At 66.6% G+C, this 57,150-nt stretch carries 50 protein-coding genes, 1 tRNA gene, 1 other RNA gene and 1 pseudogene (1 of these 53 only partly in view); 29 read left to right on the top strand and 24 right to left on the bottom strand.

Annotation, left to right across the window (positions count from 1 at the left end; all coding sequences use genetic code 11):
• Positions 1–1,673: HEAT repeat domain-containing protein (locus QW845_RS04440; protein WP_315800451.1), on the bottom strand; the 1,673-nt coding region annotated here is incomplete at its 3' end.
• Positions 1,674–2,241: 568 nt separating this feature from the next.
• Complete coding sequence (locus QW845_RS04445) at positions 2,242–2,676, bottom strand: hypothetical protein (protein WP_315800452.1); 435 nt, start codon at positions 2,674–2,676, stop codon at positions 2,242–2,244.
• Positions 2,677–2,972: 296 nt separating this feature from the next.
• Here QW845_RS04445 and QW845_RS04450 point away from each other — a divergent pair, with 296 nt between their 5' ends.
• Positions 2,973–5,039: an acyltransferase family protein gene (locus tag QW845_RS04450; protein ID WP_315800894.1), complete on the top strand. Its 2,067-nt coding sequence runs from the start codon at positions 2,973–2,975 to the stop codon at positions 5,037–5,039.
• 78 nt (positions 5,040–5,117) lie between these two features.
• Here QW845_RS04450 and QW845_RS04455 read toward each other — a convergent pair whose 3' ends face one another.
• The 3 genes and pseudogenes from QW845_RS04455 to QW845_RS04465 form a co-directional block, all read right to left on the bottom strand.
• A complete protein-coding gene (locus tag QW845_RS04455) occupies positions 5,118–5,423 on the bottom strand; it encodes a HigA family addiction module antitoxin (RefSeq protein WP_315800453.1) in 306 nt (101 codons plus the stop codon).
• A 16-nt stretch (positions 5,424–5,439) separates the two neighbouring features.
• Positions 5,440–5,717 (bottom strand): annotated as a pseudogene (locus tag QW845_RS04460) (type II toxin-antitoxin system RelE/ParE family toxin); the annotation flags it as partial.
• Between the two features lie 66 nt (positions 5,718–5,783).
• Positions 5,784–6,068, bottom strand: a complete 285-nt coding sequence (locus tag QW845_RS04465) for a hypothetical protein (RefSeq protein WP_315800454.1) — start codon at positions 6,066–6,068, stop codon at positions 5,784–5,786.
• Here QW845_RS04465 and QW845_RS04470 point away from each other — a divergent pair.
• Positions 6,046–7,233 carry a TCR/Tet family MFS transporter gene (locus QW845_RS04470; RefSeq protein WP_315800455.1) on the top strand — a complete coding sequence of 396 codons (1,188 nt, stop codon included), beginning with the start codon at positions 6,046–6,048 and terminating at the stop codon, positions 7,231–7,233. The genes QW845_RS04465 and QW845_RS04470 overlap by 23 nt on opposite strands.
• Positions 7,234–7,293: 60 nt before the next feature.
• On the opposite strand, the gene QW845_RS04475 is transcribed toward QW845_RS04470, so the two are convergent.
• Positions 7,294–8,538, bottom strand: a complete 1,245-nt coding sequence (locus QW845_RS04475) for an NF038122 family metalloprotease (protein WP_315800456.1) — start codon at positions 8,536–8,538, stop codon at positions 7,294–7,296.
• Positions 8,539–8,787: 249 nt separating this feature from the next.
• On the opposite strand from QW845_RS04475, the gene QW845_RS04480 reads away from it, so the two are divergent.
• Positions 8,788–9,738 (top strand): aldo/keto reductase, encoded by a 951-nt coding sequence (locus QW845_RS04480; protein ID WP_315800895.1) that lies wholly within the window; start codon positions 8,788–8,790, stop codon positions 9,736–9,738.
• A 274-nt stretch (positions 9,739–10,012) separates the two neighbouring features.
• A complete protein-coding gene (locus QW845_RS04485) occupies positions 10,013–11,176 on the top strand; it encodes a hypothetical protein (RefSeq protein WP_315800457.1) in 1,164 nt (387 codons plus the stop codon).
• Between the two features lie 31 nt (positions 11,177–11,207).
• On the opposite strand, the gene QW845_RS04490 is transcribed toward QW845_RS04485, so the two are convergent.
• Both QW845_RS04490 and QW845_RS04495 read right to left on the bottom strand, forming a co-directional pair.
• Entirely contained in the window at positions 11,208–12,647 is a 1,440-nt protein-coding gene (locus QW845_RS04490; RefSeq protein ID WP_315800458.1) for a HAMP domain-containing sensor histidine kinase, read from the bottom strand.
• 5 nt (positions 12,648–12,652) lie between these two features.
• Positions 12,653–13,324 carry a response regulator transcription factor gene (locus QW845_RS04495; RefSeq protein WP_315800459.1) on the bottom strand — a complete coding sequence of 224 codons (672 nt, stop codon included), beginning with the start codon at positions 13,322–13,324 and terminating at the stop codon, positions 12,653–12,655.
• A gap of 433 nt (positions 13,325–13,757) precedes the next feature.
• On the opposite strand from QW845_RS04495, the gene QW845_RS04500 reads away from it, so the two are divergent.
• Positions 13,758–15,314, top strand: coding sequence for a glycosyltransferase family 39 protein (locus QW845_RS04500; RefSeq protein WP_315800460.1), 1,557 nt, complete (start codon positions 13,758–13,760; stop codon positions 15,312–15,314).
• A 108-nt stretch (positions 15,315–15,422) separates the two neighbouring features.
• On the opposite strand, the gene QW845_RS04505 is transcribed toward QW845_RS04500, so the two are convergent.
• Positions 15,423–15,746 carry a hypothetical protein gene (locus QW845_RS04505; protein WP_315800461.1) on the bottom strand — a complete coding sequence of 108 codons (324 nt, stop codon included), beginning with the start codon at positions 15,744–15,746 and terminating at the stop codon, positions 15,423–15,425.
• A gap of 806 nt (positions 15,747–16,552) precedes the next feature.
• Between QW845_RS04505 and QW845_RS04510 the strand changes: the two genes are divergently transcribed.
• From QW845_RS04510 to QW845_RS04540, 7 genes are read left to right on the top strand one after another with little or no spacing between them, the layout of a single operon-like run.
• A complete protein-coding gene (locus QW845_RS04510; RefSeq protein ID WP_315800462.1) occupies positions 16,553–17,983 on the top strand; it encodes an SWIM zinc finger family protein in 1,431 nt (476 codons plus the stop codon).
• Between the two features lie 2 nt (positions 17,984–17,985).
• A complete protein-coding gene (locus QW845_RS04515) occupies positions 17,986–19,380 on the top strand; it encodes a DUF5691 domain-containing protein (RefSeq protein ID WP_315800463.1) in 1,395 nt (464 codons plus the stop codon).
• Between the two features lie 29 nt (positions 19,381–19,409).
• A complete protein-coding gene (locus QW845_RS04520; protein WP_315800464.1) occupies positions 19,410–20,513 on the top strand; it encodes an AAA family ATPase in 1,104 nt (367 codons plus the stop codon).
• Between the two features lies 1 nt (position 20,514).
• Positions 20,515–22,896: a DUF5682 family protein gene (locus QW845_RS04525; RefSeq protein ID WP_315800465.1), complete on the top strand. Its 2,382-nt coding sequence runs from the start codon at positions 20,515–20,517 to the stop codon at positions 22,894–22,896.
• Positions 22,893–24,083, top strand: coding sequence for a VWA domain-containing protein (locus QW845_RS04530; protein ID WP_315800466.1), 1,191 nt, complete (start codon positions 22,893–22,895; stop codon positions 24,081–24,083). The genes QW845_RS04525 and QW845_RS04530 overlap by 4 nt, the downstream gene beginning before the upstream one ends.
• On the top strand, positions 24,084–24,245 hold the full coding sequence (locus QW845_RS04535) for a hypothetical protein (RefSeq protein ID WP_315800467.1): 162 nt from the start codon (positions 24,084–24,086) through the stop codon (positions 24,243–24,245). It begins immediately after the preceding gene.
• A complete protein-coding gene (locus QW845_RS04540; protein ID WP_409997869.1) occupies positions 24,242–25,066 on the top strand; it encodes an NAD(+)--dinitrogen-reductase ADP-D-ribosyltransferase in 825 nt (274 codons plus the stop codon). Before QW845_RS04535 ends, QW845_RS04540 begins: the two co-directional genes overlap by 4 nt.
• A gap of 236 nt (positions 25,067–25,302) precedes the next feature.
• Here QW845_RS04540 and hisC read toward each other — a convergent pair whose 3' ends face one another.
• The 3 genes from hisC to QW845_RS04555 all read right to left on the bottom strand — a co-directional run bounded on the left by hisC (position 25,303) and on the right by QW845_RS04555 (position 28,286).
• Positions 25,303–26,370 carry a histidinol-phosphate transaminase gene (gene hisC, locus QW845_RS04545; RefSeq protein ID WP_315800469.1) on the bottom strand — a complete coding sequence of 356 codons (1,068 nt, stop codon included), beginning with the start codon at positions 26,368–26,370 and terminating at the stop codon, positions 25,303–25,305.
• 93 nt (positions 26,371–26,463) lie between these two features.
• A tRNA-Arg gene (locus tag QW845_RS04550) sits at positions 26,464–26,540 on the bottom strand.
• A gap of 270 nt (positions 26,541–26,810) precedes the next feature.
• Entirely contained in the window at positions 26,811–28,286 is a 1,476-nt protein-coding gene (locus QW845_RS04555; RefSeq protein ID WP_315715364.1) for a HAMP domain-containing sensor histidine kinase, read from the bottom strand.
• A 528-nt stretch (positions 28,287–28,814) separates the two neighbouring features.
• Between QW845_RS04555 and rpmH the strand changes: the two genes are divergently transcribed.
• From rpmH to dapE, 10 genes are all read left to right on the top strand, one after another.
• The gene (gene rpmH, locus QW845_RS04560; RefSeq protein ID WP_006609582.1) at positions 28,815–28,949 is read left to right on the top strand and encodes a 50S ribosomal protein L34; all 135 of its coding nucleotides are present in this window, start codon (positions 28,815–28,817) and stop codon (positions 28,947–28,949) included.
• Between the two features lie 31 nt (positions 28,950–28,980).
• Entirely contained in the window at positions 28,981–29,382 is a 402-nt protein-coding gene (gene rnpA / locus QW845_RS04565) for a ribonuclease P protein component (protein WP_315800470.1), read from the top strand.
• 22 nt (positions 29,383–29,404) lie between these two features.
• On the top strand, positions 29,405–31,270 hold the full coding sequence (gene yidC / locus QW845_RS04570; protein ID WP_315800471.1) for a membrane protein insertase YidC: 1,866 nt from the start codon (positions 29,405–29,407) through the stop codon (positions 31,268–31,270).
• A gap of 183 nt (positions 31,271–31,453) precedes the next feature.
• Positions 31,454–32,113 (top strand): ribosome biogenesis GTP-binding protein YihA/YsxC, encoded by a 660-nt coding sequence (gene yihA, locus QW845_RS04575; RefSeq protein WP_315800472.1) that lies wholly within the window; start codon positions 31,454–31,456, stop codon positions 32,111–32,113.
• A complete protein-coding gene (locus tag QW845_RS04580) occupies positions 32,110–32,481 on the top strand; it encodes a DUF423 domain-containing protein (RefSeq protein WP_315800473.1) in 372 nt (123 codons plus the stop codon). The genes yihA and QW845_RS04580 overlap by 4 nt, the downstream gene beginning before the upstream one ends.
• A gap of 75 nt (positions 32,482–32,556) precedes the next feature.
• Entirely contained in the window at positions 32,557–33,453 is an 897-nt protein-coding gene (argB, locus tag QW845_RS04585; RefSeq protein ID WP_315800474.1) for an acetylglutamate kinase, read from the top strand.
• A 125-nt stretch (positions 33,454–33,578) separates the two neighbouring features.
• Positions 33,579–34,637: a DUF1036 domain-containing protein gene (locus QW845_RS04590; protein ID WP_315800896.1), complete on the top strand. Its 1,059-nt coding sequence runs from the start codon at positions 33,579–33,581 to the stop codon at positions 34,635–34,637.
• Between the two features lie 220 nt (positions 34,638–34,857).
• The gene (locus QW845_RS04595) at positions 34,858–35,553 is read left to right on the top strand and encodes a pyrimidine 5'-nucleotidase (RefSeq protein ID WP_315800475.1); all 696 of its coding nucleotides are present in this window, start codon (positions 34,858–34,860) and stop codon (positions 35,551–35,553) included.
• Between the two features lie 348 nt (positions 35,554–35,901).
• The gene (dapD, locus tag QW845_RS04600) at positions 35,902–36,747 is read left to right on the top strand and encodes a 2,3,4,5-tetrahydropyridine-2,6-dicarboxylate N-succinyltransferase (protein ID WP_315800476.1); all 846 of its coding nucleotides are present in this window, start codon (positions 35,902–35,904) and stop codon (positions 36,745–36,747) included.
• A 59-nt stretch (positions 36,748–36,806) separates the two neighbouring features.
• Entirely contained in the window at positions 36,807–37,961 is a 1,155-nt protein-coding gene (dapE, locus tag QW845_RS04605; protein ID WP_315800477.1) for a succinyl-diaminopimelate desuccinylase, read from the top strand.
• A gap of 17 nt (positions 37,962–37,978) precedes the next feature.
• Here dapE and QW845_RS04610 read toward each other — a convergent pair whose 3' ends face one another.
• The 4 genes from QW845_RS04610 to def form a co-directional block, all read right to left on the bottom strand.
• Positions 37,979–40,036, bottom strand: a complete 2,058-nt coding sequence (locus tag QW845_RS04610) for a methyl-accepting chemotaxis protein (protein WP_315800478.1) — start codon at positions 40,034–40,036, stop codon at positions 37,979–37,981.
• A 154-nt stretch (positions 40,037–40,190) separates the two neighbouring features.
• Positions 40,191–40,928: a tRNA pseudouridine(38-40) synthase TruA gene (gene truA / locus QW845_RS04615; RefSeq protein ID WP_315800479.1), complete on the bottom strand. Its 738-nt coding sequence runs from the start codon at positions 40,926–40,928 to the stop codon at positions 40,191–40,193.
• A 116-nt stretch (positions 40,929–41,044) separates the two neighbouring features.
• Positions 41,045–41,980: a methionyl-tRNA formyltransferase gene (gene fmt / locus QW845_RS04620; protein ID WP_315800480.1), complete on the bottom strand. Its 936-nt coding sequence runs from the start codon at positions 41,978–41,980 to the stop codon at positions 41,045–41,047.
• 137 nt (positions 41,981–42,117) lie between these two features.
• Entirely contained in the window at positions 42,118–42,645 is a 528-nt protein-coding gene (gene def, locus QW845_RS04625) for a peptide deformylase (RefSeq protein WP_315800481.1), read from the bottom strand.
• 170 nt (positions 42,646–42,815) lie between these two features.
• Here def and QW845_RS04630 point away from each other — a divergent pair, with 170 nt between their 5' ends.
• Entirely contained in the window at positions 42,816–44,048 is a 1,233-nt protein-coding gene (locus QW845_RS04630) for a DNA recombination protein RmuC (RefSeq protein WP_315800897.1), read from the top strand.
• Between the two features lie 43 nt (positions 44,049–44,091).
• A complete protein-coding gene (locus tag QW845_RS04635; RefSeq protein ID WP_315800482.1) occupies positions 44,092–45,474 on the top strand; it encodes an AmpG family muropeptide MFS transporter in 1,383 nt (460 codons plus the stop codon).
• A 166-nt stretch (positions 45,475–45,640) separates the two neighbouring features.
• Here the strand turns inward: QW845_RS04635 and QW845_RS04640 are convergent, their stop codons facing one another.
• From QW845_RS04640 to ffs, 5 genes are all read right to left on the bottom strand, one after another.
• Positions 45,641–46,066 (bottom strand): hypothetical protein, encoded by a 426-nt coding sequence (locus QW845_RS04640; RefSeq protein ID WP_315800898.1) that lies wholly within the window; start codon positions 46,064–46,066, stop codon positions 45,641–45,643.
• Positions 46,067–46,086: 20 nt separating this feature from the next.
• Positions 46,087–46,686 (bottom strand): recombination mediator RecR, encoded by a 600-nt coding sequence (gene recR / locus QW845_RS04645; protein WP_315715349.1) that lies wholly within the window; start codon positions 46,684–46,686, stop codon positions 46,087–46,089.
• 25 nt (positions 46,687–46,711) lie between these two features.
• The gene (locus QW845_RS04650) at positions 46,712–47,032 is read right to left on the bottom strand and encodes a YbaB/EbfC family nucleoid-associated protein (RefSeq protein WP_315715348.1); all 321 of its coding nucleotides are present in this window, start codon (positions 47,030–47,032) and stop codon (positions 46,712–46,714) included.
• A gap of 76 nt (positions 47,033–47,108) precedes the next feature.
• Complete coding sequence (locus QW845_RS04655) at positions 47,109–48,947, bottom strand: DNA polymerase III subunit gamma/tau (RefSeq protein WP_315800483.1); 1,839 nt, start codon at positions 48,945–48,947, stop codon at positions 47,109–47,111.
• 146 nt (positions 48,948–49,093) lie between these two features.
• Positions 49,094–49,190, bottom strand: an RNA gene (ffs, locus tag QW845_RS04660) — signal recognition particle sRNA small type.
• A gap of 144 nt (positions 49,191–49,334) precedes the next feature.
• On the opposite strand from ffs, the gene QW845_RS04665 reads away from it, so the two are divergent.
• The 5 genes from QW845_RS04665 to QW845_RS04685 all read left to right on the top strand — a co-directional run bounded on the left by QW845_RS04665 (position 49,335) and on the right by QW845_RS04685 (position 53,262).
• Positions 49,335–49,754 carry an HIT family protein gene (locus QW845_RS04665; protein ID WP_315715346.1) on the top strand — a complete coding sequence of 140 codons (420 nt, stop codon included), beginning with the start codon at positions 49,335–49,337 and terminating at the stop codon, positions 49,752–49,754.
• A 3-nt stretch (positions 49,755–49,757) separates the two neighbouring features.
• Positions 49,758–50,702, top strand: coding sequence for an NAD(+) diphosphatase (gene nudC / locus QW845_RS04670; RefSeq protein WP_315800484.1), 945 nt, complete (start codon positions 49,758–49,760; stop codon positions 50,700–50,702).
• A 130-nt stretch (positions 50,703–50,832) separates the two neighbouring features.
• Positions 50,833–51,333, top strand: a complete 501-nt coding sequence (locus QW845_RS04675) for an Lrp/AsnC family transcriptional regulator (protein ID WP_315800485.1) — start codon at positions 50,833–50,835, stop codon at positions 51,331–51,333.
• 112 nt (positions 51,334–51,445) lie between these two features.
• The gene (locus tag QW845_RS04680; protein ID WP_315800486.1) at positions 51,446–51,775 is read left to right on the top strand and encodes a hypothetical protein; all 330 of its coding nucleotides are present in this window, start codon (positions 51,446–51,448) and stop codon (positions 51,773–51,775) included.
• 20 nt (positions 51,776–51,795) lie between these two features.
• Positions 51,796–53,262, top strand: a complete 1,467-nt coding sequence (locus QW845_RS04685; protein ID WP_315800487.1) for a methyl-accepting chemotaxis protein — start codon at positions 51,796–51,798, stop codon at positions 53,260–53,262.
• Between the two features lie 63 nt (positions 53,263–53,325).
• On the opposite strand, the gene QW845_RS04690 is transcribed toward QW845_RS04685, so the two are convergent.
• The 3 genes from QW845_RS04690 to hrpB form a co-directional block, all read right to left on the bottom strand.
• On the bottom strand, positions 53,326–54,825 hold the full coding sequence (locus QW845_RS04690) for a phosphomannomutase/phosphoglucomutase (protein ID WP_315800488.1): 1,500 nt from the start codon (positions 54,823–54,825) through the stop codon (positions 53,326–53,328).
• Between the two features lie 191 nt (positions 54,826–55,016).
• Positions 55,017–55,517, bottom strand: coding sequence for a TIGR02281 family clan AA aspartic protease (locus QW845_RS04695; protein ID WP_315800899.1), 501 nt, complete (start codon positions 55,515–55,517; stop codon positions 55,017–55,019).
• 161 nt (positions 55,518–55,678) lie between these two features.
• On the bottom strand, positions 55,679–57,150 hold the 3' portion of the coding sequence (hrpB, locus tag QW845_RS04700) for an ATP-dependent helicase HrpB (protein WP_315800489.1). The gene runs 1,003 nt beyond the window's last position; the window shows 1,472 of its 2,475 coding nt (coding positions 1,004–2,475); the start codon falls outside the window, past its right edge; its stop codon occupies positions 55,679–55,681.

The following is a 57,150-nucleotide window of genomic DNA, read 5'->3' on the forward strand; positions in this document are numbered from 1 at the left end:
TCCTGCAATGCGGTGCAAAGTACCGACACCGCACTTGAATCTCCTAGGGCGCCCAGCGCAGTGGCCGCCGAGCCGCGTACACCCGGCGCTTCATCCTGCAATGCGGTGCAAAGTACCGACACCGCACTTGAATCTCCTAGGGCGCCCAGCGCAGTGGCCGCCGAGCCGCGCACACTCGGCGCTTCATCCTGCAATGCGGCGCAAAGTGCTGACACCGCACTGCGATCCCCAAGGACACCAAGAGCTTTTGCCGCTGCTCCCCGCTTCTGCTGAAGCGTCGCTCGCTGCAAAATGTCGACCAATGCATCCCGGTCAAGCGTTCCAAACCGACCACTGGAATGAGTCATTTTGTCCTTGCGCGAACGCCGCCGCCGCCAAGTCGATAGTTGCAGAGCCCGCTTGAAGCTTCGCGCATTGAGCCGACGACTCAGCAACAATGTGCGGGTCTCCGCCGTCAAATCTTCGTCCTTCGAGATTGTAGAAAATAGACCGAACCCAATGGCACTACGCGCAAGACTCGTGGACAATTCCGCCAAGCGGTCGGCAGTTCGGTCACGCATACGGCGCGAACCGGCGAGTCCCACGCCAATTGCTGCCCATAGCATCTCACGCTGCGCGGGGGTCAAGATTCCATCATTCGCGGCGGCAACATCGACAAGCAAGTCGGGCCGGTAGTGGCGCTGCGCAAAATCAATAGCTTGGTTCACTGCAAGTTCCGGATCGGCATGCAAGCCCACCCAATCCCCGATTGTCTGCGCGAGATCGGGCCGATCGAGGATCAAAAAGTCGGGTAGCTCCCTGCCTCGAAACAGGAGCGCGACCGCCAGATCAATCAAGGTTTGATGAGCGAATTCCGCTTCGTTTCCCGCCGCTGCTGTTACCATCCGAGCGAGATGCATGTCTGTCAGCAAATTTGTCCAATCCGGCTGTACTGCGTCAGGCCAACTCAGGGCCAGCAAGCTGTGGAGCTCGGCAAGGTTGAACCTCAAGTCGCGCCCCGTTTCCGCACTTTGAGGATCGAAGATCACGCATAGTGCGGCGGCCGCCGCGATGGCTGGCGCCAGTTCAACGGGCGCCTGACCTCGTTTCAGATCAATCAGCCCACGTTTTTCGGCGACATGCTCAAAAGTGCGCATCAGCACGCCCGCTCGACTCCGAGGCAGCTTGGTTCCGACATCTCCCGGCGAGAGCAGAAGATCGACGATGTGACTCAGGACCAGTGGATTTGTTGCAGGCTCGGTCAGTCCAGCATCCTCAATGGCGGACCGAGCCGCCCCAACGTCGAGCCCTGCGTCGGAGAGAAACGCGTCGACCTCTTCATCTGCAAAGGGCCGTAGCTCCATGAGCTCGATCGAGCGCAATGCGACCCAATCGTCCATATCGCCCAAGGCGCGAGTGGTCGCCATCACTGGACAAGGATGATTGCCTATTACAATCTGCTCGACGGCCTTCCACAAGGTTTCCCGACCGTAGCGTAACCTGATCTCATTCAATCCATCCACAATGACGATGATACGCCCATGTTTCAGGTCAGATTTCCATTTCTTTTCCGCTACTGCGGCAGGCCGTAGTCGGCGTAATAGGCCTATGTGGTCCGCATTTGCCGCGCCATGAACGTCCAAGATACGACGATTGATTACAACACAGGGCGTCCCTGCCTCAGCCAGAGCCATGGCCAACACGGCGCAGAGAGAGCTCTTTCCGGTCGCAGGCCCCCCGCTGACCAGCCAAGTGAGTGGCGTACCACCTCCAGAGGCCTGCAATAGACGTGACCGAAGAGACTCAAACGGTATTCGTTCGACAAAGTCAGCAGCCAGACCACGATTGGCCAGCAGAGTCGGCGTCTGATAGCGCCTCGGAATATTCCTTCGCCATATCTCAGCGGAGCTTTGGTGCATCTATTTCTACATAAGGATTCTCGGTGATATCTACTTGCAGCATCAAACTATCCGATAGGCAACTCCCAAGCGAAGCATTCCGCGACATTTCGGATTTCGGCAGCGCTGGATGCGTCCTGCAAAATCGGTAAAATTGCACCTCAGTAGATCTATGGGACGACGACAAGTCGCTCCTTGAGATTGCAGATTCCGAGACGCCGCAATTCTGGTCTCATGGTGACGCTGCAGAAACCTTTCCCGCAGCGTATGCCAAGGTACGGCCGCTCCGTCGCGCGATCTGCCTCGCATTTCGAGTTTCTGCCGCAAACGTCCGATCTCGTCGATCGGGCGCAAGACGTTCGAGCTAACAGCTCGAATCCCCACTGGCCCATCGATAGATCCGGCTACTCAGGGGGCCTGCTCCCAGCGGATTGCTGACCTTGATGGTCACGCGCGATCCGGAGCCGGACTTTTCGATGCGCGCCGAGGCGAAGTAGTTCATCCGGACCCCATAGCTGCCTGCGACCAGGCGAAACTCCGCGAAGCCGCGGTCGCGGTGCAGCTCGCCTTCGGCTTCGATCTGTCCCCCGCCCGGGTTGGCCGGATTGCCAAAGACCCGGAGGGGCGGATTACAGCTTTTGCCGGTCTCGATCAGGCGGCGATAGATTTCCTCGTAGCTTTCGGAAAAGCTTCTGCTGTCGGCGACGTCGCGCGAGTCGAGTCCCTCCGGCGACATCGCACATCCACCGGCCATCAGAACGGCGATCGCCGCCGCAGGCAGAGCTGCCTTGATCCCCATCGTCCATCCCCCTGCGCCATCGATCGCATCGCCCCGAGCGATCATCGTGCCACCGGATTCACATACGTCGTTTTGCGGGAGACAGACAATAGCCACGCGGCATCATGAGCTCGGGCCGGCTCACCCCGGACGGCTTCGACGTTCGCGACCGACCTCACGATCACCTCCTCACGACGCTCATTCGTGATTGCGTTTGGCCCGCGCCATCCGTCATAATTGTGAAATAGAAATTTTCGCGCAATTGACGGCAGCCAAGACCATTGCAAGCCGAACGTTCTTTTGGGGAGAGAGCGCACATGCACGCGCCAGTGGCCGGCTCGAAACCGGCTCCCGTGGTCGGCACGGCCTACAGGCCGGATATCGACGGACTGAGAGCTGTCGCAGTCATGTCCGTCGTCGTGTTCCACGCCTTTCCCCATGTGCTTCGCAGCGGCTTCATCGGAGTCGACATCTTCTTCGTCATATCCGGGTTCCTGATCACCTCGATCATCGTTGCGGATCTGGCGAACGGATCATTTCGTCTGCGGACCTTCTACGCGCGCCGTGTCAAGCGCATCTTCCCTGCGCTCATCGTGGTTCTCTTGGCCGTCCTCCTGCTCGGGTGCATTCTTCTGTACACCGACGAATACAAGGAGCTCGGCAAGCAGGTCGCGGCGAGCGCCGGATTTGCCGCGAACCTGCTGTTCTGGAAGGAGGCCAACTATTTCGACCTGGCCGCGGAAACGAAGCCGCTGCTTCACCTGTGGTCGCTCGGCATCGAAGAGCAATATTACATCCTCTGGCCGCTGCTGCTGTGGCTGTGCTGGCGGACAAGGAAGCGCGCCTTGCCGTACCTCGTGGGGCTGCTGCTCGTCGGGTCATTTCTGCTGAACATCAGAGCCATGGGCACGAGCCCGACCGAGGCGTTCTACTCCCCGCTCACGCGCGCATGGGAGCTGTTTGCAGGCGGTCTGCTGGCGATCGCATCGTCGCCATACACCAGGCCGCTCCTCGGCGCCGTCCCTGACACGGGACATCGATCGGTCGTTTCCGATCGGCTCGCGGCGTCGGGAATAGCTCTGTTGGCGGCGAGCCTGATCCTGATTTCGAGAAATACGCCATTTCCCGGGTGGGCGGCACTGCTGCCTGTCGCAGCGACCTGCATGCTCGTCGGCGCCGGACCGTCTAGCTGGGTCGCCCGCCGGATTCTTTCGCATCCTGTCCTGGTCGGAATCGGGCTGATCAGCTACCCGCTCTATCTCTGGCACTGGCCCCTGCTCGTCCTGACCCGGGCCTGGATGGGCGAGGCGGGCTCCGCGCCGCTGCGCTGCGGCGTCGTCGCGCTGAGCGCCGGTCTGGCCTGGATCACCTATCGATTTCTCGAACGTCCAATCCGGTTCGGGCAATCGCCCTTGCGCTCGGTCCCGCTGCTCGGCGGTGCCCTGGCGACGCTCGCTGGAATCGGCGCCCTGGTCATGACCTACGGCTGGACCTTTCAGCCGGGCGATCTGAACAGCTACGCAGCCTATTTCGATTCGTTCCGCACGGGCGTGTCGCCGGCCCGGGAAGAGCTGGTGGAGATCAACCAGAACCAATGCAACTTCTACAACTTCGAGAGCGCGCTTCCCACGCGCGTCCCGCGGGACGGCATCAGCCCGGACTGCTACACCAGCCACTCCCGCAGAACGGTGCTGCTCTGGGGCGACTCTCATTCGGCCCATCTCTTCTACGGCTTACGGAAGACGCTGCCGGCCGATACGTCCCTGCTGCTGGTCTATGCGTCGGGGTGCCGTCCACACCCGATCGATCTGGCCAAGTTGACGACCGATTACTGCGAGACGTCCAACTCCTTTGCGCTGTCGACGATCAAAAAGGTCGTTCCGGATGTCGTGGTCATCTCATTCAACAATTCCTTCGATACGGATTACCTGCGCGAAGTATCCCGGGACATCAAACGGATCGGCGTGAAACGGGTGATCGTGCTCGGACTGGCGCCGCATTGGGAGCCGTTCCTCTTCAAGGTGGTCATGCAGCATTATTGGCAGTTCACGCCGGCACGTATCGCGACGCACCTGGACCAGCATGCGCTCGGCATCGACAAGGCGTTTCGGAACGAGCTCCGGGCCGACGAACCGTTCGAGTATCAGAGCCTTCATGACTTCTTCTGCAATCGAGAAGGCTGCCTGATCTATCTCGATCGCAACCGGCGCGAGGGTCTCGTGAGCTTCGACAATGCGCACCTGCGCCCCCTCGCGTCCCTCTATCTCGCCGAGCACCTGCTCACCCCGTTGATCCAACGCGACGTCCTGCCGCCGGGCACGCGCAGCGATGCGCAGCCGCATGGCAGGACGGGGGCTCCCGATGACCGGCCGGCCGTGCCGTGAAGACGCGCATTGCCGGGATGGACCACGAGACATCCCAAGTCCCATCGACGTCTGCGTGCCATCACCCGACCGGTCCGCTCAAGCCGCCCGCGGCTTGTTCACCGTCGCGATACGATCGAGAATCTTGCCGAGATCGCGCTTCGCGATCTGGACGTCGTAGTCGGTCTGCAGATTGAGCCAGAGCTCCGGCGTCGTGTCGAGCGCCTTGGCGAGCCGGAGCGCGGTGTCGGCCGTGATGCCGGTCTGCTCGCTGGCAATGCGCTCGATCCGTGTCCGCGGCAGGCCGCACACTTTGGCGAGGGCACCGGCGGACATCTCGAGCGGAATAAGGAATTCCTCGCGCAGAACCTCCCCGGGGTGCATGGGCTTGAGTTTCTTGGTCATCGCAGCGTCCCTTCTCGTGATAGTCCACGACTTCCACCTCCGCGGGGCCTTCTGCCGTCCAGACGAAGCACACCCGGAACTGATCGTTGATGCGGATCGAATGCTGTCCGTGGCGATCTCCAACGAGCGCCTCGAGGCGATTGCCGGGAGGCGATTTCAAGTCGCCGAGATCGGCCGCGGCGTTGAGGTAGCGCAGCTTCCGACGAGCCACCTTGACCAGATCGGACGGAAAGCCTTTCGGGCTTTCGCCATTGAACACGGCTTCGGTGATTTGCCCCGGAAGCTTCTGATCATGGCGGATATGTATCAGTTGATGATACATCGTCAAGCGACCGCTTAGTACCTGCTGCGGCGGAGCGCTCACTGACCGGCGCTCGACCATGCATCGAACGCGCCGATCGGCGTTCGGAAAAAAGCGGCTTGCGCTACCCGATCGCCGCGTGTAGATGGCGCCTGTCGCGAAAAGCGGCCGTTGCCTGCGGCCGAGTACAAGCCGTCCATCTGCCGTTCTGGCATGGACCGGCCCAGCGTCTCCCACACATCAATCGCCTGACCGATCGTCAGGCTCCAGCGAGCGGTCGCGCGTATCTGCGCCATCGGCTCGCGTGGACCGGAGCGCGCCATGACCAGGGCTGTTGCCGTCATCTATCTGACCATCGTGCTCGATGCCGCCGGCATCGGGCTGATCTTTCCGATCCTGCCGTCGCTGCTGCACGACGTGACGCACGCCGACAACGTGGCGTCCCTTCTCGGCGTCATGACGGCGCTCTACGCCGCGATGCAGTTCATCTGCGCGCCGGTGCTGGGCTCGCTGAGCGATCGGCTCGGCCGGCGCCCGCTGCTGCTGGTCTCGCTGGCCGGCGCCATCGTCAACTACCTGTTCCTGGCCGCTGCGTCCGATCTCTGGATGCTCCTGCTCGGCCGCGCCATCGCCGGCGTCACCAGCGCGAACGTCTCGGTGGCCACGGCCTACATCACTGACATCTCTGCCGAGGAGGAGCGAGCCCGCCGCTTCGGACTCCTCAATGCGATGTTCGGCATGGGATTCATCATCGGGCCCGTGCTCGGCGGCGCGCTCGGCGACCATTGGCTGCGGCTGCCGTTCGTCGCGGCGGCGGCGTTGAACGGATGCAACGCGCTGCTGGCGTTGCTGATGCTACCGGAATCGCGACCACCGGACCCTGGCAGGATCGAGATCGCGGTCCTCAACCCGCTGCGGCCACTGCGCTGGGTGCTCGCCGTCAAGAGCCTGCTGCCGGTGGTTCTCCTCTTCTTCCTGTTCAGCGCGACCGGCGAGGCCTATGGCGTCTGCTGGGCGCTGTGGGGTGGCGACACCTTCCACTGGAGCGGTCTTTGGATCGGCCTGTCGCTCGGCGCCTTCGGCGTGTGCCAGATGCTGGCCCAGATGTTCCTTCCCGGTCCGGCGGTGAGATTGCTGACCGAGCGCGGCGCCATTCTGACCGGGGTGACCTGTGTCTGCACGGCTCTCACGGCCATGGCGTTCGCCAGGCAGAGCTGGATGGTGTTTGGCGCCATGCCGCTGTTCGCGCTCGGCGGCATGGGCATGCCGGCCCTGCAGTCGCTCGCCACCCGGCAGGTCGACGAGAATTTACAGGGCCAGTTCCAGGGCGTGCTCGCCGCCACCGTCAGCCTCGCCTCGATCGTTGCGCCGCTCGGCTTCTCGAGCCTGTACTTCGCCGTCAGGGAGCAATGGCCCGGGGCGATCTGGCTGTCGGTCGTCGCCATCTACGCGTTCGCCATTCCCGTCGTTGTCACCCTGCGCCCGGCCAAGCCGGCGTCCGTGCCCTGACGTCTCGGAGCGATCGCCTGCGCCGCCCGTGCCCGGGGACGGCGCTCGCCCGCACGCCTCTCAGTTCGCGGTGATGCTGTGCAAATGCAGGGCCATCATGGAGTCGTAGTGGGAGTTGCCGGCATAGGGGTCGTGGACCGCGGCCTCGTGCATGGTGCCGGCGGCATGGGTGCTGCCACTCTCATTGGCCGCGGTCGCATCGGCCTGCGCGTTCGCCAGAACCTGCGCAGCGCCTGCGGCGTCACCGAGCTTGGTCAGGCTGGCGGCGGTCTCGGCCGCCACCGCCGAGGCGATGGCGGCGGCCTGCGCCGGCGTCTGCACCGGCGCGGCGACGCCTGCGGCCTGCGGGATCTGGGCCAGCAGCGCCTGCGTGTCGGGAGTCTTGATGTTGTAGCCGAGCGTCTCCAGCACCACGAGATCGATCGGCGACAGCGTCTGCGACGTGGTGGGGTTGTAGAACTCGTTCAAGGGATCGCGCGCGCCCTGGATGCCGGTGTTGAGGAAGTCGGCCGGGTCGGACATCTGGCCGTAATCGGCGATCTTGGTCACGCCGCCGTCGAGCGAGAAATAGGCGGGAGGGCCGGCGGCGATGTTGTTGTTGATCAGATGCTGTCCCGGCTTGGTGAAATCGAACAGGTCGAAGATGTCGAGATTGCCCGGCGACGGTACGCGCCCGAGCGCATGCGACAATTCGTGCAGCGCGACGCCGACCAGCGACTGAGTCGGGATGTCGGTGTTGAAGATGGCGAAGCCGTCCTCCGTCGTCGTGTTGTTTGGATCGATCAGCCCGAGCACCTTGGCCTGCGCGTTGGCGACGAACACCTGGGAATGGCCCTGCACCGCCCTGGTCGTCGGCAGATTGTCGAACACCGTGTCGCCGGCCGCCGCGTGATCCTGCAGATCGGCTCGGAGCTGCGTGTAGTTGGCGAGCACGCCGTTGCTGACATTGGCGCCGGCGCCGCCGCCGGTGCCGGCGAAATCGATGGCAAGATTGACGGTGGCCTGGTCGGTGATCGCCGAGGACAGGATCGCCGCGGCCTGCTCGACGCCGGCGCGGAAGCTTTCGGGCGCAGCCGCGGCGGCGGCGTCGAAGGTGAGGTTGAAGGTCAGACCGCCGGTGTGAACCGCCACCGTCTCGGAGCCGTCGGCATGCACCACCGGGTCCGATACCGCGCCGGGCGGCAGCACGACGGGCGAGGCGGCTGCGGCCATGTTGGTGGTCGTGGTCTTCGCCGCCGCAGCCGGGTCCTGCATCATGAGGCCTTCCGAGCTCAGTCCGAGCTGGTCATAGGTCAGCGTGTTCATCAGACGGACTCCTCGATCATGGCCCCCGCGTCCCCAGCTGCGAGGCGTTCGCAAGCCGCGACCATCATCGGCAAGTGAGTGAAAAGTCTGACGCGGCCGGACCCTCTTCGCGGCAGCCGCGCCATGGTTTGGATGCGGCCGGGAAGCCCCGCCATGCTCCTGCCGCGCTGGTCACGCGCGGCGAATGACGGCAATCTGCGGCAGGCGTCCGCCACAGATCGATCCAACATCATCATCGAGAGCCTCCCCATGAAGATGCGCCCGCTCGGCCGGTCCGGCCTCAACGTTCCGCCCCTCTGCTTCGGCTGCAACGTGTTCGGCTGGACGGTGGACGAGGCAGCCTCGTTCCGCCTGCTCGACAAGGTGCTGGAGTCCGGGCTCAACTTCCTCGACACGGCGGACGTCTATTCGCGCTGGGTGCCCGGCCACACCGGCGGCGAGTCCGAGATCATCATCGGCAAATGGATGAAGCTGCGCGGCAACCGCGATCGCGTCATCCTCGCCACCAAGGTCGGCATGGACATGGGCGACGGCAAGGTCGGGCTGAAGGACGACTACATCGCGCGCGCGGTGGAGGATAGCTTGCGCCGGCTGCAGACCGACGTGATCGACCTCTATCAGTCGCACAAGGACGACGAGGCGACGCCGCAGGAGGAGACGCTGGCGGCCTATGACAGACTGATCAAGGCCGGCAAGGTGCGGGTCATCGGCGCCTCGAACTTCTCGGCGGAACGGCTGCAGGCCGCGCTCGACATCTCCAAGGCGAACAGCCTGCCGCGCTATGAGAGCCTGCAGCCGGAATACAGCCTCGCCGAGCGCGCATCCTACGAAGGCGCGCTGCAGCGCGTCTGCGAGGACAACGGCGTCGGCGTCATCACCTTCTTCTCGCTGGCCGCCGGCTTCCTCACCGGCAAGTACCGCTCGGAGGCCGATTTCGGCAAGAGCCCGCGCGGCCAGCGCAGCATTCCGAAATACTTGAACGAGCGCGGCATGCGCATCCTCGCCGCGCTGGATTCGGTCGCGAGGGAGACCGGAGCGCAGCAGGCCTCGATCGCGCTGGCGTGGCTGCTGGCCAAGCCGTCGGTGACGGCGCCGATCGCCAGCGCGACCAGGCCCGAGCAGGTCGACACCCTCGTGGCGGCGACGCAGCTCGCGCTGACCGCGGACCAGGTCGCGCGGCTCGACGCGGCGAGCGCGTGAGCGCACACGACCATCATTCAACCAAGCGTGCGGCGTTTCGACACGCACGCAGGACGGTCGTTCTCCACCGAACACGGCCTGTGATCGAGGACAGGGCACTGCCAACAGCTGTCCTCGCACGCGATCACGCTGCTGCACCGCATTTTCAGCACAGCCGTGCAGCGGGCCGGGCGACTTTGCAGCATTTCGCGGATCGTCACCTCGCGGCCAAACTTCGGCCGGGATCGAACTGCTAAGTCCACCTCTAATTTAGAATGTATCGAGGAAGCGTTCGGTGAATCGTGTCGCGCGCGTAGCTGTTGGCGCATTCGTATTTGCATCGGTTCTGTCATCCCTCGTGGCGCCGACCGGCAGCGCCCGGGCGCAGCAATCACCGCAGCGCGCGCCGGCCGGCGCCCCGGTGGGCACGCTGCCGGACCGCGAGGCGCTGAACTCCGGCACCGTCACCGTGATCACCGCGCCGATCGGCGGGCCGATGTCGGTGATGGGCTCCGACATGGCAGCGGTGCTGGATGATGGCGAGAGCCTGCGCGTGCTGCCGATCCTCGGCAAGGGCTCGGCGCAGAACCTCATCGACATCGTCATGCTGAAGAACATCGACATGGGCTTCGTCGCCACCGACGCGCTGGAATTCGTCAAGACGGAATACAACATTCCAGACATTGCCCAGCGCGTGCGCTACATCGCGAAGCTGTTCCACAACGACGTTCACATCATCGCGCGGCGCGAGATCCGCTCGCTCGCGGATCTCAACGGCAAGCGCGTATTCGCCGAGCGCTCGATCGGCCTCCCGGCGGCGCGCACGATCTTCCGGCGGCTCGGCATCCAGGCCGACATCGATTCGCAGACCGACCCGACCGGCGGGCTGCAGAAGCTGATCGACGGCCAGGGCGACGCCTGGATCGCCTCGGTGTCGAAGGACGCGCCGATCATCAAGGGCATCAAGAACGAGGGCGGCCGGCTGCATCTGCTGCCGGTCCCGTATGACCGCGTGCTGCAGGACATCTATCTGCCGACGACGTTCTCGTCGGAGGAATATCCCAACCTGGTGCCGCCGGGCACGAAGGTCGACGCCGTCGCGGCCTCCACCGTGCTCATGGTCTACAACTGGCCGGAGAACAGCGAACGCTATCGCCGCACCGCGCGGTTCGTCGACGCGCTGTTCGGCAAGATCCAGGTGCTGCAGTCGCCGCCGCGGCATCCGAAATGGCGCGACACCGTGCTGTCGGCGCCGGTGCAGGGCATGATCCGCTTCAAGGCGGCGCAGGAATGGCTCGACGGCGCCCGCGCGATGCAGTCGCCGGGCCAGGATGCCAACCCGGCCGAATTCCGCAAGTTTCTCGACGAGCGCAAGGCGCAGGCGCGGATGTCGCCGGACGAGGCCGCGAGACTCTACAGCGACTTCCTGAAGTGGCAGCGCAGCAGGGAGCCACGCTGAGCACCGAACCGCCGGAAGCGACGTCCCGGCGTCAGGAGGGCGGCAGCAATCCCGCCTGCTCGGCCGTGCGCCGGACGGCCGGCAGGGCCGCATTCGCAGCGCCGCCGTGCTGAGGCGCGGCGCGCGCGAAGCTCAGCTCGACCGTGGTGCCGCCGCCCGGCGTCTCGCGCAGCGCGACGCGGCCCTGATGCGTCGCCATGACCTGCGACACGATCGAGAGCCCGAGCCCCATGCCGTCGCCGCGGGCGTGGCCACGCTCGAACGGCTGCAGCAGGCGTTCGGGCTGATCGGATTGCAGGCCGGGCCCCGAATCGATCACGCGCAGGCGGGCGGCGGCGTCGACCTCGACCAGGATGGGACCGCCGGCGCCGGCATGCGCGACCGCGTTCCTGATCAGGTTCGAGAGCGCGACCGCGATCGCGGGCTCCGAGCCGCGGATCCGGACCGGCGCATCGCAGCCGGCGAAGCCGACTTCGAGCCCGGCCTGCAGCGCCATCGGCACGTGCTCGGCGGTGACGCGCCGCGCCAGCGCGACCAGGTCGATCTCGCCCGGCTCGTCCGGCTCCATCGAGATCCGCGCCAGTTGCAGCAGCATGGTGACGATCGACGACAGCTTCTGGTTCTCGCCGACGAGCTTCGCGCGCAGACCGGCATCCGGCACCGCCTCCAGCATGGTGCGGGCGTTGGTCAGCGGCGTGCGCAGCTCATGGGCCGCGTTGGACAGGAAGTTGCGCTGCGCCTCGGCGGCGTGGTCGATGCGCGTCAGGGCACGATTGAAGGCGGTGACCAGCGGCAGCAGTTCGGCGGGCGCGTCGCGCTCGGGCAGCCTCCGGCCGTCGGGCACGCCGTCGATCATCTCGGCCGCGCGCGCGACCGCTCGCACCGGACGCGCGATCAGCGTCGGCACGAACAGCAGCGCCGCCAGCACCGTCGCGACCAGGACCAGGATGATCGGGAGCGCAACGATCGTCGCATCGGTCAGGGTGCCCATCATCAGTTGGGTCGACGTGTAGGCGACGCCGCCGGTCTCGATCCAGACCTCGCCGACCGGCGTATTCCGGACCGCCGTCATCCGTTTCAGGCGCCTCGTCTCGCCGTCGATCGCATAGGCCAGGAAGCTGGTGCCGTCCTGCGAGGACGGCCCCTTGTGCGGCCGCCATTTCGGAATCGGCCCATAGCTCACCTCGCCGCTCTTGTCGGAGACGACATACCAGAACGTCGGGAATTCCTGCATGATCGTGTCGAGGCGGGGCGTCTGCTTGACGAGCAGCTGGCCGCCGGCATCGCGGGCCACGGCCTCCTTCAGCGCGTCGGCGACGTCGGCCGCACCCCAGGTGCCGTCATCGTCGCCGCCGAAGCGGATCAGCAAGGCGGCGGCGCAGATCAGCATGATGGTGGTGACGACCGCGATGAGCGTCGCGGAGAGCAGCGTGATCGAGCGCCGGATGCGGCTGAGCTTCTGCCACCTCATCTGCGTCACTCGCCGCTGAGGAGATAGCCGAGGCCGCGCACCGGCCTGATCGTGGCCTTGCAATTGGCTTCGCGCAGGCGGCGGCGCAGCCGCGACACATGGGCCTCGATCGCGTTCGACTGGATCTCGTCCTCGAAGCCGTAGGCTGCGGTCTCCAACGTCTCGCGCAGCACGACCCGCCCGCTGCGGCGAACCAGCGCCTCGAGGATCGCAAGTTCGCGCCTGGGCACCACGATCGGCGCCTCGTCGACGCAGACCGCACGGTTGACGATGTCGAATCCCAGATTGGCGATCGAGACCATCGCGCCGCGGTCGAGAAATAGACGGCGCAGCACCGCCCGCGCCCGTGCCACCAGTTCAATAGGCTCAAATGGCTTGGCGACATAGTCGTCCGCGCCCTCGTCGAGCGCACGTGCGATGTCGGCGGGATCGTCGAGCGCCGTCAGCACCACGGTCGCGGGGCTCGGCTTCTGCTGCCGCAGATCCGGCAGCAGCGCCAGCCCGTCGCCGTCCGGAAGACCGCGGTCGATCACCACGAGCTCGAAATTGCGCACCGCGATCGCCGCCCGCGCCTCGTCGAGCGTCGTGACGATGTCCGACGAGCCGAACGCCGTCGCGAGTGCATCCCGCAGCCAGAGCCCGAGCTGGGGATCATCCTCAACGACCAGAACGCGCACGCCATCCTCCCGCATCACCGACAATCGGCTGTTCCTATCATTACGGACGGATTACAATAGGATTACGTGGCGGCGTTCTGGTACCGTTGTTTTTCGTGGCTCAATCGAAGTTGACTGGTTCTGACAAGGCCGATTGCACGCCTGTCGCGACATCTCCGATTGCAAGCTGAACGGTTTCTCGGCCGGCGCGATTGCAGTCGCATGACGGGCCAGGCCGCGGACATCCGATTTTCCATCAGCCGGCAGGCCGGTAACGTCAGCCTTTCGTAATCGTCTTGGCCGAGACTGGCGCGCTCAAACACGCGCCGAGGATTCGCCCGCATGAAGCCTGCCGCATGATCGACCGGACATACCGGGCGATCCGCCATTCCTAATCGGCCGGGGGCGTCGATCGCGCGTCACATCCGTTGCCTCATCATTGATCGACATCGACATGTTCTATGACTTTGCGTTCTCGACCGTCGCCGAACGGTCGGACTGTCATCCGGCGGCCTGGCGTCGTCCATTCCTGCGCTGGCTGGACGGCATCGAGGCCGGCTGGGCCGTGCCGCTGCTGCTGGCGTGCTTCGTGGCCGTGTGGACGGTCTATCTTTCGATCGCCTATGCCGGTGCCGGCCTGCATCCTGACGTGATCGAGACCTGGACGTTCGGGCGGACGTTCGCCTGGGGCTACGACAAGCATCCGCCGCTGATGGGCTGGATCGCCGGCGCCTGGACCGCCGTCTTCCCGCTTTCCGACTGGTCGTTCCACCTGATGGCGATGACCAATGCGGCGCTGGCGCTGTGGTTCGTCGATCTCGTCTCGCGCCGCTTCGTCGGCGGCGACAAGCGGGTGATCGTGCTGCTGCTGCTGATGCTGACGCCGGCCTATCAGTTTCACGCGCAGCGCTTCAACGCCAACTCGGTGCAGCTGGCGACGTGGCCGCTCGCCACCTACTGCTTCCTGCGCGCGTTCGAAACGCGAACGACGTCCTGGGCTGCCGCCGCGGGTCTGACGACCGCACTCGCCGTGCTCGGCAAGTACTACTCGATCTTCCTGGTGATGAGTTTTGCCTTCGCCGCCATAGCGCATCCGCAGCGGCGCGCCTATTTCACGTCGGCTTCACCATGGATCTCCACGGTCGCCGGCCTCGCCGCGCTGTCGATGCATCTCGACTGGCTGGTCGGACATGACGCCGCGCCCATCCAGCACGCGCTGATGCACGCGCGCTCCACCCTGGCAACGTCGTCGCGGGATGCCCTGTTCTTCCTCTTGGGGCTCGCAGCCGCGATGGCCGTGCCAGCCGTCACCTGGCTGATCGTCGCCGGCGCCAGGATCAGGTCCTTCGCCACGGAGATGACCACGCTGAACGACGGCCTCCGGCTGTTGTCGTACATCGCCATCGGCACGGTCGGCCTGCCCGTCGTCAACGCGCTGATCATGGGGACCGACCTGCCATCGCTATGGGCGCTGCAGGGACTGTTCCTGTTCGTCGTGGTGGTCGTCTGCGGCGCAAGCTATCCGATTGCCCGCTTCCACACCGTCAACATCGCGGTGCTGACGGCCGGGATCGCCGTCCTGGCCGCGATCGTCGCGGCGCCGCTGCACGCCTTCTACCGCAACCGGCACGGCTATGAGGAAGGCCGCACCTTCTACCAGCAGACTGCACAGGAGGCGACGCGGCTATGGCGGGATCTGACAGGAACACCGCTCGCGCATGTCGGCGGCACCGAGAGCCTTGCGCTCGCGACCGCCTTCTACAGCGCTGACCATCCCGCTTACGGTCTGCCCATCTCAGCCCACAAGACCGGTGCGGACTCTGGGAGCGAAGGCTGGATTTCGCTGTGCTTTCGCGACCAGGCGGATTGTATCGGCGCCGCGGAAGCGGCGGCCGCCCGATCCGGCAACTACGTCAGGCGTGAGTTCACGGTGCAGGCGCGGCTGCTCGGCTGGACGGGTTGCACACGAACGGTGGTGGCCTTCCTGGTGACACGGCCGAGCGAACCATAGGGCTGACGCAACGAAGGACGCGCAACAGCGTCAACGGATCCGAGCATACAGATAAAAAGCAAGGCCCCGCATCGGCGGGGCCTCGCATCGTATGCTCGGGCGGCGGTCTCAGTCGTTGTCCCAGGAGCCGTCGGAATAGCCGTCGCGGTAGCCGGACAGATAGCCGTCGCCATAGTTGCCGTAGTCCGCGTCATACTCATAGACGCGGTGACCACGATAGACGACCCGGGGCGGCGGATAGTCCTCGTAGCTGTAGACATAGGTCGGTGCGGAACGGGCGGTTGCCGCAGACCCGATCAGGGCTCCGATCGCCAGACCGCCGACGACGCCGGCGGCGACCGCCGCTCCGCGATTTCCGCCGGCGTTGGCCGGCGTGGCGATCGTGCCCGCGATGGTCGAGGCCCCGATCATGAGCGCGCAAATTCGTTTCATTGGGTTCTCCTTGCGATCGGCTCAGCCGTCGTTGCGGGAGACTCGTGGCTGCGGCTTACAGCATCATTACAAACGGCGCAGCGAGAGTGTGAGCGCGAGCGTGACGCCAGGTCCATCATGGCAGGCCGTTCGGACGTGTGGGGCTGGGACACAAACCGAACGGCCCACTCACTGGACTCCGACGACGTTCGAAGCCATGCGGCGCCAGCTCATGATGGAAGGTGCCGCAGGCGGGACGGAGCCGACCTGATCTGGTCGGGCTTCAGGGCTGCGATGCCGCTCCAATGTCTTTCCGATCGGGCATCACATCGAGAGACGGCGAGCATTGGCTCATCATGACCCGCTGTCGATGGCGAAACCGATGTGATGTCGGTCGTAAGGACGCTTCGGAGTTAGCGTCACGCGCCTTACCGCAGGATTACAGTCCGACGCAGACGATCCGGGCATCTCATCAGTGCATGACCGGGAACAATTCCCGCGCGTTTGAACAGCCGGCTTCGACGTGATGGACGACGACGAGCCAGGCAGCGCGCTACTGCCCTCCACACGCCAACTGTTTCGCCTGCGCAGCGGCGATGTCGTTCCGTTTGAGCTACAGCGTCGGAAGCATCGACGTCCGCCGCATGCGCGCCCAGGAAATTGCGCAATTCCGCCGACGTGCGCGTCACAAGCCGAGCGTTGCACGCTTTGCCCAGTCCGTGCGACGCGAAAGGAAATCGGCGGGCGGCGCGCTCGAATTGTTGTGCGGCTCCACAACCATCTGCTAGGGAGTGCGGCATCGCGCGATCAGCCGGTTGGGAGAGTGGGTGTCTCTGACACGCGAACGAATCGAAGGGCTGGCGCCTGATCAGGCCTCACTCGCCGCAGCGCTGAAGCTGGTGAAGCCCGCCAACTGGCCGGTGCTGGCCGCGAGCAGCGATGCCGAGGTGCTGTGGGGCGAATGCCAGGGCTCCGGCGCGACACCGTATCGCGTGGTCACGGCAGCCGAAGGCAGCGGCTACAAATGCACCTGCCCCAGCCGCAAGTTTCCCTGCAAACATGTGCTGGCGGTGCTGTGGCTGCGGGTCGACAAGCCGGAGCGGTTCGAGACCACCAGCCCGCCGCAATGGGTCGACGACTGGAGCGCGCGGCGGCGCGGCTCGAGCGGCCGCGCGCCGGGCAAGCCGAAGCCGGAGGGCGATGATGCGGGCGCGCCGCCTTCGCTCGATGCTGCGCTGGCAGAGACCGCGACGATTGCTCCCGCCGATCCAAAGGCTGCCGCGCGCGCCGAGGCGCAACGCCAGCGCATCAGGGCCGAGCGCGAGGCCGCGATCCTCGCCGGGCTCGACGAACTGGAGCGCTGGATCGCGGATCAGCTCAACCAGGGGCTTGCCGATTTCGCTACCCGCGCCGCATCCGCCGCGCGCACGCTGTCGACACGGCTGGTCGATGCCAAGGCCGGCGGCCTCGCTGCGCGGCTCGATCAGCTCTCGTCCGAACTGTTTCGTGTCCGCGAGGATCGCCGCGCCGATCTCGCCATCGAGCAGCTCGGCACGATGACCTTGATCGCCTCGGCCTACCGGCATCAGGACCGCCTGCCGGCGCCGCTGCGCGAGGATGTCCGACGCGCGGTCGGCTGGTCGCTGCGCCGCGAGGAGCTGCTGGCGGACGCCGCGGCGCCGCGCGCAAGCAGCGTGTGGATCGTTGCCGCCAACCTGTCCGAGGTGCAGCCGGACAAGCTGCGCAGGCTCGAGACATGGCTCGTCAACACGAGCGATGACCTCAGCCAGCCGCGCGCCGCGGTGCTGGTCGATTTCGTGCCGGTGTCCGGCGGCGGCGCCGGATTTCCTTTCGCTCCGGGAGAGATCATCGACGGCGAGGTCGTGTTCTATCCGTCCGCCGCGCCGTTGCGCGGGCTGCTGGCGAGCCGCAAGACGGCGGCGACCGCGACCTGGCCGCGGCCGCTGCCGGGGCTCGCACCAGCGCTGCAGGACTACACCGCGCGGCTCGCCGCCCTGCCGTGGCTCGATCGCTGGCCGCTGCTGCTTGCGGGCGTCACGCTCCACACCGCCGGCAAGGGCGCGCTCGCCATCACCGACAAGGCCGGAGATGCGATCGCGGTGGAACGCAGCCAGTTCGACCAGCTGACCCCGCTGCTCGGCCTCGACGACCTGTCGCTGCTGTGTCTGTGGGACGGCCGCAGTGCGCAGGTGCTCGCCGCCGAAACGGCGCTCGGCCGCTGGCATTACGAGGGCTGACGATGGCGAGCGCGATCGATCCCCAGAGCCATGCCCGCCTGCGCCAATCCTTCCTGCTTGGCCTGGCGCGGCAGCCCTTGGCAACGCCGCCTGCGCTGGCCGAACTATTGCCGCAGGGGCGCGAGCCGGCGCTGCCCCTGCTGGCGCTGGCCGCACAATGGCAGCGCTTCGCCGGCGCGACGGCGCCTGTCGCCGATCCCGTCCCTGATGCCGCCCTGCGGCTGCACCAGGACGCGCGGCCCATCCTGCCCGAACCGGCGCGGCGCGCGCTCAAGGCCCTGGCGCGCAGCGTCGAGAAGTCGCTCGCGCCGAGCGCGTTGCCGCTCGCGCTGCGCCGTATCCAGGCCGCGGGCTGCCGGCCGCATCCGTTCGATCTGCCGGATCTCGTGCCGCACATCAAGGCCAACGCCGAGGACCAGGGCCTCGCCGAGCGCGCCTATCTGGCGCTGATCGCCTCCGACGCCGATGACGACGCGACGAAGGGCCTGTTCTTCGAACGCATCACCCTGGAGAACTGGACCACCTTCCCGAAGGCGCAGCGGCGCGCCTTCGTCGCGGAGCAGCGCCGCAACAATCCCGCCGACGGCCGCGCGCTGATCGAATCGGTGTGGAAGAGCGAGCCCGCGCCGGTCCGCGCTGCGCTGCTCGATGCGCTGATGGTCGGCCTCGGCCCCGATGACCAGCCGTTTCTGGAGAGCCTGAGCGCCGATCGCGCCGACAGCATCAAGCAGATCGCCGCACAGCTCCTCACGCGGATCGCCGAACGCGCCGAGCGCGGCACCCGGCTGAGCGAGGCCGCTCAGTGCTTCCAGCGCGCGGGCTCGTTCCTCGCCAAGATCGGCCTCGGCTCGGCGTCGACAGTGACCTTCAAGCTGCCGGCCGACGGCCTGAAATGGCAGGAGGCCGAGGCGTTGCGCGAGCGGCTGTTCGGCGGGCTGCAGCTGACCGCTCTCGCCGCGGCGGTCGGCGTGTCGCCCGAGGCGCTGATCGCGGCGCTGCCGCCATCCGAGCATCGCGTGCTCATGCTGTTGATGGATGCCGCCGCCGCCGAGGGCGACGACGACACCGTGCTACGCATCATCGGCGCGCGCCTCTGCGGCGGTGACGCGCTGCACGGATATGCGCTGATGTCGCTCGCGGCGAAGGCCCGCCAGCCGCTCGCAGCGCAGGTTGCCGAACGCGTGCTTGTGTCGCCGGTCTGGCAGAAGACGATCCAGGACCTCGCCGACGCGACGACGCCGGCGGCGCAGAAGGACGACGGCCGGCTGGTGCTGATGGCTGCGCTGATGCCGCGCGCGACGATGCCCGCCTTCATCGCCACGCTCACCCCGCTGTCCCCCGCCACCGCGCGGGCGGCCAAGGATTTCGCCGACCTCGTTCTCGCGTTGCCGACGTAACGCGCAATCAAAATGTCCGGAGCACACCCATGACAAATGCCGATGCGAGCCCGACCGACGGCCAGTTGCGCCGCTCCGCGGAAGCATTGCATGCCCACGAGCTCGAGGCGCTGGCGCAAGAGGACACGCGGGCGCGGCCGGCACAGTGGCGGCTGTCGCCGCAGGCGGTCGTGACCTATCTGATGGGCGGCCGCACCAAATCGGGGGTCGAGATCACGCCGAAATATATCGGCAACCGCCGGCTGATCGAGACCGCCGTGGCGACGCTCGCGACCGATCGCGCGCTGCTGATCCTGGGCGTGCCCGGCACCGCGAAGTCGTGGGTCTCCGAACATCTCGCCGCCGCGATCTCCGGCTCGTCCGAGCTGATCGTGCAATGCACCGCCGGCACCGACGAGAACCAGATCCGCTACGGCTGGAACTACGCGTTGCTGCTCGCCAAGGGCCCGTCGCGCGAAGCCATGGTGGCGACGCCCTTGATGCGCGCGATGGAGGCGGGACGGATCGTGCGCTTCGAGGAGCTGACGCGCATGCCGTCGGACGTGCAGGACACGCTGATCACGGTGCTGTCGGAGAAGCTGATGCCGATCGCGGAGATCAACGACGCCGTGCACGCCCGGCGCGGCTTCAACATGATCGCGACGGCGAATGCGCGCGACAAGGGCGTCAATGAATTGTCCTCGGCGCTGAAGCGGCGCTTCAACGTCGTGGTGCTGCCGCTGCCGGCCGACCTCGATGAGGAGGTGAAGATCGTCACCAAGCGGGTCGGCGAAATCGGTGGCGGCCTCGAGCTGCCGAAGATCGCGCCCGCCGACCAGGAGATCATGCGCATCGTCACCGTGTTCCGCGAGCTGCGTGACGGCCAGACGCTCGACGGCCGGCTGAAGCTGAAGTCACCATCCGGCTCGCTGTCGACGGCGGAGGCCATCGCGGTGACGATCGGCGCCTGGGCGGAGGCCGGCCATTTCGGCTCCGGCGTGATCGACGCACAGAGCATGGCGGCGAACCTCGTCGGCGCCATCGTCAAGGATCCGGTGCAGGACAAGGTCGTGCTGCAGGAATATCTTGAAACCGTGGTGCGCGAGCGCAAGCCATGGGCCGATCTCTACGGCGCGATCCGCGAAGTGATGTGACGTGGCCGCAGCTTCGTCCGATCGCCTGCACCTGCTCGGCATCCGTCATCACGGGCCGGGCTCGGCGCGCGCGGTGCTGGCGGCGCTCGACGCCGCCGATCCGGCGGTCGTGCTGATCGAGGGTCCGCCGGATGCCGATGAGCTGATCTCCTTCGCCGCATCGCCGGCGATGGTGCCGCCCATCGCCTTGCTGGTGCATGCGCAGGACGATGCGAGCAACGCCAGCTTCTTTCCGTTCGCGGTGTTCTCGCCGGAATGGCAGGCGATCCGCTGGGCGCTGGCGAAGCAGCGACCGGTCCGCTTCATCGATCTGCCGGCATCGCATCGGCTGGCCGAACGGGCCAAGGCGGCGAAGCCGGAGAGCGATGAAGGCAAGGCCACGCCGGAGGACGCCAACGCGGCTGCGCAGGAGCAGCCCGAGGCCACCGATCCGGAGCTGGCACAGATCCGGCGCGATCCTTTGGCCTATCTCGCGACGCTCGCCGGCTATGACGACAGCGAGTCCTGGTGGAACGCGATCGTCGAGCAGGGCACGCATGGACCGGAGATCTTTGCGGCGCTGGAAGCGGCCATCGCGGCGTTGCGCGAGACGATCGATCCCCTGCCCTATCAGCCGGCCGATGAAGCCCAGCGCGAGCTGCGCCGCGAAGCGCACATGCGCCTGGAAATCGCAGCGGCGCTGAGCGCGCAGGACGGCACGGTCGCCGTTATCTGCGGCGCCTGGCACGTGCCGGCGCTGCGCAAGAAGGTCGCGCTGAAGGATGATCGCGCATTGCTGAAGGGATTGCCGCAGATCAAGGTGACCGCGACGTGGGTGCCCTGGACCGAGACGCGGCTCGCCGCGAGCTCCGGCTATGGCGCCGGCGTGATCTCGCCCGGCTGGTACGCGCATCTCTGGCAAGGATTGCAGCACGGTCAGGTCGCCGCGCTCGACGCTACCGGCTTCACGACCCGCTGGCAGGCGCGCGTCGCCGAACTGTTGCGCCGGAATGGCCGGCCGGCATCGACGGCCTCCGTGATCGAGGCGTCGCGGCTGGCGATCACGCTGGCCGCGTTGCGCGACGTCGCTTTGCCGGGACTGGCCGAGATGCGCGAGGCGAGCCTTGCCACGCTTTGCGAAGGCGAGACGGCGCCGTTCCGCCTGATCGAGCAGCAGCTCATCATCGGGCAACGTGTCGGCGAGATCGACGACAGCGTGCCGCAGATGCCGCTCGCCGCCGACCTCGCGCGCTGGCAGCGCAAGCTGAAGCTTAAGCCCGAGGCGCTCGACACCGACATCGCGCTCGACCTGCGCAGTGAGGCAGGGCTTGCCAAGTCGCAGCTCCTGCATCGCCTCGCGCTAGTCCAGGTGCCGTGGGGACGGTTGCAGGGATCGGGACAGAGCCGCGGCACCTTTCGCGAGAACTGGCGGCTGCGCTGGGAGCCGGAATTCTCGGTTCGTCTGGTCGAGGCGCTGGTGCACGGCACGACCGTCGCGCAGGCCGCAGGCAACGCCGCCGTCACCCACGCACAGGCGGCGACCTCGTTGAACGCCGTCGCGGGCCTCGTGCGCGGCTGTCTCGAAGCGGGTCTGAGCGAGGCGGCCGAGGCGACGATCGCGCTGCTGCAACAGCGCTCGGCTGCGACCAGCGACGTTGCCGACCTCACCGAGGCCGTGCCGCCGCTCGCCGAAATCCTGCGCTACGGCACCGCGCGGGCGCTGCCGACCGAGGCGCTGCGCCTGCTGGTGACCAGCCTCGTCGAGGCGATCTGTGCCGGCCTCGTCTATGCCTGCCGCAACCTGCAAGCCGACGTCGCCGCCGATCTGCGCGGCAGGCTGGCGCGGCTCGACGTCGCGATCGGGCTGATCGAGGATCGCGGCCTGCGCGACGGCTGGAGCCGCGCGCTGCTGCATGTCGCCGCCGATGCGGCAGCGCATCCGCTGGTGAAGGGCCTGGCGGGCCGCCTGCTGTACGATCAGGGCATCGTCTCACCGGAGCAGGCCGCGCTGGCACTGTCGCGCGCGCTCTCCCACAGCGTGCCGACCCTGGAGGCCGGCGACTGGCTCGACGGGTTTCTCGGCCAGAGCGGCCAGGTGCTGCTGCACGACCAGATGCTGCGCCGGATCATCGACGGCTGGCTGGCTGCGATCGACGACGAGGCGTTCAACAACCTGCTGCCGGTGATGCGCCGTGCCTTCGCGAGCTTCGACCGCAACGAGCGGCGGCGCCTGCTCGACGAGCTGGCCAGGCAGCGGCCGCTGGCCGTCGCTTCCACTTCAGATGCGAGTCCGCTGCAGCCGCTCGCAGCGCTGTCGGCCAGCGCTGCCGGCTTCGATGCGGCTCTGCCCTTGCTGTTGACCATCCTGGGCGCCGACCGGCCGATCAAGGAGGCTAATCGATGAGCGACGACGCTGCTGCCGAGCGCAACCGCCGCTGGCGCCTCGTGCTCGGCGGCGACGACCAGGCCGGCCTGTCCGATCGCGATCGGCGGCTCGATGCGGCGCTGGCCGGACTCTATGACGCCGGCTCCGGCGGCAAGCGCGGCGGGGGCCGACGTGGCGGCCTCGGCGGCTCGGCGCCGCGCGTGGCGAGCTGGCTCGGCGACATCAGGGAGTTCTTTCCCGCGCCGGTCGTGCAGGTGATCCAGAAGGACGCGTTCGAGCGGCTCGGCCTGAAGGAGATGCTGCTGCAGCCGGAGTTCCTCGCCGCCCTCGAAGCCGACGTGCATCTCGTCGCCGACCTGATGGCGCTGCGCGCGGTGATGCCGGAGAAGACCAAGGCGACGGCGCGCCAGGTCGTCGCCAAGGTGGTGAAGGAGCTGATGGAAAAGCTCGACGCCCGCACCACCGAGACGATCCGGGGCGCGGTCGACCGCCGCCGCCGCACCCGCCGGCCGCGCGCCGGCGACATCGACTGGCCGCGCACGATCGGCAGGAATCTGCGCCACTGGCAGGCCGAGCATCGCACCATCGTGCCGGAGACATTGATCGGGCACGCGCGCGCCGCGCGCCGGACCAATCTGGAGGAGGTGATCCTCTGCGTCGACCAGTCGGGCTCGATGGGCACCTCCGTCGTCTACTCCTCGATCTTCGCCGCGGTGCTGGCCTCGATCCCGGCGATCGCGATGAAGCTCGTGGTGTTCGACACCAACATCATCGACCTCACCGAGGAGCTGGCCGATCCGGTCGAGGTGCTGTTCTCGGTGCAGCTCGGCGGCGGCACCGACATCAACCAGGCGCTGGCCTATTGCGAGCGCCTGGTCCGCGAGCCGGCGCGGACGCACATGGTGCTGATCAGCGATCTCATCGAGGGCGGCATCGCCGAGCAGATGCTGGCCCGCGCCAAGGCGCTGGTCTCGTCGGGCGTGAACCTGATCGTGCTGCTGGCGCTCAACGACGACGGCCGTCCGGCCTATGACGGCAAGCATGCCGCAATCCTGGCCTCGCTCGGCTGCCCGGTGTTCGCCTGCACGCCGCACCAGTTTCCGGAGTTGATGGCAACCGCGCTGAAGCGCCAGGACATCTGGTCGTGGGCCGCAGCGCAGGACATCAAGCTGGTGCGGCCGGAGGACGGCGTCTCGGGCGTGTGAATGAAGCGCCTGGTTCTCATCTGCATCCTGCAACTCGGGCGCTATGCGGTCCTGCCCGTGGTCGGTTTGGCCGGCGGATTGCTGGTCATCTGGCTGATGCTCCTCGACGACTCCACGAGGATTGCGCTCTCGGCCTGCCACACGGCATCATGCCGGCCATGAACGACGCAGCACAGCGCGCCCACCGCGGCATCGGCCATTCGACCAATCTCGTCGGGCGTCCCTCCGCGTGGCTGGCGAGCTGTGCCTTCAACGACAGCGCGGTGCCGCTGCACATCTGGGGCGTCACGGAGATGAACCCCAGCCTGTTCACGATGCTCGATCAGGCCGAACATCTCGCCGAAGCCGGCGAAGCCTTCACCACCTACATGATGGCGATGTTCGGCCTCGATCCTGAGCAACGCGCCACGACGTCCGGCGGCCAGCGGCGTTTCCGCTCGTCCTTCCTGCGGCTGATCCAGGGCTGGGGCTTCGACAGCAACGGCCCGGAAGGCGCCGTGCTCAAGGGCTGGGTCGAGAGCCGGTTCGGCCTCGGTCCGTCCTACCACAAGGAGATCATCGAACGCGTGGCAAGCCGGGCCTGGACGACCTATGTCCAGGAGAAGATGTCGAGCCGCTTCCACAACAATGCAATCTGGGTGCAACTCGATCTGCTGTTCGAATTCTGCCAATGGGCGATCCGCCGCTTCGCCTTTCCGGACGAGACGCATCTGACGCTGCATCGCGGCGTCAATTCGTTCGACGAGCATTGGATCGTGGAGCAAACGACACGGCGCGAGGCGGTGGTCCGGCTCAACAACCTCGTCTCGTTCTCCTCCGACCGCGACACTGCGGGCTGCTTCGGCGACATGATTCTCACCGCGAGGATTCCCGTCAGCAAGATCGTGTTCTTCAACGGCCTGCTGTCGTCACATGCGCTGAAGGGCGAAGGCGAATACCTCGTGATCGGCGGCGACTACCACGTGAGCGTCGACTATGTGTGAGCAGGCTCCGCATGACGCGCCCGATGTCGAGGAACGCGCGCTGGCGGCCATTCCTGCGCGCTGGCGCGACAGGCTCGACCGCGACGTGACGGCGGACATTCACGTGCAGGTGTCCCGGCTGCTGGAGATTGCGCGCGCTTCGGGCCTGATGTCTTGGAGCAAGGGCATCCAGACGTCGCAGAGTGTGCCGGCCGTGGCGGATCCGCTCCGACCGATCGTCGTCTCAGCCACGGCCCTCAACCGTTCTTCGCCAGCACCTCGCGCAGCGCGTCCGTCAGCCGCGCAAGCTCCGTCTCCGAGCCGATCGTGATGCGCAGATAGTCCGCGATCTGCGGGGCGGTGAAATGGCGGACGAGCACTGCGCGCTGGCGCAAGGCTGCGGACAGCGCCTGGCCGGAATGGTCAGGATGCCGGGCGAAGACGAAATTGGCGCTGGACGGCAGCACCTCGAAGCCGAGACGAACCAGCGCGGCGGTGAGGTCGGCGCGGTTCTTCATGATGACCGAGCGCGCCTGCTGGAAGTGCGCCTCATCCTCGATCGCGGCGATCGCGCCGGCCTGGGCGGGCCGGCCGAGCGGGTAGGAGTTGAAGCTGTCCTTGACCCGCGTCAGGCCTTCGATCAGCGCGGCATCGCCGATCGCGTAGCCGACGCGGAGTCCTGCGAGCGCGCGCGATTTCGACATCGTCTGCACCACCAGCAGGTTGGGGTAGTCACGGATCAAGGGAATCGCGGTCTCGGCGCCGAAATCGACATAGGCCTCGTCGATGACGACGGCCGCGTCGCGACGCGCCGCCGCGAGTCGCGCGATCTCGGCGCTCGGCAGCGCGATGCCCGTCGGTGCGTTCGGATTGGCGATGATCACCGGGCCGGGGCGACCGACATAATCGTCGATACGCACGCGCATCTCGGCATTGAGCGGAACGGTCGTGTAGTCGATGCCGAGCAGGCGACAATACACGGGATAGAAGCTGTAGGTCACGTCGGGGAACAGCAGCGGCGCGGGTTGCTTCAGGAGCGCCGCGAAGGCATGCGCGAGCACCTCGTCCGAACCGTTGCCGACGAACACCTGCTCGGGTGAGACCTTGTGATAGGCCGCGAGCACCTCGCGCAGCCGCGTTGCCTGCGGATCCGGATAGAGCCGCAAGGTGTCGGCGGCGGCGGCCCTTATGGCCTCGATCGCCTTGGGCGAGGGACCGAACGGGCTCTCATTGGTGTTGAGCTTGACCAGGCCCGGGATCTGCGGCTGCTCGCCGGGCACATAGGGCGACAGCCCATGAACGAGCTCTGACCAGAAGCGACTCACGATTGTTCTCCTGCGCACCCGAGATCCGCCGATCGACGCATCGATCGGAAGCGATGGTCGTGCGAACTGAACGTGGTGTGGATCATCGGCAAATGGCGCGCCCGGAACGATTCGAACGTCCGACCCTCAGATTCGTAGTCTGATGCTCTATCCAGCTGAGCTACGGGCGCGTTTTTCGCATTTGGCAGGCTCCGGGCCAGGGGCCGGATCCCGGAAGGCCGGAGCGGCAAACGCCGGCAGGCCTCGCGAAGGGCCCCTGACTAACGGCTCGGAGACCGCTTGGCAAGGCTGGAGCGGGACATTTTGCGACCATTTTTCCGCAGACGCGCCGGCACGGTTCGGCATGGCCGGAGCGGACGGGCTCGTTCCGACACGCCAGGAGTTCCGGGCTCGACGCCTGCGGCATCGGCCGCCGGGATGGCAGGTGGGACCGGTCCGGTTCAGGCGCTGGCGCGCTCGGTCCAGAAAGTCTGCAACTCGACGGGGCGGTCAGGGATCGTGATTCGGAAGGTGGCCCCCAGGGTCCCTTCGACCAGTTGGATGTCGCCATCATGGGCCCGGACCAATTCGGCCGCGATCGCAAGGCCCAGCCCCGAGCCGCCCGGACGACCGGCACCGCGGAAGGCCTCGAACAGGTGCTCTCGCACCTTCGCCGGAACACCGGGACCCGTGTCCGAGACCTCCAGGATCGCCACCCCGCCCTCGCGGCGGCCGGTGATGCGGATCTGGCGCACGCCCGCATCCGCCGCGAGGCTGTCCAGGGCCTGGGCGGCATTGCGCACCAGGTTGAGCAGCACGCGGAACAACTGGTCGGGATCGGCATCGATCTTCAGCCCGCGCTCGATCGCCGCGATCCAGGTGATCGAGGCATCCGGCGACAGGCCGGCGGTCTCCCGCACCTCCGCGACGACAGGCTCGACTACCACCATGCGGCGGTCCGGCGCCGGCTCCTGCACCTTGCCGTAGGACAAGGTCGACTGGCAGAACGCGATGGCGCGCTCCAGCGAGCGCATCAGCTTCGGCGCGAAGCGCTGCACCCGCGGATCCGGCACGCTGGCGAGCTGGTCCGACAGCAGTTGCGACGAGGCCAGCAGGTTGCGCAGGTCGTGATTGATCTTGGACACGGCGAGGCCGAGCGCGGCGAGCCGGCTCTTCTGATGCAGCATCGAGACGAGGTCGCGCTGCATGTCGGCAAGCTCGCGCTCGGCGACGCCGATCTCGTCGGAACGCTGGCTCGGCACGATGATTCGCGCCACGCTCTCCGGATTTTCGTGGAAGCCGACGAGGCTCGCGGTGAGGCGCCGCATCGGCCGCACGAACAGGAAATGCAGAGCAAGATAGACCAGCGCCGCGGTCAGCACCGCGAGCAGCAGCGACACGCCGAGCAGGTTGCGCGAGAACCGGTACATCGCCTTGCGCAGCGGCTTCTCGTCGGTGACCACCTCGATGAACTGGGCCCGGCCCGGCGCCGGCCCGATCACGCGCATGGTGTGATCGCCGGTCTCCGTCATCATCGTCAGCGAATTCACGATCGACGACCACGCCGTCATGTCGCGCATGTCGAAGTCGTGGTCGATCGAGGCGGGCAGGTCGGCGCTCGCGAGCAGGCGGCGCTGCTGGCCCATCTTGATGGCGACGCCGCGCGCGTTGATGGAGGTGAGGATCTGCCGCGCCAGCGAATCCGGCACCATGCCGGACGGTGCGGCGTCGAGCACCAGCGCAGCGGTATTGGCGGCCGCCAGGCGGTCGTTGAGCCGGTTGGTCCAGAAATTGGCGATCGCCGGCACGTAGATCAGCACCTCCGCGATCATCACCAGCGGAATGGTCAACAGCAGCAGCTTTCCAGACAAGCCGAGCCGGCGCGACCGTTTCGGTCGCAGACGCTCCAGGATCGGCTGGTTGTCGCTCTCGGTCACGTATCGCCCTTGTAAGAGACACCCCCACCCTTACGGGACCGCAAGATGGGACTGCACCGGAGTCCGGTCAAATTACGGATCGCTCATGTTCCGGTTTCCAAATCGTTCATAATGGAACCCAAAACTGCACGATCTCTGACATCTTCAACCCCGCCGCGCCGAGGCTATTCTTGCCTTCGTCTTGTGCGCAGGGTCTTGTGCGCAGGGTCTTGTGCGCAGGGTCTTGCGTTCTCGTCCTGCCTCGTGTCGTTCGCGACGCTGACCCGCGGCTGGTGACGAAGGTCTTTACGGGATCTCGGCGTCGTCGATCCCTGCACCGCCTATGACGCCTTGCCGCGATTGACGAAGGCGGGACGCTCCCTTATAAGCCGCGCCAACCGTCCGCGATGACCCGGCTCGCCCGGGAGCGGCTCGATTTCAGGGCCGGCAGCGGTCCATTTCGGGCCCGGAAGCATCACCGGACATCAATCGACATTTCAAGCAGGCAAGTTGTCAACTGGCAAATTGCCCGTCAGCGGAGAACGACCCGTGAAGCGGACTTATCAACCCAGCAAACTGGTGCGCAAGCGCCGTCACGGCTTCCGCGCCCGTCTCGCCACCACCGGCGGCCGCAAGGTCCTTGCCGCGCGTCGCGCCCGGGGCCGCAAGCGTCTCAGCGCCTGAAGCCAGGGCGTCTGTCCCGGAGATTTCCATCATGGATCGGCTACGGCAGCGGGCGGACTTCCTCGCCGTTGCCGATGGCGTGCGGGCGAACAGCCCTGCCTTCGTGGTCCAGCGCCGGGAACGGCCGGACCAGGGCCCGGTCCGGATCGGCTTTACCGTCACCAAGAAGAATGGCACCGCCACGGAGCGTAATCGCATCCGTCGGCGGTTGCGCGAGCTTGTGAAACGGCTCGATCCCTTGTCGATGCGGCCGCACAGTGACTACGTGCTGGTCGGCCGGCGGGATGCCCTGTCACGCGATTTCCAGACCATGCTCGCCGACCTCCAGGCGACGCTCCGCCGCCTCGACCGGCCGCAGGCCAAGCCGCAGCCGCGCAAGCTGAACCAGCAGAACGCTTCCGCTCCGGACGCGCATTCCCGCAAACCGGATTGAACGACGAGACGATAAGAAAACGATGACCGACAATCGCAACACCATCCTCGCCGTTATTCTATCCGGCCTCGTGCTGATCCTGTGGCAGGTCTTCTACAACGGCCCGCAGATGGAGAAGCAGCGCGCGCAGGCGCAGATGCAGGCCGAGCTCGCCAAGAAGCAGGCGCCGGCAACCCAGCCCGACAGCGCCGCGCCGTCAGCCACCCCGCAGCCGGGCGCGACCGCGACCGGCAGCCCGAGCGCGCCGGGCGGCGCCGTGACCAGCACCGGCGTGATGCCGCGCGACACCGCCATCGCCGCCACGCCGCGCGTCAAGATCGACACGCCGCGGCTGACCGGCAGCATCTCGCTCAAGGGCGCGCGGATCGACGATCTGGCCTTCGTGCAGTACCGCGAGACGGTCGATCCGAAATCGCCGGCGATCGTGCTGTTCTCGCCGTCCAACACCGCCGAACCCTATTACGCCGAGTTCGGCTGGGTGAACGCCGCCGGCGCCAAGGTGCAGGTGCCCGACCAGAACACGGTCTGGCAGCAGGACGGCTCGAATGCGCTGACGCCGTCGACCCCGGTGAAGCTGACCACTACCAACGGCGACGGCCTGACTTTCCAGCGCACCATTTCCGTCGACGACCACTATCTCTTCACCATCAAGGATGACGTCACCAATGCCGGCAACGCGCCGGTGACGCTGTATCCCTACGGCCTGATCTCGCGCCACGGCACGCCGCACGTGTCCGGCTACTACATCCTGCACGAAGGCCTGATCGGCTATCTCGGCGAGAAGGGCCTGCAGGAATTCACCTACAAGAAGATGGACGACGAGAAGGCGGCGAAGTTCGACGTCACCAATGGCTGGCTCGGCATCACCGACAAATATTGGGCGGCGGCGCTGCTGCCGATGACGGATGCCCGCCTGCAGGCGAACTATTCGTCGAAGCTGGTCGACAACCAGCATCGCTACCAGACGGACTATGTCGAGACCCCGCAGACGGTGCCGGCCGGCGGCTCGACCAGCGTCTCCACGCGGCTGTTCGCCGGCGCCAAGGAGGCCGGCGTCGTCGGCATCAACTTCCCGATCGGCGGCCTCGGCGGCTACAACCAGAAGCTCGGGCTGAACCATTTCGATCTCCTGATCGACTGGGGCTGGTTCTACTTCCTGACCAAGCCGATGTTCCTGGCGCTCGACTTCTTCTTCCGTTTCTTCGGCAATTTCGGCATCTCGATCCTGCTGGTGACGGTGCTGGTGAAGCTCCTGTTCTTCCCGCTCGCCAACAAGTCCTACGCCTCGATGGCGAAGATGAAGGCGATCCAGCCGCAGCTCCAGGCGCTCAAGGAGCGCTATCCGGACGACCGGATGAAGCAGCAGCAGGAGATGATGGAGATCTACAAGAAGGAGAAGATCAACCCGGTCGCCGGCTGTCTGCCGGTCGTGCTGCAGATCCCGGTGTTCTTCTCGCTCTACAAGGTTCTGTTCGTCACCATCGAGATGCGACACGCGCCGTTCTATGGCTGGATCAAGGACCTCTCGTCGCCGGATCCGACCAATCTGTTCACGCTGTTCGGGCTCCTGCATTTCGATCCGACCCAGCTGCCGCTGTTCGGGCATTACCTCGCGCTCGGCATCTGGCCGATCATCATGGGCATCACGATGTGGTTCCAGATGAAGCTGAACCCCACGCCGCCCGATCCGACCCAGGCGATGATCTTCAACTGGATGCCGCTGATCTTCACCTTCATGCTCGCGGGCTTCCCGGCCGGTCTCGTGATCTACTGGGCATGGAACAACACGCTGTCGGTGCTGCAGCAGGGCTTCATCATGCGCCGCAACGGCGTCAAGGTGGAGCTGTTCGACAACATCCGCGGCACGTTCAGAAAAAAAGCGGCTTGACGACCAAGGCGGTGTGAGCTGCTGAAGCAACGAACCATCTACCGTGATGGCCGGGCTTGTCCCGGCCATCCACGTTTTGATATCCCGCGCAATGGCGTGGATGCCCGGGCCTTCGCCGCGCCGAAGGGGCTTCGGCCCCGCAGGCGGGTCAAGCCCGGGCATGACAAAGAGCGAAGGCTTGTCATGACCACCAGCGCCGATGCAGACGACCGCCTGATCGAGAAAGGCCGCAAGCTGTTTGCGCAGGCGTGGCGCTTCACGCACGCATCGCCGTCGATCGAAAGCCTGCCGCCGATGGGGGCGATCGAGGTCGCCTTCGCCGGCCGCTCCAATGTCGGCAAATCCAGCCTGATCAACGCGCTGACCGGCCAGAACGCGCTGGCGCGCACCTCGCATACGCCGGGCCGCACCCAGGAGCTGATCTTCTTCGAGGGGCCCGAGCATGCGCCGCTGCGGCTGGTCGACATGCCCGGCTATGGCTATGCCGCCGCGGCGAAGACCAAGGTCGCGTCCTGGACCGAGCTGATCCACAAATTCCTGCTCGGCCGCGCCTCGCTCGCCCGCGTCTATGTGCTGATCGATGCCCGTCATGGGCTGAAGGAAGTCGATCAGGAGATCCTCAAGACGCTGGACCGGTCCGCCGTCAGCTATCAGCTCGTCCTGACCAAGGCCGATCAGATCAAGCCGGCCGAGCTCGCAAGCCGGATCGCCGAGACCGAAGCCGCGCTCGCCAAGCATCCGGCGGCGTTCCCGCAGGTGCTGGCGACGTCGTCACGATCCGGCACCGGCATGCCGGAGCTGCGCGCCGCCATGGTGCGGCTGCTGGAAGAGCGGAGCACATGATGACGCCGTGGCGAATCCTGGTCGCAATGGCCGGGCTGATGGGCGCCGCCGGCGTCGCGCTGGCGGCCAAGGCCGCGCACGATCCCGATGCATCGCGGCTCGCGACCGCCTCGACCATGCTGCTGTTCCATGCCTGCGCCCTGCTCGGCACCATTGCGCTGGCCGAACGCAGCGTCGTCGCGAGGCGCATCGGCCTGGCCACGGCGATCGGCTTCGTGCTCGGCCCAGCCCTGTTCGCGGGCGACCTCCTGATGCGGCAGTTCACCGGCGACCGGCTGTTTCCGTTCGCAGCACCGATCGGCGGCAGCCTGCAGATCGCGAGCTGGCTGGCACTCGCGGTCTGCGCGCTGTGGCCGCGGCGGGCCTGATCCGGCGCTTTGCGCCGCGGGCTCCAATCGGCTAGAACGCGGCGCGACGCCCCCGACAGCCGAGACCTCCCAGACATGACCGACGCGACCACCATCAGCCCGCTCGATCAGGCCCGCATCCTGTCCGAAGCGCTCCCGCACATGCAGGAGTATGACGACGAAACCATCGTCATCAAATATGGCGGCCACGCCATGGGTGACGAGGACACCGCGAAGGCGTTTGCGCGCGACATCGTGCTGCTCGAGCAGACCGCGATCAACCCGGTGGTGGTGCATGGCGGCGGGCCGCAGATCGCGACCATGCTCAAGCGCCTCGGCATCGTCTCGGAATTCGCGGCCGGCCTGCGCATCACCGATGCCGCGACCATCGAGATCGTCGAGATGGTGCTGGCCGGCTCGATCAACAAGCAGCTGGTCGGTTACATCAACGAGGCCGGCGGCAAGGCCGTCGGGCTGTGCGGCAAGGACGGCAACATGGTGCGCGCGGTCAAGGCGACCCGCACCATGGTCGATCCCGACAGCCACATCGAGAAGGTGGTCGATCTCGGCTTCGTCGGCGAGCCGGACAAGGTCGACCTCACGCTGCTCAACCAGCTGATCGGCTACGAGCTGATCCCGGTGCTGGCGCCGCTCGCGACCTCGAAGGAGGGCCAGACCTTCAACGTCAATGCCGACACCTTCGCCGGCGCCGTCGCCGGCGCGCTGAAGGCCAAGCGGCTGCTGCTGCTGACCGACGTGCCCGGCGTGCTCGACAAGTCGAAGAAGCTGATCCCGGAAATCTCGATCAAGGACGCGCGCAAGCTGATCGCCGACGGCACCATCTCCGGCGGTATGATCCCCAAGGTCGAGACCTGCATCTACGCGCTCGAGCAGGGCGTGCAGGGCGTCGTCATCCTCGACGGCAAGGTGTCGCACGCGGTGCTGCTCGAGCTGTTCACCAACCAGGGCACGGGCACGCTGATCCACAAGTGATGGACACGGCCGCCACCACATTAAAGGTCGTCATGCCCGGGCTTGACCCGCCTGCGCGGCCGAAGCCGCTTCGGCGCGGCGAAGGCCCGGGCATCCACGCCTTACTCTCTGGTGCTCGCAAAAAGATGGATGGCCGGGTCAAGCCCGGCCATGACGGCGGAGAGGGTGGACGAGCGAAGTCCATCCTGGCGCGCGCTTTACTTGCCCTAACGGTCCTCCTTCCGCTCCTCACCTTCACCACCCCTGCCCGCGCCGACCTCAAGCTCTGCAATCGCATGAGCTACGTTGTGGAGGCCGCAATCGGCATCGACGAGAAGGCGGCGACCGCAACGCGCGGCTGGTTCCGGCTCGATCCGGCGACCTGCCGCGTGGTGCTGCAGGGGACGCTGACCGCCGACCGCATTCTCTTGCATGCGCGTGCGCTCAGCCTCTACGGCGCGTCGCCGCTCGCCGAGAACGGCAACGACCAGCTGTGCGTGGCGCCCGACAATTTCGTCATCGCCGCCGCCCGGCAGTGCCGCACCGGGCAGACGCCGGCGGCCTTCACACAGGTCACGCCGAGCAAGACCGATGACGGCACCCTGATCGCCTATCTCGCCGAGAGCGCCGAATATGACGACGAGCAGGCGCGGCTCGCCGGCATCCAGCGGCTGCTCGGCATCGCCGGCTATGACGCCTCACCGATCGACGGCGTCGACGGACCGAAGACGCAGGCCGCGCTCGCCGCCTTTCTGAAGAGCCGAGGCCTGTCCTCCGATGTCGTCTCGCAGCCGACGTTCTTCGCCACGATGGTGGACGCGGTACAGACACCGTCGCCGACCGGCCTGACCTGGTGCAACGACACACCTCACAAGGTGATGGCCGCGGTCGGCACCGACGACGGCCGGACTGTCGTCAGCCGCGGCTGGTACCGCATCGATGCCGGCAAGTGCCTGCATCCCGACATCACCGGACAGCCGAAGAAGGTCTACAGCTTCGCCGAGGCGGTCGACGATGAGAACCGCACCATCAAGCTGAAGAACAAGCCGCTGAACTGGGGCGGCCTGGTGCAGCTCTGCACCCGCGAGAACAAGTTCGAGACCTCCGAGCAGGGCGACTGCCCGAGCCGCGGCTTCGCGGCCACCGGCTTCACTTCGGTCGACATCACCCGCGGCGGCAAGACGCTGCGGTTTGCGTTGCCGTGATGGACGCATCGATGAGTCCCGGGATACCGCAACAAATTCCGCCGTCATCCCGGCGAACGCCGGGATCCATAGCCACCGGCCGTGGTTTGGGCCGCCAGCGTCAGCCATCCTGCCTCAAGACAGATCACGCGGTATGGGTCCCGGCGTTCGCCGGGACGACAGCGGAATATGCCGCGCCACTGTGGCCGAATGAACCCACGCATGATGGACCGAGGCACACATGACAAAGTCCCCCCGCGCCTTCGATCACGTCGACACCTGGGTGTTCGATCTCGACAACACGCTGTATCCGCATCACGTCAATCTGTGGCAGCAGGTCGATGCCAGGATCGGCGAATTCGTGTCCAACTGGCTCAAGGTCGATGCGGACGAAGCGCGTCGCATCCAGAAGGACTACTACCGCCGCTACGGCACCACGATGCGCGGCATGATGACCGAGCACGGCGTGCATGCCGACGACTTCCTGGCCTACGTGCACAAGATCGACCATTCGCCGCTGGAGCCGAACTCGGCGATGGGCGCGGCGATCGAGCGGCTGCCCGGACGCAAGCTGATCCTGACCAACGGCTCGGTGGACCATGTCGGCGCGGTGCTGAGCCGGCTCGGCATCGCAGACCATTTCCATGGCGTGTTCGACATCATCGCCGCCGAATTGACACCGAAGCCCGCGCGCGAGACCTATGACAAATTCGTCCGGCTGCACGATGTCGATCCGACGCGCTCCGCAATGTTCGAGGACCTCTCCCGCAACCTCGTCGTCCCGCACGACCTCGGCATGACCACGGTGCTCGTCGTACCGGACGGCACCAAGGAGGTGGTGCGCGAGGATTGGGAGCTGTCGGGCCGCGATGATCCGCATGTGGATCATGTGACGGACGATCTGACCGGGTTCTTGCAGCGGCTGGTGAAGGCCTAACCCTCGCTGTCGTCCGGACAAGCGAAGCCGCCGGCGGTCCTGAGGTGCGATGGGCGTCCGACAAACTCAGTGTCGTCCCGGGCTTGACCCGGGACCCATAACCACCGGCGGATGTGTGGGCACGCAAGTGGCTAAGGATGTGCCCAACACGTCTCCCTGTGGTTATGGGTCCCGGATCGGCGCTCGCGATATAAAGTCGTCTCAATAGCGACAGCCGGGCGCTCCGCTTGTCCGGGACGACGCCGGTGGGTGCCTTGACTCCCTTACCCCAAACCCGGAAAAAGCCGCCCTGCCCCCAGCTTCTACAAGTCTATCCCGGTCGGCCCGGGACCAAGCGAGGATCGACCGATGTCACTGTCCGCCCTGGAATCCACCATCAACAGCGCCTTCGATGCCCGTGATGGCGTCTCGACCACGACCAAGGGCGAGGTCCGCGACGCCGTGGAGAGCGCGCTGGAGCTGCTCGACAAGGGCGAGGCCCGGGTCGCCGAGCGGGGCACGGACGGCAAGTGGAGCGTCAACCAGTGGCTCAAGAAGGCGGTGCTGCTGTCGTTCCGCCTCAACGACATGAGCGTGATCCCCGGCGGCCCCGGCCAGGCGTCGTGGTGGGACAAGGTGCCGTCGAAGTTCGAGGGCTGGGGCGAGAACCGTTTCCGTGACGCCGGCTTCCGCGCCGTGCCCGGCGCGATCGTGCGCCGCTCGGCCTTCATCGCCAAGAACGTCGTGCTGATGCCGTCCTTCGTCAATCTCGGCGCCTATGTCGACGAGGCGACCATGGTCGACACCTGGTCGACGGTCGGCTCCTGCGCCCAGATCGGCAAGCGCGTGCACATTTCCGGCGGCGTCGGCATCGGCGGCGTGCTGGAGCCGCTGCAGGCCGGTCCCGTCATCATCGAGGATGACTGCTTCATCGGCGCGCGCTCGGAGGTTGCCGAAGGCGTGGTCGTGCGCAAGGGCGCGGTGCTGTCGATGGGCGTGTTCCTGGGCGCCTCGACCAAGATCGTCGACCGCGAGACCGGCGAGGTTTTCGTCGGCGAGGTGCCGGAATATGCCGTCGTGGTGCCGGGCGCGCTGCCGGGCAAGCCGATGAAGAACGGCCAGATCGGCCCCTCCACCGCCTGCGCCGTCATCGTCAAGCGCGTCGACGAGCGCACCCGCTCCAAGACCTCGATCAACGAGCTGCTGCGCGACTGATCGTCCACGTCCGGGCGGCCGCACTAGCCGCCGCCCGAACGCCCATGTTAAGCGAGGGCATGACCGATGCCCTCACCATCGCCCGCGACCTGATCCGCTGTCCCTCCGTGACCCCCGCCGATGCCGGGGCGCTCGGCGTGCTCGAGGACCTGCTGAAGCAAGCCGGCTTCCAGACCCATCGCGTGACCTTCTCGGAAGCGGGCACCGCCGACGTCGACAATCTCTACGCCCGGATCGGCACCGAGGGGCCGCACATCACGTTCGCCGGCCACACCGACGTGGTGCCGCCCGGCGACGAGGCTGCATGGAGCCTTGGCGCATTCTCCGGCGAGGTCAAGGACGGCTACATCTATGGCCGTGGCGCCGTCGACATGAAAGGCGGCATCGCCTGCAGCGTGGCGGCTGCACTCGACTATCTGCGCGACAATGGTGGACGGCCGAAGGGCTCGATCTCGTTCCTGATCACCGGCGACGAGGAGGACGTCTCGATCAACGGCACCATCAAGCTGTTGAAATGGGCGGCCGAGCGCGGCGAGCGCTTCGACCATTGCGTGCTCGGCGAGCCGTCGAATCAAGAAGTCATGGGCGACTGCATCAAGATCGGCCGCCGCGGCTCGCAGTCCGGCACCCTGATCGTCGAGGGCAAGCAGGGCCACGTCGCCTACCCGCACCGCGCCTCCAACCCGGTCCCGGATATCTCGCGCCTGATCGTCGCGCTTTCGGACGAGCCGCTCGACCATGGCAGCGCGCAATTCCAGCCGTCGAACCTCGAATTCACCACGGTCGACGTCGGCAACACCGCGACCAATGTCATCGCGGGACTGGCGCGGGCGAAGTTCAACATCCGCTACAACGACTGCCATACGCAGGAGTCGCTGCGCGCGCTTGTCGAGCAGCGGCTGGCCAAGGCTTGCGGCAACCGCATCCGCGCCCGCATCGACTGGATGCCGTCGAACTCCAACGTGTTCCTGACCAAGCCCGGACCGTTCACCGACCTCGCGGTTGCCGCGATCAAGAGCGTGACGGGCCGCAAGCCCGAGCTATCGACCACCGGCGGCACCTCGGACGCGCGCTTCATCTCGAGCTACTGCCCGGTGATCGAGTTCGGCCTGGTCGGCCAGACCATGCACCAGATCGACGAGCGCGCCTCGGTCGCCGACATCGCCACCCTGACGAAGATCTATCGCGGCATTCTCGATCGCTACTTCGCGTGAGCGGCGTGCCGCTCCGATCAGGCGGCCTTCACCTCCGCCAGGAACTGATCGACCTCGCGGCGCAAATCCGTCGCCTGGCCGGCTAGGCTGGCAGCAGAATCGAGCAGTGAGCGCGCCGAGCCGCGGGTTTCGGCTGCGGCCGCGCTGACCAGCGCAATCGACGACGAGACGTCGTTGGTACCGCTCGCCGTCTGCTGCACGCTGCGGGCGATCTCGCGTGTCGTAGCGCTCTGCTCGGCCACGGCCGTCGCGACAGCTCCCGTGACGCCGCTGATCGTATTCACCACGGCTGCGATCTTCTCGATTGCAGCGACCGTGCTGCCGGTCTCGTCCTGAATCGCGGCGATCTGGCTCTCGATCTCTTCGGTGGCCTTGCTGGTCTGCGACGCCAGGCTCTTCACCTCGGATGCGACGACGGCAAAACCCTTGCCGGCCTCGCCTGCGCGCGCCGACTCGATCGTGGCATTGAGCGCCAGCAGATTGGTCTGCGAGGCGATGGCGCGGATGAGCTGGACGACGTCGCCGATGCGTGTCGCGCTGCCGGCCAGCGTGCGGACCTTGTCGGTGGTGTCGAGCGCCTGGCTGGTCGCGTTGGAGGATTCCGACGCGGCTTCCGCGATCTGCCGGGTGATCTCCTTCATCGAGGCGTCGAGCTCCTCGGAGGCCGCCGCGACTGTGTTGACGCCGGAGGTTGCCTGCGCCGCCGCATCGGCCACGGCGGTGGCACGTGACGCCGTGGTGCTGGCGGAGCCGTCGAGGGTCTCGGCCGAGAGTTTCAGGCCACTGGCGGCGTCGCTCAACCGGCCGCAGAGCGTGTCGATGACGTCGCCGAAGCGACGGGTGAGCGCCTCGATCTTTTGCCGCCGCGCATCGCGCCGCGCCTCGGCATCAGCACCCTGCAACGCCAGCCGATCGGCCTCGGCCGACATCTCCTGCAGAACGCCGATGGCGTGGGCGAGCGTACCGACCTCGTCGGTGCGGTCGCGGTAGGCGATTTCCACGTCGCGCGCGCCGCTGGCGATGCGCCCGATCAGCTCGGTCAGGTTGGACAGAGGCTTGATGACCCGAGCGTTGAACCAGAGTGTTCCGAGCGCAGCGGCAGCAATGTTGACGACGAGCAGAATGAGCGCCAGCACGAAGCGGAGCTGGGCGTCGCCGATCGCGGCCTCGCTCTGGCGCAGCGCCTCGGTCAGCGCGGCATCACGCAGCGGCAGGATGGTGTCGAGGATCGGAAACAGCGAGCGCAGGAACTGATCGGGGTCGAGCTCGAGCACCTTGCCGCGATTCGGCGCCACCTGCGACGTATACAGCTCGCCGCCGCGCGCCCAATAGCCGTTTTCCACCCCGGTCATCGCCGCGAAGATCGGCTTCTGATCGATCTCGGCAGCGGCAAGCTTAGCCGTCGCCCAGATCCGCTCAATGCGTCCCTTGAACGCGGCGAGCGCCTCGGCCGGCTCGCCGGCCATCGGCTGCTTGGTGGCGATCATGCGAATGAGCGTCGTGGTGGCGCGGCCGGCCCAATCGCGCAGATCCCATCCGATCACGGCGAGCCGTGCGGCCTGGCCGACGGCGGGGTTGGCCGCGTTGATCCGGCGCACGATCACCTCGACGTGGCTGCCGGTGGCTTCCTGGACCGTGAACATCTGCGGCACGTAGTCGCGGACGACAGCCTCAGACCGGGACGCCTTGGGCTCGGCCACGGCATCGAGCGCCGCGCCGCGCAGCGTGCGCAGCTTCTGCTCGATCGAATCGAGCGCTGCGACGTCCTCGCGAAGCTGCGCCAGGCTGCGCGCCTTGGCGAGCGCCTCATCGGAGCCGCCGGTGATCTTCTTGAGCCCCGCGAGCTCCTCCGCCGTCGCCGGGTTGGCCGATGCCAGTCGCGGATTGATCCAGGCGCGCTCCACATTGAGCTTTTCCGGGAGCCGCAGCATGGCGGCCAGCAGTTGCGCATCGGCGCCCGCGGTCCGGGCCGCTTGCAGCGAGGTCAGCTGCTGCCAGGCGAACAGCACGGTGGCGAGCAGGCCGATGACAGCCCCGAGCAGCAGAGAGAGCAGGAAGACTTGACGAATGCGCACGATCGACCTCGCTGGAGAGCAGCCTGAGGTCCGGATAGCAGGGAGGGATTCAATTTGAAGTTAATGAGGCCTATCGCGCAACTCGAAGCAGCAACTAATTAGGACAGCCTCCCGTCGCGGTACGCGACGGGCCGGGTTCCACGCGGGAACGACCTCAATAGTCGACCTTCACGAGATAGAGCCCTTCCGGTGGCGCGACGACGCCACAGGCGGCGCGATTGCGCGCGGCGAGCGCGGCGGCGAGATCATCTGCGGTCCAGCGGCCCTGCCCGACCCACACCAGCGAGCCGACCATCGAGCGCACCTGGCTATGCAGATAGGAGCGCGCGGAGGTGAGGATGGTGATCGCATCGCCGTCCCTCACGACATCGAGTTGATCGAGCGTCTTCTCCGGCGATTTCGCCTGACATTCCGCATCGCGGAAGGTCGTGAAATCATGCCTGCCGAGCAGCCGCTGCGCCGCCGCATGCATCGCCTCCGAATCCAGCCGCTGCGGCACGCGCCAGACGCGACCGACCTCGAGCGCAAGATTGGAGCGGCGATTGACGATGCGATAGCGATAGTGGCGCTTCCGCGCGGAGAACCGCGCTTCGAAGCTGTCGGGTACGATCTCGGCATGGAGCACCGCAACCGGGTTCGGCCGCAGATGCGCGTTGAGTGCGTCGCGCAGCTTGTCGGGGCGGAACTCCTTGGCGATGTCGCAATGCGCGACCTGCCCCATGGCGTGGACGCCGGCGTCGGTACGGCCAGAACCGTGCACGCGCGTCGGCACGCCGCAGGTCGCCTGCACCGCCGCTTCCAGCGCGCCCTGCACCGACGGCAAGGTCGCCTGCAGCTGCCAGCCGCAGAACGGCGCGCCGTCATATTCGATGGTGAGCTTGTAGCGGGGCATCGCCTCGATCGCGTTTGGCCGTCATTGCCGGGCTTGACCCGGCAATCCATCCATGGACGAAGCTTGTTCGCGAGATGGATGCGCGGGTCAAGCCCGCGCATGACGAGCTGAATTGGTCAGCCGAAGCGCAGGCCCGGCGCGACGGGCGTGCCGCGCAGGAAATCCGCAGCCTTCATCGGGCCCTTGCCGGCGCGCTGCAGCTCGGTCACGCGGATGGCGTCGTCGGCGCAGGCAATGGTGAGCTGCTCGTCGAGCACGGCGCCCGGCTCGCCCCGGCCGTCGGCGAGCGCGCAGCGCAGGATCTTCAAACGCACCGCCTCGCCATCGAGCATGACCGCGCTCCAGGCGCCGGGGAACGGCGACAGGCCGTGAATGTGACGCAGCACCGTATGCGCCGGCTTCGTCCAGTCGATCCGCGCCTCGGCCTTCTCGATCTTGGCCGCATAGGTCACGCCATCCTCGGCCTGCTTCGTCAGCGTCAGCCCGCCCCGCTCCAGCGCGGCCATCGCGCGCACCATCAGGTCGGCGCCGATCCGCGACAGGCGATCGTGCAGATCGGACGCCGTCATCGCATCGGTGATACCAAGACGCTCCGCCATCGCGACGTCGCCGGTGTCGAGACCGACATCCATCTTCATGACCATCACGCCGCTTTCGGCGTCCCCTGCCATGATGGCACGGTTGATCGGCGCAGCGCCGCGCCAGCGCGGCAGCAGCGAGGCGTGGAGGTTGTAGCAGCCGAGTTTTGGTGCATCGAGAATCGCCTGCGGCAGGATCATGCCATAGGCGACGACGACGGCGGCGTCGGCCTGGTGGGCGCGGAACGCAGCCAGCGCGTCCTCGGTCTTCAGCGTCTTCGGCGTGAGCACGGGAATGCCGAGCCGCCGCGCCTCGGTCTCGATCGGAGTCGGGACCAAGGCCAAGCCACGGCGGCCACCCGGCTTCGGCGCGCGCGTGTAGACGGCCACGATCTCGTGGCCGTGGCCGGCGAGCTCGAGCAGGGTCGGCACGGCGAAATCCGGCGTGCCCATGAAGATCAGGCGAAGCGGCATCTGGTGCGCCCCTCAAGGCTTCATCCTGCCGTCATTGGCCGGGCTCGTCCCGGCCATCCACGTCGCAATGCCAACGCGAGAGGCAAGACGTGGATGCCCGGGTCAAGCCCGGGCATGACGGAGGAGAGAGTTGATCGTTACTCGCCGGCGCGCTTGGCGGCCTTGGTGAACTTCTTCATCACGCGGTCGCGCTTGAGCTTCGACAGATAGTCGATGAACAGCACGCCGTTGAGATGGTCGATCTCGTGCTGGATGCAGGTGGCGTAGAGCCCCTCCGCATCCTCCTCGCGGACCAGCCCGTCGAGATCGGTGAAGCGCACGCGCACACGCGCCGGCCGCTCGACCTCCTCGTAATATTCGGGGATCGACAGGCAGCCTTCCTCGTAGACCGACAGCTCGTCCGACTTGGCAACGATCTCCGGATTGATGAAGACGCGCGGCTCGCGCTTGCCTTCCCCGTTCGCGTCGGGCTTGGCCAGATCCATGGTGATGACGCGCAGCGGCTGCGCGACCTGAATCGCTGCGAGCCCGATGCCTGGCGCGTCGTACATGGTCTGAAACATGTCGTCGACCAGCTGCCGGATCTCCGGCGTGACCTTCTCGACCGGCTTGGACACCAGCCGCAACTGCCGGTCCGGCAGGATGATGATTTCTCTTAGGGACATGGCGCGCGATTTAAGCCGCGGAACCGGCGCGGTCAATGTGATGGCCCGCAGTTAAGACTTCGCTAACCATGAATTTCAATGTCTCGTTAACCATGATTCTTTACCCGGCCTTAACCATAAATGTTCTCTCTTCGTTCGCGAGCTCTTGCGAATCGGATAGATGGGGGGTGATGACCGCCAGCCAGTCCCTCAATCCTGTCGTCGTCATGATCGGCGATCTGCCCGTGCGCGCCAGCGACGCGCTGATCGGGTTTGGCGTGCTGGTTCTGCTCCTGCTGCTGATGATCGTCGCGGCCGTGGTGCGCTCCGGCCGGCGCGGCGCCGAGCTCGCGGCCCAGCAGGCGATACGCGCCGATGAGATCGAACAGCGGTTCGGCGAGATGATCCGGGTGCAGAGCGAGGCCTCCGGCCGGGTCGACGCGATGGCGCAGCTGCTTGCCGGGCGGCAGGTGGACCTGGCGCGCAGCGTCAACGAGCGGCTCGACGCCGTCACCCATCGCGTCGGCCAATCGATGGAGCAGACCACGCGCCACACCATGGATTCCTTGCGCGTGCTGCACGAGCGGCTCGGCATCATCGACAACGCGCATCGCGATCTCAGCGAGCTCACGACACAGGTCACGACCTTGCGCGACGTGCTCGCCAACAAGCAGTCGCGTGGCGCATTCGGCCAGGCGCGCATGGAGGCGATCGTCCAGGACGGGCTGCCGAAGGGCAGCTACGCCTTCCAGTACACGCTCGTCAGCGGCAAGCGGCCGGACTGCGTCGTGTTCCTGCCCGACACCAGGCCGCTGTGCATCGACGCGAAGTTTCCGCTGGAAGCCGTGACCGCGTTGCATGATGCCGAAACCGAAGAGGAGAAGCGCGCCGCCGCGCAGCGGCTGCGCACCGACGTGCTGCGCCACGTCAACGACATCGCCGAGAAGTACCTCGTGGTCGGCGAGACGCAGGACACGGCGCTGATGTTCGTGCCGTCGGAATCGGTCTACGCCGAGATCCATGACGGCTTCGACGACGTCATCCAGAGAGCCTATCGCGCCCGTGTCGTGCTGGTGTCGCCGTCGCTGCTGATGCTCGCGATCCAGGTCATGCAGCAGATCATGAAGGATGCGCGCATCCGCGACGCCGCCGACCAGATCCGCAACGAGGTGATCCATTTGGGCGACGACCTCGGCCGCCTGCGCGAGCGCGTGCTCAAGCTGCAGAAGCATTTTGGCGATGTCGGCGAGGACATCCGCCAGATCCTCATCTCCGCCGACAAGATCGAGAAGCGCGCCGCGCGGATCGAGGAGCTCGATTTCAGCAAGCCGGATGCGCCGGCGGACTCTCCGCGCATTGCGCCGGGCGCGGGCGCGACGCCGGACCTGTTTCCGCTGGCGGGGCGGATGCAGGCGGGGGAATGACCGCGGCGTCGCGAAAGCTGTCCAGATCTGCTACCACCCACCGATGACCGCACCTGACGCCGCCTCCGACATCAGAGCAACCGCTGCAAAGCCTGAGGCCAAGCCCGCCCCCACCTGGCGCGAGAGCATGGCCGTCTACCTGCAGCCGCGCGTGCTCGTGGTGCTGTTCCTCGGCTTCTCCTCGGGTCTGCCGCTGGCGCTGTCCGGCTCGACGCTTCAGATCTGGATGCGCGAGCTCGGCGTCGATCTCGGGACCATCGGGCTGTTCGCGCTGGTCGGCACGCCCTACACGCTGAAATTCCTTTGGGCGCCGCTGGTCGACGCGCTGCACGTGCCGCTGCTGACGCGCGCCTTCGGGCGGCGGCGCGGCTGGCTGGTGTTCGCGCAATTGCTGCTGATCGCGGCCATCCTGCTGCTGGCCGTGACTGACCCGGCGCATGCGCCGTTCATGGTCGCGCTGGCCGCGCTGCTGGTCGCCGCGATGTCGGCGACCCAGGACATCGTGGTCGATGCCTTCCGCGTCGAGAGCCTTCCGGAGAGCGAGCAAGCCGCGGGCATGGCGGCGTATGTCGCCGCCTACCGCATCGGCATGCTGGTCTCGACCGCCGGCGCGCTGGTGGTGGTCAGTGCATTCGAGAACTCGGGGTTGACGCGTCCGTCGTCCTGGATGTGGGGCTATGTCGCGATGGCCGGAATGGTGCTGATTGGCACGATCACGGCCCTCGCGGCGACCGAGCCGGCACAGTCGCAGCAGGCGGAGGCCGCGATGGGCGCGGACACCGCGCTCACCCGCGTGATGCATGCGGCCGCCGGAGCCTTCGTCGAGTTCCTCAGCCGACGTGATGCGCTCACGGCGCTCGCCTTCGTCGTGCTGTTCAAGTTCACCGACGCCTTCTCCGGCACGATGACCGCGCCGTTCGTGATCGATCTCGGCTTCAGCAAGGTCGACTACGCCGCGATCGTGAAAGGCGTCGGCCTCGCCGCCACGCTCGCCGGCGGCTTTGCCGGCGGCTTCGTCGCGCGGCGCTATTCGCTCGCCACCAGCCTGTGGATCGGCGGCATCGTGCAGGCGCTGGCCAACCTGTCGTTCTCATGGCTCGCCATCGTCGGCGTCAATCAATGGGCGCTGGCGCTGGCGATCTCTGCGGAGAACTTCACCAGCGCGATCGGCACCGTGATCTTCGTCGCCTATCTCTCTGCGCTGTGCCAGAATCCGCTGCACACCGCGACCCAATATGCGCTGCTCACCGCACTCGCCGCGGTTGGACGAACCTATCTGTCATCGGGCGCGGGCTATGTGGCGAAGGCGACCGGCTGGCCCACATTCTTCGTCATCTGCGCGCTCGTCGCGATCCCGAGCCTCGTGCTGCTTGCTTGGCTGCAGCGGCGCGGGCATTTCGATGAATTGGGGCCAGTGAAGGTCTAGCTGCCGCCTGGAGTTAGACTGTCATCCTCCGCGAAGGCGGGTGATCCGGCATTGCGGAGACGTCGGCGATCGACCGCGAGACCGCGGCGTACTGGATCGCCCGGTCAAGCGGGGCGATGACAGCGGAAATCGTGGCGTTGCATTCGCGTGAATGCTCCCAGCGGCCTCAACGCTTCACCAAGCTCCACTTGGTCACGACCGCCTCGCTCATCTGTCCCGCATCCTGCGCGCAGGCGATCTCGTCGACCTTGACCGCGATCTGCTTGCCGAGCAGCCCCTTGAGCTGCGACGCCTGCGCCGTGTTCGCGGTGACGAGCTGGAACGTCTCCGGGCCGGTCTCGAGATTGCACAGCCCGCTCGGCGGCGGCAGGCGGCGCGGCTCGCTGGTGATCTGATAGGCGGCGGAGGGCTGGCCCGGCTTGGCGCCTTTCAGCTTCAGCGCGTTCAGCTCGCCGGACAGCACGTCACCAGCATTGAGCGGCTTGCCGACCTTCTGCGGTGTCTCGCTCTGCTGCGCCAGGACGGACGGAGCCGAGAGCGCCACCCAAATCGCGCCCAAAGCCAGCCGTTTGCCGAATCCGCGTTTCGTCATCATTCCACTTTCGTCTGTGCCTAGAACAAGGTCCGCTGCCGCATCGCGGCCGAGAGCGTGCCTTCGTCGAGATAGTCGAGCTCGCCGCCGACCGGCACGCCATGCGCCAGCCGCGTGACCTTGACGTTCGCCTCCTGCAGGAGGTCGGTGATGTAGTGGGCGGTGGTCTGGCCATCGACCGTCGCGTTCAATGCGAGGATGATCTCCTGCACCTCCGGCGCATGCGCGCGCTGCACCAGCGCGTCGATGGTGAGGTCCTGCGGACCGACTCCGTCGAGCGGCGACAAGGTGCCGCCGAGCACGTGATAGCGGCCGTTCGAGGCCTTGGCGCGCTCCAGCGCCCAGAGATCGGCGACATCGGCGACGACGACGATCATCGCGGGATCGCGCCGCGGATCGGTGCACACCGTGCAGGGATTCTGGGTATCGATGTTGCCGCAGGTCTTGCAGACCTGGATGCGGTCGATCGCGACCTGCAGCGCCGAGGCGAGTGGCACCATCAGCGCCTCGCGCTTCTTGATCAGATGGAGCGCGGCACGCCGCGCCGAGCGCGGCCCGAGGCCGGGCAGGCGCGCAAGCAGCTGGATCAGGCGTTCGATCTCAGGACCGGCGACGGCCATCAGTTCACGAATGTCATCGGGTCAACTAACCAAAACCGAAGCCTGGCGGCAGGCCGAGCTTGCCGGTGATGGCCTGCATCTTCTCCTGCATCGCGGCTTCCGCCTTGCGCCGCGCGTCGCCGTGCGCGGTGACCAGCAGGTCTTCCAGGATCTCGGCCTCCTCCGGCTTGAGCAGCGACGGATCGATCTTGATGCTCTTCACGTCCATCTTGGCGGTCATGCGCACGGCGACCAGACCGCCGCCCGAGATGCCCTCGACCTCGACGTTGCCGAGCTCCTCCTGCATTTCCTGCATCTTCGTCTGCAGCTGCGCCGCCTGTTTCATCATGCCGAGAAAGTCAGCCATCGGAGCACCTCATCATCAGCCTTCTTGTTGAGCATGATCTTTCGGAAGACCGGTTTCCACGTTTCCGGATCATGCTCTAGAAATCGTCATCGTCGGACTCGTCGGGCGGCTCGACAGCACTGGCGTCCGATTCGGGCGGCTCGGGGGCGAGCCGGCGCACTTCGACCACCTTGGTGCCCGGGAACCGCGCCAGGATCTCCTGTACGCGCGGATCGGCCTCCGCCGCCGCCTCGCGCTCGCTCTTGGCGCGCAGATTCTGCTCGCGCAAGGTCGCCTGACCCGGCTCGTTGGAAACGATCACCGTCCAGCGCCGGCCGGTCCAGTCTTCCAGCTTGCGGCCGAGGTCCGAGACAAGCGAGCGTTGCGCCGTCCGTTCCAGCGCGATCTCCAGCCGTCCCTCTTCGAAGCGGACCAGCCGCACGTCCATCTCCAGCGCGCTCTTGGTGATCAGGTCACGATTCTTGCCGGCCAGCGCGACGAGTTCCTGGAAGCTCGCCAAGCGCAGCGCGGGCTGGTCCTGCGATGCCGGTGACGGCTGCGATGACATCGCCTGCGGGCGCATCGAACCGCCGACCGCGGCGAGCGTCGGGCCTTGCGCGCGCGGCGCCTGCATCGGCGCCGACGTCATCACAGGCGGCGTTCCCGCGCTCATGGTGGATGCCGGCGCAGGACGCGCCCCGCCGCCGTTCGTGACGATCGGCGAGCCACCACCGTTCTGGTCGATCATCCGAATGGCTTCGTCAGGCGTCGGCAGATCGGCCGCATAGGCAATCCGCACCAGCACCATTTCCGCCGCTGCAGCCGGGCGCGTCGCACCTTGCGTCTCGGCGATGCCCTTCAGCAGCATCTGCCACATCCGCGACAGCACCCTCATCGACAGCTTGGTGGCGAAGTCGCGCGCACGCAGCCGCTCGGTCTCGCTGAAGGCGACGTTGTCAGCCGTGGCCGGCACGACCTTCACCCGGGTGACGAAGTTCACGAACTCGGCCAGGTCCGACAGCACGACCACGGGGTCGGCGCCGACGTCATATTGCTCGCGGAATTCCTTGAAGGCGGCGGCGATGTCGCCGCTGGCGAGATGGTGGAACAGGTCGATGACGCGAGTGCGGTCGGCGAGGCCGAGCATCTGCCGGACATCGTCGGCACGGACCTCGCCGGCGCTGTGCGCGATCGCCTGATCGAGCAGCGACAAGGAATCGCGCACCGAGCCTTCGGCGGCGCGCGCGATGATGCCGAGCGCCTCGGGCTCGATCGTCACGCCTTCCTTGGTCGCGATGCCCGAAAGATGTTTCATCAGCACGTCGGCCTCGACCCGCCTCAGGTCGAAGCGCTGGCAGCGCGACAGCACCGTCACCGGGACCTTGCGAATCTCGGTGGTGGCGAACACGAACTTGGCGTGCTCCGGCGGCTCCTCCAAGGTCTTCAGGAAGGCGTTGAACGCCGCCGTCGACAGCATGTGGACTTCGTCGATGATGTAGACCTTGTAGCGCGCGCTGGCCGGCGCATAGCGGACGCTGTCGTTGATCTGGCGGACGTCGTCGACGCCGGTATGGGACGCCGCGTCCATCTCCAGGATGTCCATGTGCCGGCTTTCCATGATCGCCTGGCAATGGGTGCCGAGCACCGGCATGTGGATCGTCGGGCCCTTCACCGAACCGTCGGGCAGCTCGTAGTTCAGGGCGCGGGCGAGGATGCGGGCGGTGGTGGTCTTGCCGACGCCGCGGACGCCGGTCAGGATCCAGGCCTGCGGAATCCGGCCGGTCTCGAACGCGTTCGAGACCGTGCGCACCACGGCCTCCTGGCCGATCAGATCCGCGAAGCTGGAGGGGCGGTATTTGCGCGCCAGCACCCGGTAGGGCTTGGCGGGAGCGTCGGCGCTGTCAGGCGGAACAGGTGGGGCGCCAGCGTCAGTCATCGAGCGATCCGCAAGTGAGCATTCCAGTCCGGCATCGATCGCGATCGTCGACGCCATCAGCCTCGACGCAATCAACCGGAGCGCGGTCGAGCGCCCGCCCTGCGCGGGGTCCCCGCCATCTTTGCGCGATTCGCTCGAAAAAACAGGTAGGAGACTGACGAGCGACCCGATCCGGACCTCGTTAGGGCTGCTTCCTTCCGGACCTGACCCGGTTGGCGAGTGGCTCGTCCACCGCCAATCTCCCGCTGCCTATTTGGGGCCAAATGGTCCGGAAAGCAAGCGCGAGCTTCGCCGGCCCGCTCTACCGCCCCGCGGGCTTGTGCCGCAGCTCGGAAAGGCTTTAGGTGCCGTCGAGCTCCCGCCTGACCATCCGCCAGGAACCGCCGCATGCCCGAATCAGCCTGGTCGCTGCATCCGCAACTTGCGAAGGATACGATCGACATTGGCGACCTGCCGCTGTCCCGCGTGCTGGTGATCAAGGACGCGAACTATCCCTGGCTGCTGCTGGTGCCGCGGCGCGAGGGCGCGGTCGAGATCATCGATCTCGACGAGGTCGCGCAGGCGCAGCTGATGACCGAGATCACGCGGGCGTCACGCGCGCTCAAAGAGATCACCAAATGCGACAAACTCAACGTCGCCGCGCTCGGCAACATGGTGCCGCAGTTGCACGTCCACATCATCGCGCGACGCACAAGTGACGTGGCCTGGCCGCGACCGGTGTGGGGCGCCGCGCCGCCTGTGCCCCACGATGCGCAGGAGGTGCAGCAGTTCATCAGCGCTATCAGGCGCAAGATCTGGCTAGGGTGAGAGATGTCGCCATTCGACTTGTTTCCGCTGGGCAAGCCGGCCTTCGTCGGCCATCCGATCGATCGCGCCGCCCATCTGCGCTTCCACGACGACAAGCTGATTGCCTTCGAGAGCAAGCCGTCGACGCGGGCCTATGTCGTGCATCGCGATTCGCTGGTGCTGAAGCGCGAGGGCGACCAGCTGCGCGCGCTGCTGTCGATCGACGAGGCGCTGAAGTTCGGTGCCAATCCGGGAACGATCTTCCTCGGGCTGCAGGACGGAGCGGCCGTGTTCGGCATGGGCATCTCGCCGGCCGCGGTCGAGAAGCTCGCCGGGCGCGAGGACGTGTCCGTGACCGAGCTGCGCGGCATGGCGATGCAGGGCGCGATCCCGGTCGACCAGCTCGCCACCATCGCGATGGCCAAGTCCCTGGTGTCCTGGCATCAGCGCCACGGCTTCTGCGCCAATTGCGGCGCCAAGACCGCCATGCGCGAGGGCGGCTGGAAGCGCGAATGCCCGAGCTGCAAGACGGAGCATTTCCCGCGCACCGATCCGGTCGTGATCTCGCTGGTCGCCTCCGGCGACAAGTGCCTGCTCGGGCGGCAGAAGCAGTTTCCGACCGGCATGTATTCCTGCCTCGCCGGCTTCGTCGAGGCGGCTGAGACGATCGAGGACGCCGTCCGGCGCGAGGTGTTCGAAGAATCCGGCATTCGCTGCACCGACGTGACTTATTACATGACCCAGCCCTGGCCCTACCCGTCGTCGCTGATGATCGGCTGCAGCGCCCGGGCACTCAACGAAGACATCGTCATCGACCGCACCGAGCTCGAGGACGTGCGCTGGTTCAGCCGCGACGAGGCCCGGCAGATGCTGCTGCGGCAGCATCCGGATGGCTTGGCAGGACCGCATCCGTTCGCCATTGCTCATCATCTGGTCGGCCGCTGGTTGAAAGAGAACGACGAGCGGTAGCAGGAAACCACCCCACCCCGCCGCGGAAACCGTCAGCCCCGGCCGCAAAGGGCTGAACGGCCAACCCTTGTCTTGGAACGATTTTCTCTATATGTGGGTCATATAGCCTTCATATGGAACAAATTTCTCCATGACCGATTTCGCCGCCCAAGGCTCCGAGGCCAATCGCCGGCTCGATGCGATTGACCGCAAGATTCTGATGGTCCTGCAGGAGGACGCATCGCTGTCCGTCGCCGAGATCGGCGATCGGGTCGGACTGTCGTCGACACCGTGCTGGAAGCGCATCCAGCGGCTGGAGGCCGATGGCGTGATCCTGCGCCGGGTGGCCCTGGTCGATCAGAACAAGATCGGGCTCGGCATCTCCGTGTTCGTGTCGGTGGAGAGCGCGGACCATTCCGAGGCCTGGCTGCGCAAATTCGCCGAGGCGGTCAGCTCGATGCCGGAGGTGATGGAGTTCTACCGGATGGCCGGCGACGTCGACTACATGCTGCGCGTCGTCGTTGCGGACATGCAGAGCTACGATGTCTTCTACAAGAAGCTGATCAGCGCGGTGCCCCTCAAGAACGTCACCTCGCGCTTCGCCATGGAGAAGATCAAGTCGGTCACGGCGCTGCCGGTGCCGCCGGTCTGAGCCGAGCATTCCGGGCCGCTTCGATGTTGCAGCGCTAGCGTCCCCAATCTCAGTCGTCATCCCTAACGAACGTTTACCGGAAGTTATTCCCATCCCTCTATTCTTGGATGCGATGACGTCCGGTGCAACCATACCTCAGTCTTCGCGCCCGTGGCTCAATGCCACGGCGCTTCTGATCGCGAGCTTTGTCGCGGTCGCCGCGCTGTCACTCCAAGTGCGCGCGGGGAGCGAAATCGTGGCCGTCGCTTTCCCACCCTGGTGGAGCGCGCAACACGCGATGCTCGCCGCGGCCTCGGCTGACGCCGCGCTCGTGCGCACAACGGCCATTTCATCGCTGCTGGTCGTTCGTCCCGGCGAACATGACGGCTCGGCGCGGCTGCGCGAGGCCGGAGCCTGGCTCATCATCGATCCGCAGGCGGTCTCTGCCTGCTTTGCAAAATGATCTCTTTGGGGGAATCGGAAATGAACGTCGAGACCAGCGATCTGGCAACCCTCCGGCACACGACCAGCAAGCTTCTGCTGGCGATGCTCTGGGTTCACGTTCCGCTCTCCCTCATCATCGGGCTGTCGCGCGGCGACTGGCTGATGCCGACCATGCTCATGGTCGTCATGGCAGTGGTGGCAACCCTTTCCTGGCGCAGCGCCGGCGACGCCTTGTCGACCCAGCTCACCGTCGCAGTCGCCGTCATGGGCGGCGTATCCGTGCTCGTCTACCAGATGTCCGGACATGCCTGGCAGATCGACCTGCACATGTATTTTTTCGCCGCGCTCGCCTGTCTGGTCGCATATTGCGACTACCGGCCGATCCTGGCCGGCACGGTCGCCGTCGCGCTTCATCATCTGGTCCTGAACTTCGTGTTTCCTGCAGCGATCTACCCGGGCGGCGCTGATTTCGGCCGCGTTGTGCTGCATGCGGTCATCCTGCTGATCGAGGCCGGTGTTCTCATCGCCCTTGCGCTCAAGCTGACGCAGCTGTTCGAAACCAGCGCGCGCAAGACCGCGGAAGCCGAATCGGCGATCGCTGCCGAGGCGCGCGCCAACGCCGAGCGGTTCGAGGCCGAGCAACGCGTCAAGCAGCAGGCGGACCTTGCCCGTCGCGAGCTCGCCGAAGGCTTCGAGCGCAAGATCGGCGGCATCGTCGAGGCGGTGGCCGTCGCCGCCAACGAGATGCAGAGCCTGTCCTCGTCGATGAGCCGGAGCAGCGCGGAGTCCTCGCGCCAGACGTCGGCCGCGGCCGGCGCCTCGCAACAGGCGTCGACCAATGTCGAGACGGTCGCTGCCGCAACGGAAGAGCTGACCGCGTCGATCAACAATATCTCACAGCAGGTGACGCGGTCGGCGGAGATCGCCGCGAAAGCGGCGGACGAAGCTCGCCGCACCAACACGGTGGTCGAGAGCCTGGCTGCCGGCACCCAGAAGATCGGCGAGGTGGTGACGCTGATCCAGACGATCGCCAGCCAGACCAACCTGCTGGCGCTGAACGCCACCATCGAGGCGGCGCGCGCCGGCGAGCACGGCAAGGGTTTTGCCGTCGTGGCAAGCGAGGTCAAGGCGCTCGCCAACCAGACCGCGAAGGCCACCGAGGAAATTTCCAGCCAGGTGCAGAGCATTCAGAGCGCAACGGGTGACGCCGTCTCCGCCATCCAGGCGATCGGGGGAACGATTGCCGAGATCGACGACATCTCCAAGGAGATCGCCACCGCGGTCGAGCAGCAGGGCCTCGCCACCGGGGAAATTTCCGGCAACGTACAGCAGGCGGCCGAAGGCACGCGGCTGGTCAGCCAAAGCATGGGCAGCGTGACCCGCGCTTCCGACGAGACCGGCAGCGCCGCCTCGCGGCTGCTGGAATCCGCGAACGGACTCACCTCGCAATCGAGCCGGCTCAAATCCGAGGTCGATCAGTTCCTGAGCTCCCTGAGGGCCGCTTGATCCCATCGAATGGGATGGGATCGGCGCGAGCATCGACCCTAGCGGGATATCATCAACGCGGCCTCAGATCGTCTGGTTGTAGGCGCCGACTTCGGGATGCGTCCGCAGCACCTCGTTGACCGCCTCGAACATGTCGTGCATGCGCCGCTCGGACACCGGGCTTTCGACCACCACCACGAGTTCGGGCTTGTTCGATGAGGCCCGCACCAGACCCCAGCTACCGTCTTCGACCGTGACGCGGACGCCGTTGACGGTGACGAGATCGCGGATCTGCTGCCCCGCCACCTTGCCGCCCTGCCGCTGCAGCGCCTGGAAGTGCTTCACGACGGCGTCGGCGACGCCGTATTTGACCTCGTCGCCACAATGCGGCGACATGGTCGGCGACGACCAGGTCTTTGGCAGCGCGTCCTTCAGGTCGGCCATCGACTTGCCCGGCGCCCGATCGAGCATCTCGCAGATCGCGATCGCCGAGACCAGACCGTCGTCATAGCCCCGCCCGAACGGGCGGTTGAAGAAGAAGTGGCCCGACTTCTCGAAGCCGGCAAGCGCACCGAGCTCGTTGGTGCGGCGCTTCATGTAGGAATGGCCTGTCTTCCAATACGCCGTCTTCGCGCCCTGCGCCTGCAGCACGGGATCGGTCATGAACAGGCCGGTTGACTTCACGTCGACGACGAACTGCGCGTCCTTGTGGATCGCAGACATGTCGCGCGCCAGCATCACGCCGACCTTGTCCGCGAAGATCTCCTCGCCGGTGTTGTCGACTACGCCGCAGCGATCGCCGTCGCCATCGAAGCCGAGGCCGACATCGGCCTTATGCGCGAGCACGGCATCGCGGATGGCGTGCAGCATCTCCATGTCTTCGGGATTGGGATTGTATTTCGGGAAGGTGTGATCGAGCTCGGTGTCGAGCGGAATGACCTCGCAGCCGATCGCCTCGAGCACGTCAGGCGCGAACGCGCCGGCGGTGCCGTTGCCGCAGGCCGCAACGACCTTGAGCCTGCGCTTCAGCTTCGGCCTGCTGGTGAGGTCGGCGATGTAGCGCGCCGGGAAATTCTCGTGGAACTGATAGGATCCACCGCCGGCGTTCTTGAACTCGGCGTTGAGCACGATCTCCTTCAGCCGGGTCATCTCTTCGGGGCCGAAGGTGAGCGGGCGGTTGGCACCCATCTTCACACCGGTCCAGCCATTGTCGTTGTGCGAGGCGGTCACCATGGCGACGCAGGGCACATCGAGATCGAACTGGGCGAAATAGGCCATCGGCGTCACCGCAAGGCCGATGTCGTGCACCTTGCAGCCGGCGGCCATCAGGCCCGAGATCAGGGCGTATTTGATCGAGGCGGAGTAGCCGCGGAAATCGTGCCCGGTCACGATCTCCCGCTGGACGCCGCGTTCGGCGATCAGCGCGCCCAGCCCCATGCCGAGCGCCTGCACCCCCATCAAGTTGATTTCCTTGTTGAACAGCCAGCGCGCGTCATATTCGCGGAAGCCCGTCGGCTTCACCATCGGCTCGGATTCGAAGGCGTAGGTATTGGGAACCAGGACGGGCTTGGGTTTCGGAAACATCAGGAGACGGCCTCGGGAAATCACATCAACGGAAGAATGCAGTCGTGCCTGATACGACGTCGGACGACAATGGCAGAAGGCAGATGAATGCAGGCAACAATCAGGCGGGACCGCCCCGTCCGCTGAACCAATCCGCCTGCCGGTATATGGGGGCCGTCACTGCATGCACCAAGATGCGGTGAAGGCGCAGCCTACTGCTCCAACACCATCTGGCCGTTGGCGTAGGCGAAGCGCTTCAGCTTGGACAGGAAGGACAGGCCAAGCAGGTTCTCCGACAGCGCGGTATCGGGCAGCACCAGGGCATCGACGTCGCGCACGGTGAGCTCGCCGAGCTCGACCATCGCGAGCCTGGCGCGGGCCGCCTTCACGGTGCCGTTCGCCGTGGTCACGGTGGCGGTGTAGTCGCCGCGCGCCGGACGGAGGCCGAAGCGGGCGGCCGAACTCTCGTTCAGCGCGACCATCGAGGCGCCGGTATCCACCATGAAGCTGATGCGCTGACCGTCGATGCGGCCGTCGGCGCGGAAATGACCGCGGCGGTCGGTCGGAATGCTCAGGCTGCGCTGGCTCGCAGCCGACGGGTCCACCGCGGCCGCGCGCACCGACGGCGTCGCGGATGCCGACGCCGGGGTCAGGCGATCGGCCAGTTGCGCCATGAAGGTGCCGAGACCGACGAGAACGGCCGCGAAGATCATTATGTTACGCATGACGCAAACGCCCGACTTTACCCCGCAACCGATTTGACCATCAAAGCCGCTGACGGGCGACTGCGAGCGACCGGCTGCCGCCGCCATTTTGGCGAAAACGATGAGTGAAGCGTTAACGACAACGACGGCGGCGGTACAATTTGCATGAGCTATGTCCCCCGCGGCTTGGCCCGCCGGGTCGGCTCGGCATGGGCGGGATCGTCGGGCCAGGGATGGCGTGGATAGCGGCCGCGCAGGTCGGTGCGGACCGCGGCATAGGAGCCGCGCCAGAAGCCGGGCAGGTCGCGCGTCACCTGCACCGGCCGCTGCGCCGGCGACAGCAGCTCCAGCACCAGCGGCACCGCGCCGCGCGCGATCGAGGGATGGACGTTCAGGCCGAACAGCTCCTGCAGCCGCACCGCGATGGTAGGCCCCTGCTCGGCCTCGTAGTCGATCGCCAGCATCGTGCCGGTCGGCGCCTCGAAATGAGTCGGCGCCTCTCGGTCGAGCCGGGCGCGGAGATCCCAGGGCAGCAGCGCCATCACGGCATCGGAGACGTCGCCGGGCGATATGTCCTTGAGCGCGGTCTTGTCGGACAGCAGCGGCACCAGCCAGTCCTCGCGCCGCTCGGCGAGGCCCGCATCCGACAGGTCAGGCCAACTGTCGCCTTCCGCCCTGCGCAGGAAGGTGACGCGGTCACGCCACTGCCTGGCGGCCTTCGACCACGGCAGCCGGTCGAGCCCGGCCGCGCAGATCCCTTCCGCGAAGATGCGCGCGGTCTCCTCCGACGGCGTCAGCGCGACCGGCGCATCGGCCATGGTGATCGCATGCAGCTTGCGCCGTCGGCGCGCCCGCAACGCCATCGCGTTTTGATCGAAGCTGATCTCGTCCTTGGCTTCGATGTGCGCGGCGAAGTGGCGCTCGATGTCCTCGATCGCCAGCGGCGCCGCCAGCAGGATGCGGCCGTTGGCCGCCGTTCCGGTCAGCTCACCGACCGCGATATAGGGCACGCGCGCCAGCGACGAGGCTGGGTCGACGGCGGCGCCGCGGCCGTTGGCGAGCACGAAGCTGCCATTGCCGCGATTACGCGCGACCCGGTCGGGAAAGGCGAAGGCAAGCATCAGGCCGGTGGAGATGTCCGCTTCTCCGGCGCGGGCGGACGCGGACGACACCTGCTGCGCCCACCGCCGCGCCAGGTCGCGGGCACTTTGCGCGCGCGGCGAGCGGTCGCGGCGGAACTGATCGAGCCGCACCTCGAGATCAACGCTGTCGCCGCCCAGCCCGCGCTCGGTCAGGATGGCGGCGATGTCGGCGGCCTGCGCCGCCGCGCCGTGGTCGGCGGCATCGACGATCATCCGCGCCAGCCGCGGCGGCAGCGCCAGCGCCCGCAGCCGCCGGCCCTCGTCGGTCAGCCTGCCATTGGCATCGAGCGCATCGAGCTCGCGCAGCAGGTCCCTCGCCTCCTTCCAAGCCGGTTGCGGCGGCGGATCGAGGAAGCTCAGCGTGGAGGGGTCACTGACACCCCATTGCGCCAGATCGAGGACCAGCGAGGACAGGTCGGCGCTGAGAATTTCCGGCTGCGTATAGGCCGCCAGCGAGGCCGTCTGCGGCTCGTCCCATAACCGGTAGCAGACGCCAGGCT

The sequence above is a fragment of the Bradyrhizobium sp. SZCCHNS3002 genome, from assembly GCF_032377435.1.
GTDB lineage: Bacteria > Pseudomonadota > Alphaproteobacteria > Rhizobiales > Xanthobacteraceae > Bradyrhizobium.

Excerpts from the sequence above, each read along its gene's own strand:
- QW845_RS04445 (WP_315800452.1), bottom strand. The coding sequence starts at position 2,676 with ATGGGGATCAAGGCAGCTCTGCCTGCGGCGGCGATCGCCGTTCTGATG.
- QW845_RS04450 (WP_315800894.1), top strand. The coding sequence starts at position 2,973 with ATGCACGCGCCAGTGGCCGGCTCGAAACCGGCTCCCGTGGTCGGCACG.
- QW845_RS04455 (WP_315800453.1), bottom strand. The coding sequence starts at position 5,423 with ATGACCAAGAAACTCAAGCCCATGCACCCCGGGGAGGTTCTGCGCGAG.
- QW845_RS04470 (WP_315800455.1), top strand. The coding sequence starts at position 6,046 with ATGACCAGGGCTGTTGCCGTCATCTATCTGACCATCGTGCTCGATGCC.
- QW845_RS04465 (WP_315800454.1), bottom strand. The coding sequence starts at position 6,068 with ATGACGGCAACAGCCCTGGTCATGGCGCGCTCCGGTCCACGCGAGCCG.
- QW845_RS04475 (WP_315800456.1), bottom strand. The coding sequence starts at position 8,538 with ATGAACACGCTGACCTATGACCAGCTCGGACTGAGCTCGGAAGGCCTC.
- QW845_RS04480 (WP_315800895.1), top strand. The coding sequence starts at position 8,788 with ATGAAGATGCGCCCGCTCGGCCGGTCCGGCCTCAACGTTCCGCCCCTC.
- QW845_RS04490 (WP_315800458.1), bottom strand. The coding sequence starts at position 12,647 with ATGAGGTGGCAGAAGCTCAGCCGCATCCGGCGCTCGATCACGCTGCTC.
- QW845_RS04500 (WP_315800460.1), top strand. The coding sequence starts at position 13,758 with ATGTTCTATGACTTTGCGTTCTCGACCGTCGCCGAACGGTCGGACTGT.
- QW845_RS04505 (WP_315800461.1), bottom strand. The coding sequence starts at position 15,746 with ATGAAACGAATTTGCGCGCTCATGATCGGGGCCTCGACCATCGCGGGC.
- QW845_RS04515 (WP_315800463.1), top strand. The coding sequence starts at position 17,986 with ATGGCGAGCGCGATCGATCCCCAGAGCCATGCCCGCCTGCGCCAATCC.
- QW845_RS04520 (WP_315800464.1), top strand. The coding sequence starts at position 19,410 with ATGACAAATGCCGATGCGAGCCCGACCGACGGCCAGTTGCGCCGCTCC.
- QW845_RS04530 (WP_315800466.1), top strand. The coding sequence starts at position 22,893 with ATGAGCGACGACGCTGCTGCCGAGCGCAACCGCCGCTGGCGCCTCGTG.
- QW845_RS04535 (WP_315800467.1), top strand. The coding sequence starts at position 24,084 with ATGAAGCGCCTGGTTCTCATCTGCATCCTGCAACTCGGGCGCTATGCG.
- QW845_RS04540 (WP_409997869.1), top strand. The coding sequence starts at position 24,242 with ATGAACGACGCAGCACAGCGCGCCCACCGCGGCATCGGCCATTCGACC.
- rnpA (WP_315800470.1), top strand. The coding sequence starts at position 28,981 with ATGGATCGGCTACGGCAGCGGGCGGACTTCCTCGCCGTTGCCGATGGC.
- yidC (WP_315800471.1), top strand. The coding sequence starts at position 29,405 with ATGACCGACAATCGCAACACCATCCTCGCCGTTATTCTATCCGGCCTC.
- yihA (WP_315800472.1), top strand. The coding sequence starts at position 31,454 with ATGACCACCAGCGCCGATGCAGACGACCGCCTGATCGAGAAAGGCCGC.
- QW845_RS04580 (WP_315800473.1), top strand. The coding sequence starts at position 32,110 with ATGATGACGCCGTGGCGAATCCTGGTCGCAATGGCCGGGCTGATGGGC.
- argB (WP_315800474.1), top strand. The coding sequence starts at position 32,557 with ATGACCGACGCGACCACCATCAGCCCGCTCGATCAGGCCCGCATCCTG.
- QW845_RS04590 (WP_315800896.1), top strand. The coding sequence starts at position 33,579 with ATGGATGGCCGGGTCAAGCCCGGCCATGACGGCGGAGAGGGTGGACGA.
- QW845_RS04595 (WP_315800475.1), top strand. The coding sequence starts at position 34,858 with ATGACAAAGTCCCCCCGCGCCTTCGATCACGTCGACACCTGGGTGTTC.
- dapD (WP_315800476.1), top strand. The coding sequence starts at position 35,902 with ATGTCACTGTCCGCCCTGGAATCCACCATCAACAGCGCCTTCGATGCC.
- dapE (WP_315800477.1), top strand. The coding sequence starts at position 36,807 with ATGACCGATGCCCTCACCATCGCCCGCGACCTGATCCGCTGTCCCTCC.
- truA (WP_315800479.1), bottom strand. The coding sequence starts at position 40,928 with ATGCCCCGCTACAAGCTCACCATCGAATATGACGGCGCGCCGTTCTGC.
- fmt (WP_315800480.1), bottom strand. The coding sequence starts at position 41,980 with ATGCCGCTTCGCCTGATCTTCATGGGCACGCCGGATTTCGCCGTGCCG.
- def (WP_315800481.1), bottom strand. The coding sequence starts at position 42,645 with ATGTCCCTAAGAGAAATCATCATCCTGCCGGACCGGCAGTTGCGGCTG.
- QW845_RS04630 (WP_315800897.1), top strand. The coding sequence starts at position 42,816 with ATGACCGCCAGCCAGTCCCTCAATCCTGTCGTCGTCATGATCGGCGAT.
- QW845_RS04635 (WP_315800482.1), top strand. The coding sequence starts at position 44,092 with ATGACCGCACCTGACGCCGCCTCCGACATCAGAGCAACCGCTGCAAAG.
- QW845_RS04640 (WP_315800898.1), bottom strand. The coding sequence starts at position 46,066 with ATGACGAAACGCGGATTCGGCAAACGGCTGGCTTTGGGCGCGATTTGG.
- recR (WP_315715349.1), bottom strand. The coding sequence starts at position 46,686 with ATGGCCGTCGCCGGTCCTGAGATCGAACGCCTGATCCAGCTGCTTGCG.
- QW845_RS04650 (WP_315715348.1), bottom strand. The coding sequence starts at position 47,032 with ATGGCTGACTTTCTCGGCATGATGAAACAGGCGGCGCAGCTGCAGACG.
- QW845_RS04655 (WP_315800483.1), bottom strand. The coding sequence starts at position 48,947 with ATGACTGACGCTGGCGCCCCACCTGTTCCGCCTGACAGCGCCGACGCT.
- QW845_RS04665 (WP_315715346.1), top strand. The coding sequence starts at position 49,335 with ATGCCCGAATCAGCCTGGTCGCTGCATCCGCAACTTGCGAAGGATACG.
- nudC (WP_315800484.1), top strand. The coding sequence starts at position 49,758 with ATGTCGCCATTCGACTTGTTTCCGCTGGGCAAGCCGGCCTTCGTCGGC.
- QW845_RS04675 (WP_315800485.1), top strand. The coding sequence starts at position 50,833 with ATGACCGATTTCGCCGCCCAAGGCTCCGAGGCCAATCGCCGGCTCGAT.
- QW845_RS04680 (WP_315800486.1), top strand. The coding sequence starts at position 51,446 with ATGACGTCCGGTGCAACCATACCTCAGTCTTCGCGCCCGTGGCTCAAT.
- QW845_RS04685 (WP_315800487.1), top strand. The coding sequence starts at position 51,796 with ATGAACGTCGAGACCAGCGATCTGGCAACCCTCCGGCACACGACCAGC.
- QW845_RS04690 (WP_315800488.1), bottom strand. The coding sequence starts at position 54,825 with ATGTTTCCGAAACCCAAGCCCGTCCTGGTTCCCAATACCTACGCCTTC.
- QW845_RS04695 (WP_315800899.1), bottom strand. The coding sequence starts at position 55,517 with ATGATCTTCGCGGCCGTTCTCGTCGGTCTCGGCACCTTCATGGCGCAA.